This is a genomic window from Flintibacter muris (genome assembly GCF_943192995.1).
GTDB lineage: Bacteria > Bacillota > Clostridia > Oscillospirales > Oscillospiraceae > Lawsonibacter > Lawsonibacter muris.
The window spans coordinates 1-57671 of the sequence record NZ_CALPCP010000008.1 but is presented as its reverse complement, the minus strand read 5'-3'; the positions used below and the strand labels follow the sequence as shown (position 1 = coordinate 57671).

The following is a 57671-nucleotide window of genomic DNA, read 5'->3' as shown; positions in this document are numbered from 1 at the left end:
CGAGCGCAACAACGCCATCACCGCCGTGCAAAACGGAAGCTCTGTCCGGGAGTATCAGCCGGTGGACGCCGCCAAGCCCGCGCCCCCCGCCCCGGCGGAGGCCCCAACCGCCCCCGCCGCCGCTCCGGCCAAGGAGGCCCCCAAGGCTGACGCCTCCCCCGCTCCCGCGGCCAAGCCCGCCGCCGGCGGCCAGCAGCACGCCAAGGAGAGCCTGATCAGCGTGAACCTGTCCAAGCTGGACCAGCTGATGGCGGTGGTCAGCGAGATTGTCATCACCGAGTCTATGGTCACCTCCTCCCCCGACCTGAAGGGGCTGCGGCTGGACAACTTTACCAAGTCCGCCCGTGACCTGCGCAAGCTCACCGATGACTTGCAGGACGTGTCTATGTCCCTGCGCATGGTCCCTGTGTCCGGCACCTTCCAGAAGATGAACCGTATCGTCCGTGACATGAGCAAAAAGCTGGGCAAAAAGGCCAAGCTCACCCTTATTGGCGAGGACACCGAGGTGGATAAGACCATTGTAGACGCCATCAGCGACCCCATCATGCACATTGTGCGTAACTCCATGGACCACGGCCTGGAGGAACACGAGGCCGACCGCATCGCCGCCGGCAAGGACCCGGTGGGCGAGGTCATCCTCTCCGCCCGCCACACCGGCAGTGAGGTCATTATCGAGATCAAGGACGACGGCCAGGGGGTAGACACCCAGGCCGTGCTCAACAAGGCCATCCGCCAGGGCCTGGCAATCCCCGACCACGAGTACAGCCAGAAGGAGATTCTCAACTTCCTGATGATGCCCGGCTTCTCCACCAACACCGAGGTCACTGAGTACTCGGGCAGAGGCGTGGGCATGGACGTGGTGAAAAAGAACGTGGCCGACGTGGGCGGCACTGTCACCATCACCAGCGAGTGGGGCCAGGGCATGACCACCACCCTGAAAATTCCCCTGACCATGGCCATCATGGACGGCATGGAGGTCTCCGTGGGCGATTCCATCTTCACCATCCCCATCAACACCATCCAGTCCTCCCTCAAGGTCACCGCCGGGGATGTGATTCACGACCCCGCCCAGGGCGAAATGGTCAAGATCCGGGACAACTTCTACCCCATCATCCGGGCCAAGGACCTGTTTTGCATGGACCAGGGCTGTGACAACATTGAGGACGGCATCCTCATGTGGGTGGAGGCCGGTGAGCACTCCTACTGCCTGTTCGTCGATAAGCTGATGGGTGAACAGCAGATCGTCGTCAAGCCCATGCCCAACTACATCAACAACTTTGGCGTGAAGAACTACGGCATCAGCGGGTGCAGCATCCTGGGCGACGGCAGCATCAGCATTATCCTGGACGTGGTCAACGTCTACGCCGCCGCCCACAGCGCCTATTAACGGCGGCCGTATATGAAGGGAGAATAAACTATGGCACAAGTTGAAGAAATGATGTTTGCCACTGAGGCTCAGGTGGACGAGTACAACGACCAGATCCCTGAGATCGCCACCGAAAAATACCTGATTTTCTCCTCCGACAGCCTGATGTACGGCATTAAGGCTGAACTGGTCAAGGATATCATCACCGGCTACTCCATTACTTACCTGCCCCAGGTGCCCGGCTATGTCAAGGGCGTGATTAACCTGCGGGGCCAGATCATCCCCATTGTGGATATCCGCCTGCGCCTGGGCAAGATGCCCCAGGACAACTTCTGCAGCATTGTGGTGGAAGTTGAGGGCAACATGGTGGGCATTGTTGTGGACATGGTGGAACAGATGGTGGACATTCCCCTGGATGACATCCTGCCCGTCCCCACCAACAGCGGCGGCAGCCACGCCATGGTCTCCGGCATGTGTACCCTGCCCGACGGCAACACCATGCTGGAGCTGGACTGCGAGCAGCTGCTCCACGACTGACGCCGATTCCATCACATAATAAGGGAGGGAGCTCTGAGGTGATACAGACCATCTCGGATGAAGATTTCCGTAAACTGACAAACTTTATCAAGACTCAATACGGCATTACCCTGCAGGAGAAGCGGCAGCTGGTTACCAGCCGGCTGTCCTCCATGCTGACAGAACAGGGATATACCAGTTTTTCCCAGTTCGTCTCCCAGCTGCTGAAGGAAAAGGACCCCCAGAAGATGGAACAGGTGCTCAACCGCCTGACCACCAATTACACCTTCTTCATGCGCGAGACAGAGCACTTCGACTTTTTCACCAAGGTCATTATGCCTGAGCTGGTGCGCAAATACCAGCACAAAAAGTCTATCGCCATCTGGAGCGCCGGCTGCTCCAGCGGCGAGGAGCCTTACAACATCACCATGTGCATCAAGGAGTTTTTGGGAATGCAGGCCAGCCAGTGGGATACCCGCATTCTGGCCACCGATATCTCCCAAAAGGCTCTGGCCAAGGCCAAGCAGGGCATCTATGAGGTCCCCAACACCGTGCCCGAGACCTGGCGCAAAAAATATTTCAAGAAAATCGAGGGCAGCAGGTACGCTGTCACCCCTGATGTCCGCAATAATGTGATTTTCCAAACCTTTAACCTGATGGACCCCATTAAGTTCCGGACCAAGTTCGATGTGATCTTTTGCCGCAACGTGATGATCTACTTTGACCAGCCCACTAAGGACGCGCTGGTGCGCCGGTTCTACGACGCCACCAACCCCGGCGGCTACCTGATGATCAGCCATTCGGAGAACCTGAGCAAAGACGCCCCCTACGCGACCGTGGCTCCGTCCACCTTCCAGAAAAAGTGAGTTATCCCGGCCTCCGGGCCGGGATAAGCTTGAATCTCTGTCAAAGGAGAGATTGTCATGTGGCCAGCAAATAAAAAAATTCGCGTCCTGGTGGTAGACGATTCCGTCTTGGCCCGCACCATGATTTCAAACGGACTGAACGCCTCGCCCCGTATCGAGGTGGTGGCCACCAGCTTCAATGCCAAGGACGCCCGCGCCAAAATCGACCAGGTCAAGCCCGACGTAATGACCCTGGATGTGGAGATGCCCGGCATGAACGGCATCGACTTTTTGAAGCAGCTGCTGCCCGTTGTCCCCCTGCCTGTTATTCTGGTGTCCTCTTTGGACCTGCGGGTGTTCGATGCCCTTTCCGCCGGTGCGGTGGATTTTGTCCGCAAGCCTGAGCCGGGCAAAAATGAGGCCTTTATTCAGGCCCTCACCAACAAGGTAATTGCCGCCGCCGGGGCCAAGGTGCGCCCCAGAGCCGGAGGCCCTATGCTCACGCCTCCCCGGCCTGCCGCCGGCGGGGCGGCACCTCCAGGTGGATTTCGCATGCCTTCCACCGTGAGCAAGCCCGCCCTCCCCGCGCCCCCTCTGCTGGGCAACCGGCCCTCTATGGACGCCACCATCATTGCCCTGGGGGCCTCCACCGGCGGCACCGAGGCCACCCTGGAGGTTATGAAACGCCTGCCCGCCGATATCCCCCCCATGCTTATCGTCCAGCACATGCCCGTCGGCTTTACCCAGATGTACGCCGACCGGCTCAACCGCTTGTGCCACATGGAGGTGCGGGAGGCCAAGCATGGCGACGAGCTGCGCCGCGGCCTGGCCCTTCTGGCCCCGGCGGACTTTCAGATGCGCGTGGTCCGCTCCGGGACCAAGTACACCGTAAGCTGTACCACCGGAGAAAAGGTCAGCGGCCACCGGCCCTCGGTAGACGCCCTGTTCTTCTCCATGGCGGAGCAGGTCAGGTGCAAGATGGCCGGCATCATCATGACCGGCATGGGCCGGGACGGCGCCGACGGTTTATTGAAAATGCGTCAGGCCGGGGCCTATACCATAGGTCAGGACAAGGAATCCAGCGTGGTATACGGCATGCCCATGGTGGCCTACAATATCGGGGCCGTCCAGATCCAGGGCTCCTGCGAGGATATCGCCGGAATTCTGCTGAGACAGCTGCAAAGATGGTAAAAAACAGCGCCGGGAAGCTTTCCCGGCGCTGTTTTCTACTTACTGTTCCGGCTGAGGGAAGACGATTCCGCCCACGCTCACGTTGACGGCGGCCACCTCCAGGCCGGTCATAGACTCAATGGCGTTCTTTACCGCCTCCTGAACGGCCTTGCCCATCTCCGGGATGGTGTGGCCGTAGGTCATGAGGACGGACATGGCCACAACAACCTTTTCTTCCTCCAGCTTGATATGCACACCCTTGGCGGCGTTCTTTTTGCTCGGGTTGGTCAGACTGCTGACCCCCTCCACCTCCAGCGCGGCGGCGGCAGAGATGGCCGCCAGCACCTCCTCGGAGATGTGGATGTTGCCCAGCTCATCAGAGCGGGAGACGTAATCTTTGCTTTCGCCCATTATGATACCACTCCTGTTCCCAGTTTTCAAAACGGTTACCGTTATTTTACCACACTTTCCCCCGTTTGACAACTGCGGCGGGAAAAAACTTTGTCCCTCACCATGAGGATATGGCCCGGCGGGCCGGGATATGACCAAAATCAGGAATCAATAAAGCTGCGGACACGGAGCTTTACCCCCAGACCGGCGGCGATTTTCTTGCAGTTTTCAATCTCCTGTTCTGTTTTGTCCTTGTCCACAATGGTCATCACCACATTGGGGACGTAAGCGGCGGACTCCTTGGCAAAGTCCAGCATGGCCTGATAGGCCGCCTCCCCCTGAACGGGGTGACACAGGGCCGTGTAGTCGGCAGCGTTGTCGTTGTTCAGGGAGATGGACAGGGTGTCAATCCGCCCCTTCAGCTCAGGGCACACGTCCCTGCCGTTAATCAGGTTGGCGTGGCCGTTGGTGTTGATGCGCACCGGGGGCAGTTTGTCCCCGAATTTTTCCTTCAGCCGATCCACCAGCCACAGCAGGTCGTCCAGGCGGTAGGTGGGCTCGCCATAGCCGCAGAAGACAATCTCCCGGTAGGTGCACACGTCCCAGCTGAGGAAGCTGTCCAGCGCCTCCTCCCGGGTGGGCTCCCGCTCCAGCCACAGGGAGTCCTCCGTGTAAATGGACCCCTGGGCCTTCCCCTGGCGCAGGCAGAACTCACAGGCGCAGTTGCACTTGTTGGTCAGATTGACATACAGAGCGTCTTCATATTCATAGGTGATGGTCATCATGTCTCCTCCTTGTTTTGTCCCTTTATCTCTCCATTATAGAGACGCCGGTACAGCCTTAACTAATTACTGTGTAGTTTCAAGTACTTTCAGCTTTCTAATTGGAAAAAGCATATAGTTTTTTCCCGTCTGCGGAAAAGTAAAATCGTGGACCGCCCCCACCAATGGAATGGCTTTATCGTTCAGATATTTTATTGCCCTTGAAAATGTATCATCATCTTCACGTTCCACACAAATATATTCATAGCCAGGAACAGTCCATTTTGTCCAACCGCTAGGAGCTTCCGCACTATCATAACATTCCACTCCGGCAAGATAAAGTCCTTTGCTGAAGTCCTCCCAGGGGTTGAATGAATGTGAGAAGTCGGACATGGCCCCCCATATACCAATTATGTTTCCATTTGTGTCCTTTTTCGCTAAATGCTGAACTTCTTTAAAATGGGAATTTGCATCAGCCCATAATCTTTGAATAAAGCCATCTCCGTCTAAAGTAGACCCCACTTTTCCTATTACAACAAAAGACTCTTTTATACATTGTTTGACGATCATGTTTCCTCCTCGCAAACTACAGCTGTAGGGGCAGTATCAGCGCTTGCTATTATATGCTTTTTTGACAAGCAGACAAAACTTCGGTTTGCTTCTATATAATTTTAAAGAAACGCTTTCCGTTTTCCATTGTAATCTCCGCCGTCTCCTCGGGGGACAGTCCCTTCACCTGGGCGATAGTCTCCGCCACACGGTACACCTTGCCCGAGTCGTTGCGCTGGCCCCGGAAGGGCTCCGGGGTGAGGTAGGGTGAGTCGGTCTCCACCATGATCCGGTCCATGGGCAGCCAATCGATCACCTCCAGGGACTTCCGGGCGTTCTTGTAGGTGACCACCCCGGTAAAGGACAGCATCCAGCCCAGCTTGACTAGGGTTTTGGCGTCCTCCAGGCTGCCGGAGTAGCAGTGGTACACCCCGGTGACGTTGGGGTGGGCCTTCACCACCTCCAGGCAGTCCCGGTGGGCCTCCCGGTCGTGGACGATCACGGGCAGCCCCAGCTCCTCCGCCAGCTCCAGCTGGGCGTGGAACACCTTTTGCTGAAACTCCCTGGGCGGGTTATCCTTCCAGTAGTAGTCCAGACCGATCTCTCCAACGGCCTTCACCCTGGGGTGGGCGGCCAGAGCCCGGAGCTCTTCAATCCAGCTGTCCTCCCAGGACCCGCAGTCGGAGGGGTGGACCCCCACAGCGGCGTAAACAAAGGGGAACTGCTCCGCCAGCGATACCGCCGCGCGGGAGCTGTCCAGATCACAGCCCGGGTTCAAAATCAGCTCCACCCCCTTCTCCGGCATGGAGGCCAGCACCTCCAGCCGGTCGGCGTTAAAGGCCCCGGAATCATAATGGGCGTGGGTGTCGAATAAACGCATGGCACATACCTCCTGATACAACCGGCTTGACAGAAAAGCCGGAGGGCTGTTACAATATAGGCAGTATACTCCACCAGAGAAGAAAAATCAAGGGAGGCGGCATTATGTATCTGATTCTCAGCATCATTCTTATCTTTGCCGGCCTGGTTATGGCGTTCTCCCCAGAGTTCGTCTACGAGCTGCAAGAAGGTTTACGGAGCGACGCCGTCGGAACCCCCTCCAAATTCTTCATCGGCAGCACCCGGTTCGGCGGGGTGCTGTCCATTCTGGTGGGACTTGTGGGAGTTATCAGCTTCTTTGTCTTATAAATTACAGGCCGCCCCAAAAGGGCGGCCTGTTTACCATTTATGCGTTGCCGAACTCGCTGAAAAAGCGGTCGTGGATGGCCTGGACGGCCCGGTCGGCGTCCCGCTCATCCACCAGGACGGACACCTTGATCTCGCTGGTGGAGATCATGTTGATGTTGATACCGGCGGAGAACAGGGCCTCGAACATCTTGCAGGCCACGCCGGCGTTGTTGGCCATGCCCGCGCCCACGATAGATACCTTGGCCACCTGCTCGTTGACCTCCACCGACTTGCAGCCGATACTCTCCTTACTCTCCTCCATCAGCTCCTTGGCCGCCTGAGCATCCCCTCTGGCTATGGTAAAGCTGATATCCTTGCTTCCGTCTCTGCCGATAGATTGGAGGATAATATCCACGTTGATATTCTTCTTCGCCAGCAGCGAGAAGATTTTAAAGGCGATACCGGGGTGATCGGCCAGTCCGATCAGGGCGATGCGGGCCACATCCTTGTCCTTGGCCACGCCGCTGACATGCGTTTTTTCCATAGTCTTGACGACCTCCTTCACTTTCGTACCGGGCTTGCCGCTAAAGCTGGACAGCACCTCCAGATTGACGTTATACCGCTTGGCCATTTCCACCGAGCGGTTGTGGAGCACCTGGGCTCCCAGGCTGGCCAGCTCCAGCATCTCGTCATAGGTGATCTCCTCCAGCTTCCGGGCCCCTGTGACGCAGCGGGGGTCGGCGGTGTAGACGCCATCCACATCGGTGTAGATCTGGCACAGGTCGGCGTGGAGAGCGGTGGCCAGGGCCACAGCGGAGGTGTCGGACCCCCCACGGCCCAGTGTAGTGACGTCATCATACTTATTGATGCCCTGGAAACCAGCCACCAGTACGATCTTTTTCTTGTCCAGCTCCTTTTGGATGCGCTCTGTGCGCACCCGCTTGATGCGGGCAGCGGAGTAGGCCGAGTCAGTGAGCATACCCGCCTGCCAGCCGGTGAGCGAGATGGCCTGGTAGCCCATGCGTTCAATGGCCATGGCGCACAGGGCAATGGAGATCTGCTCGCCGGTGGCCAGCAGCATATCCATCTCCCGCCGGGAGGCGCCGGGATGAATCTCATGGGCCTTTGCGATCAGGTCGTCAGTGGTGTCCCCCTGGGCGGACAGGACCACCACCACGCTGTGGCCCTTGCGGTAGGTCTCGGTGACAATCCGGGCCACGTTGCGGATCTTGTCGGCGTCGGCCACCGAGCTTCCGCCGAATTTTTGTACAATCAGTGCCATGTATGGTATTCCCCCTAAAGGTTTGAGATAAAAATTCGCATCGTAGGGCGCGACGCCCCCGGCACGCCGCTTCGCGCAGGCGGACCACGCAGCAGTAATCGGGCATATCGGGCCGCTTCGCGCAAACGAGCCGCGCAGCAGCATCTGGGCACAGCGGGCCGCCGGGATCGCCGGCCCCTACATTCTATTCTCTCAGACCAGCACCCGGAACCGGGAGCTCACATCCACTCCGGCCAGCTTCTCCAGAATCTCCGGCTCGGTCATAGGCGCGGTGAGGAAGGCGGTCTCACCGGCGGGAGCGCCGCTGCGGGCCAGCAGCTGGACGTCACCGCAGCGTTCCCTGGCCTCGCCAGCGGACAGCTGGGCCCGGACATACCAGGGGGAAGCCAGGCCAACGGCGGACACTACCAAATCGGACGCGCCCTCCTCCCAGCCGTTGTGCCGGTCCTTTTTCAGGTCCTTGGCGATATCGATCACGTCGGCCACCACGGCGGAGGCGGTGGGCAGCTTGCCCGCTCCCCGGCCATAGAACATCACATCGCCAATGGCGTTGCCGGTGACGGCGATGGCGTTGAACACGTCCTCCACTCCGGACAGGGGATTCTCTCTGGAAACCAGGTGGGGGGCAACAAAGGCGCACACCCTGCCCTCAGGCTGGCGGATCGCCCGGCCCAGCAGCTTGATCTTATACCCCACCGAGTCGGCGTAGGCCACGTCCTCCAGGGTGACCCCCCGGATGCCTTCGGTGGTCACCTGATCCGGGTAGACATGCCGTCCGAAAGCCAGGGCGGCCAGGATGCAGATCTTGCGGCAGGCGTCGTGGCCGTCCACGTCGGCAGTGGGGTCCTTCTCGGCGTAGCCGTTGGCCTGGGCCTCGGCCAGGGCCTGGTCGAAGGTGAGGCCCGCCTTAATCATCCGGGTGAGAATATAGTTGGTGGTGCCGTTGAGGATGCCGGTGACCTGCTCCAGCTCGTTGGCGGCCAGGCAGGAGGTGAGGGGGCGCAGGATGGGGATGCCCCCGCCCACGCTGGCCTCAAAGAGGTAGCTGCACCCGTGCTCCTTCGCCAGCTGGAGCAGCTCATAGCCGTGGGTGGCCACCAGCTCCTTGTTGGAGGTAACCACGCTCTTGCCCGCTTTCAGGGCCCGGGTGGTAAATTCCCGGGCGATTGTGGCCCCGCCAATGGTCTCCACCACAATGTCCACCTGGGGGTCGTTCTCAATTACGGCGAAGTCCTTCACGAACAGCTCCTTATAGGGGCTGTTCGGAAAATCCCGCACGTCCACAATGTATTTCAGCCGCACCAGATCATCTACCCGGTGGTCAATAAGCCCGCCGTTGGTGGTGAGCACCTCTGCCACTCCGGAGCCCACAGTGCCAAATCCCAAAATCGCTACGTTTACCATTGCTTTTTCTCCTTATCCTAAAATGTTGTTCGTTCCCGCTTCACAAGGCCCCCTTCGCAAAGGGGGCTGGCATCCGCGAAGCGGATGACTGGGGGTTTCCCCCTAAAATACAGCACACTGCTGAAGGAAAACCCTCCACCACCGGCTTAGCCGGCGGTCCCCCTCCCTTTGCGAAGGGTGGCTATTATGCTACCCCGCCAGAATCTCGCATTTAATGACCCCGGGGCCGGCTGACAGGTTGGCCAGCACCTCCTCCAGGGAGTTCTGGAGGGCGGAGGTCTCCGCTGTCATGGTAACCACGGCGCAACCGTTTACCGGGATGTTCTGGTTGATGGTGAGGATGTTCACTCCGGTGTCCGCCAGCACATTCAGCGCCCCGGACAGAGCGCCCGGCTCATCCTTCAGCATCACCTGAAAGGTGACAATGCGGCCATGGAGCATGTCGTTAAAGGGCCGCACCGCATCCTTATATTTATAAAAAGCACTGCGGCTGATCTCCACCGCCTGGGCGGCGGCGTTGACGGTCTTCTCCTCCCCCGTCTCCAGCAGCCGTTTGGCCTCGGCCACCTTCCGGAATATCTCCGGCATGGCCCGGGCCTCCACAATAAAATACTTTGCCGGCTCGCTCATAGTCTCCTCCCGTCCGCATCCGAACACTGTCCGTGTTGCGCGGTCATTTGTTTTTAAGCCGTGGTCTATTGTATCATATCCCGCCTCTGGCCGCAACACAAAAAGCATCGTCTTAATTGTGGAACTTTCCCTGAATAAAACAGGCTGTTTTTGTCATTTTTTACAGTCACCGCAGACAGAAGCGCCGCAGACAGCTGTCCGCGGCGCTGGAGAATTGGTCTTCTACCCCACCATCACGCCGGGCGGCGGAGGGGGATCGTGGGGCTCATCCGGGTCTGTGGGGTTAGTCACGCCGCCGGGGTCATCAGGCTGGGTGGTGCCGGAATTGCCGGGGTCTGTGGCTGTACCGCCGGGAATGGGGAAGTTGGGAATCAAAGGACTGTTGGGGTCTGTGGTGGTGCCGGGCTCAAAGGGGTCATCCGGTTCTGTCACAGGCTCACTGGTGTGGAGGGTACATGTTCCATAGCTGGCAGCTGTCTCATAGTCCCACTGGGCGTCCCCGGCCACAGCGGTTCCAAGCTGCTCCCTGCCGAAATTGGGCAGACAGATCTGCTTTTGGCTCTCCTCCGGGCAGAACTCTCCCGCCTGGTAGTACAGGCCGGTCTCCTTGCCGCTGTCATCCAGCACGGGACAGTCCACGCAGATGGTAATTACCGTCTCGGCGGTGTGGTAGGGGCAATTTTGTCCCTCGGGGAAGCTCTCCGGGAAGATACTGCCCGAGGCCACCCGGCTGCCCCGGGGGTCCATGGCGCAGTACTCGGTGGCCAGATAACCGCTGTCCATACAGTAGTTGATGGTGCGCCGTCCGCCGGGATCGTCATAGTTTTTGTCGGGCAGGCCCTCATGGAGGGGGACCATCACCTTGTTCCACAGCACGGCGGCGGGGTTTTTACCCGCCAGGCTCATCTTGTAGGGGTTCTCATAGCCCACCCAGACCACGGCGGTGTAGTAGGGGGTGTAACCGGCAAACCATCGGTCAAAGTTCTCGCTGGTGGTGCCCGTCTTGCCGGCGGCATGCTGGCCCTTGATGTCCAGGCCGTAGGCGGTGCCGGCGGCGTCGAACACGTGCTGCATCATGTCGTTCATATACCAGGCGGTGGTCTGCTTGATGACCGGCTCCTGCTCCAGCTCGTTGTCCACCAGGAGGACCTCCTGGCCGTCCACCAGCTGGGTGATTTTCAGCACAGTGCGGGAACCCTGATACACGCCGTTGTTGGGGAAGACCGAGTAGGCCTCAGCCATATCCCGGACATTGGTGCCGTCGGTGAGGCCGCCCATGGCCAGGGAGGAGGTCATGTCCGTCTTCCACTCGCCCCTTACCATGCGGCCCTCCTCCAGGTCAATGTGGTAGCGGTCCTGGACGAACTTGAAGCTCTCCTCCGGGGTGACGTAGTCCAGCATAATGCGCACCGCCACCGTGTTCAGCGACCGCATCAGGCCCTCACGCATGGTCAGGTGGCCCCGGTAGGTGGTGGTGCCCGAGTTCAGAGGCCAGGCCTTGCCGCCCATCATCTGATAGGGGTAGTCGTCCAGTACGGAGTAGGGGTTGAGCAAATTGAACTCCAGCGCCGGGGAGTAGACCGCCAGGGGCTTGAAGGAGGAGCCGGGCTGGCGGTGGCCGTCGTTGGCGTAGTTGCTGCCGAATTTGACGGTTTTCTCCCCAAACTGACCGGCAATGGCCACCAGATTGCCCGTGTCATTCTCAATGATGGCGATGGTGGACTGCATCTGCTGGCCGTCCTTGGAGGTGTAGTCCAGGTTTTCCCGGTTGGTGTAGATCTCGTCCACAATGGCCTGGGCGTCGGGGTCATAGCAGGTGTAGATGCGCAGGCCGCCCCGCTGCATGGCCATCTGGGTCAGCTCCCTGGACCACTGGTACTTGTCCGCCATGATGTCATAGACGTCGGAAACCACGGTTTCCTCATACCAGGAATAGAGCTCGTCGGTGTTTCCCTCCCCCAGGTCCTTGACAAAGACCAGCTCCTGAGCCACGGCCTCGTCATACTCCGCCCGGGTGATATACTCCTGCTCCAGCATCTGGTTGAGGATGACCTCCTGCCGGTACTTGTTCCACTGCCGGGCAGTCCAGATTTCGTCGGTGTTAAAGCCCTGGGAGCGGCTGAAGGAATAGGGGCCGTATTTGGAGGGGTTGTTGGTGATGCCAATCAGGCTGGCGCACTCGGCCAGGGTGAGCTCAGACACCGGCTTGCCGAAGTAGCCCAGAGCGGCGGCGCCCACCCCCTTGTACTTGCTGCCCAGGGGGATCACGTTCAGGTAGTACATCAGGGTATCTTCTTTGGAGTTGTTCTGGGTAAAGCGGAGGGCGCGTATAATCTCGGTGATTTTCCGTTTAACGGTGGTCTCGTTGTAGTTGGTGGTGTTTTTCAGCAGCTGCTGGGTGATGGTGGAGCCGCCGGAGATTTCCTTGCCGGTAAACATGGAGTATACCGCATAGGCCGTCCGCCGCCAGTCCACACCGGGATGGGTCCAGAAGCGCTTGTCCTCAATGGCCACGGCGGCGTTAATCAGGTCCTCGGGGATCTCGTCGTAGTCCACCCACACCGAGCTGGTGATGTTGTTCAGCTTGGTCATCTCCACATACTGCCCGGTGTTCTTGTCCTGGTAGTACATGATGCTGTCCTCGTTCCAGGAGAAGTCATCCGGGCTTACGTCGGCAATGGGGATAATGACCTCGTTGATGTACACCATAGCAAAGCAGGCCAGCAGTGAACCGGTACACAGCCCGATGAGGATCAGGGTGCCCAGCACCTTGAAAAACCAGCCGATCACCCGGCCCGCGGTGACGCCGCCCCGCTTCTTTTTCCTGCGGCGCTTCTTTGGCGCGTTGGGCGCCTGGCGGGCTCCCCCCGAGGAGCGCCGGGAGGGCGCCTGGCGGCGGGACGGATAGTCGCTGTTTTCATACAGTGAGGAATGTTCATTGTAATCAGACACGTTAAATACCTCCAGCCGGTCAGGGGAGCTTCCCTCTTCCGGCGGTCTTGGACGGACACCGTCCGCCCGGATGTTTGCTTGAACCGCGCCAAGCCTATATAGACAACACTGCGGCTATAGTAAACCCAGCATAAGTATTATACCAGATTTTTCATTCTTGTCCACCCATAATCAGTTTAAAGGCGCAATCTTCAAAGTTTCTTAAAATTTACCTGCTCTCCCCTATTGCATTTTTCCCGACAACGGGGTAAAATAAAAGCACAAAATGACAGGAGGACGTCCATCTATGGAAGAGAACTTCGGCCCCGACTTTATCACCGTCACGGATGAGGACGGCAACGACTTTGAGCTGGAGCTGGTGGATACCCTGGAGCATCAGGGGGTCACCTACTACGCCATGTTCCCCGCCGTGGAGGAGGATGAAGCCTCCGGCCAGCCCAAGGACGTGGACGCCGACGACGAGGAGTACGGCCTGGTCATCATGAAGGCAATCGAGGAAAACGGCGAGGAGCTGCTGTCCACCCTGGACTCTGACGAGGAACTGGACACGGTGTATGAGCTGTTTATGGAGCGCTTTTTCCAGGATGAGGACGAGGAGAGCTGACCCCAAGCCCTTTGGTCTCTTTATACTTCCTGCTCGGTGCGTGATGGGCTCTTTTAAACCCACATTTCTAAAACGGGACGCCCACCTCACTGCGCGGCTTGCAGGCCTCCCGGCCCCCTTATGAGGTCAGCTGGACGTTGGAAGCAGTAAAACGCAGTGGAGGCGACCCACCTGCCATTACGTGCAGGTTTTAAACGGGTCCACACGGCCAGAGCGGGGTATAAAAAGCCATAGTGACCCCAGCATTTGGGCCGCGGCATCTGTGCCGCGGTCTTTTCTATGGCGGTTATTAAATTTGCGCCATATTTAAATAATGTGTAAAACTCCACCCGCCCTCTTGCAATCGGAGGCGCTTTTTAGTATAATGTTTCGGAAATGCCCTTCCCGGCATCTTCGATTGACACAACTGAAACAATGAGAGGACTGAATCAACCGTGAGTGCAGAGAAAAAAGCCCAGACCCGGGCTGAACGGGATGAAAAACGCCGTCAGGAGGAACAGAAAGACCGCCGGTCCACGGCCATTTACACTGTGGTCGCCGTGGTGGTGGTCATTGCCGCCGTGGCCGCCATGTTCTGGCGCAGCGGCATCCTCCAGCGCAGCATGACCGCCCTGGACGTCAACGGCACCAAGTACACCGCCGCCGACTTGCAGTATTACTACAACAGCATTTACTCTGAAAACGCCCAGTATTACCGCTTCGACTCCAGCACCTCCGCGAAAAAGCAGGTCTACGACGAGGCCACCGGCCAGACCTGGTACGACTACCTGATGGACCAGGCCGTCCAGCAGCTGACCCGGAACACCGCCCTGGCCCAGCAGGCCAGGGACGAGGGCTACACCCTCTCTCAGGAGTCCCAGACCAACCTGAATACCACCCTGGCCCAGCTGGAGACCGCCTGGATCAGCTACGGCTACGCCAGCCGGGACGCCTTTATCCGGGGGAGTTTTGGCAATTATATGACCTATGACAGGCTGGTATCCCTCCTCAACATGGAGTTTCTGGCCAGCGACTACGCCCAGACCAAGGTAGATGCCATTGAGCACTCCGACGCCGACTACCAGGCCTACTACCAGGAGCACGCCGACCAGATGGACACCATCACCTACTCCCAGATCACTTTCCGCTGCACCCTGTCCACCGCCGACGCGGACGGCAACCCCATTGATCGCACCGCCGAGGAGCAGGCCGCCGAGCTGGAAACCATGAAGGCCGAGCAGAAGGTTTTGGCCGAGGAGGTCCAGGCCAAGCTGGAGTCCGGCACGGACTATGACGACCTGATTGAGGAGTACAGCGACCGGCTGTACAGCTCCTCTACCGGCAGCAGCGCCACCTACTCCGAGCTGGCCTACTTCGCCTACGCCGACTGGCTGATTGACAGCCAGCGCAAGGCCGGGGACATCACCCTGCTTGAGGACGGGGGCGACACCTACTATTATTACTACGTGCTCCGCTTTGAGGGCCGCGAGCTGAACCAGGAGCAGACCCACGACGTGCGCCACCTGCTGGTCCGGGCCGGCGACTCCACCACCACCGATCCCACCCAGGAGCAGTACGACGAGGCTGAGCGGAAGGCCCAGTCCCTGCTGGACGAGTGGAAGGCGGGGGAGGCCACTGAGGACTCCTTTATCACTCTGGCCTCCGCCAACAGCGACGACAGCGGCTCCGCCGCCAACGGCGGCCTGATCTCCAATATCGCCGCCGGCTCCAGCTATGTGGAGGCTTTCAAGAACTGGGCTCTGGACCCCGCCCGCAAGGAGGGGGATGTGGATCTGGTCAAGACCGAGTACGGCTGGCATATCATGTACTATGTGTCCACCAACGACCCTGTCTGGAAACAGAATACCGCCGCCGCCCTGCAAAACCAGGATTATGAGCAGCTGGCTGACGCCGCCGTCCAGGGCTGGACCGTCTCCCGTGGCACCGGCATGAACTTTATCAGCGCGTAAAAATACAAAAAGCCTCCATCCAACCGGATGGAGGCTTTTTCTTATACAGTCAACATTTCTGAAGCAACTCACATCTGCACTTTGTTTCCAGGACTGTCAGATCAGCCCCACCAGGGCGCTGGCCCCAATGCGGTCAGCGCCGGCCTCCAGCATGGCCTGGGCCTGCTCAAAGGTGCGGATGCCGCCGGCGGCCTTTACCCGCACGTCGGGGCTGACGTGCTCCCGCAAAAGCTTTACATCCTCCACCGTGGCCCCGCCGGAGGCAAAGCCGGTGGAGGTCTTGATAAAGTCCGCCCCGGAGATGGATACCACCCGGCACAGGGCGATCTTCTCATCATATGTAAAGTTGCAGGCCTCCACAATGACCTTCAGGATCCGTCCCTTGCAGGACTCCTTTACCGCCCTGATCTCAGCCAGCACGCCCTCCCAGTCGCCCTCCTTGGCCAGGCCCTGGTTGATGACCATGTCGATCTCATCAGCGCCGTCCCGGATGGCGTCCTCCGCCTCAAAGACCTTCACCTCGGGGGTGGAGTAGCCGTTGGGGAAGCCGATCACCGTGCAGATTTTCAGAGTGTTTCCCACATAGTCGTTGGCCTTTTTCACATAGCGGGGCGGGATGCACACACTGGCAACCTCCAGCCGCCTGCCGTCGTCACAGGCCTGCTTCACCTGTTCCCAGGTGGCCGTGGGGGTAAGGACGGTGTGGTCCACCCGCCGCAGTATTTCATTCTGATTCATATTTTCGATCCTTTCCACGCCGGATAACCGACATTTTTTGTTCAACTTGTTCAAGCTGTACTATTTTACTCCCCTCCCCCGCCATTGTCCAGACGAAAAAAGATAAAAAATCAGGCTGTCAAAAAGTACCTTTTGGTCTTTTCGACAGCCTGTCTCAGCTTATCGCAGGGCTTCCTTCAGTGCGTCCACCCGGTCAGTCTTCTCCCAGGCCACGCCCAGGTCTTCCCGGCCGAAGTGGCCGTAGGCGGCCAGCTGGCGGTAGATGGGCTTTCTCAGGTCCAGATCCCGGATGATGGCGGCGGGGCGCAGGTCAAAGACCTTCTCCACGGCCTCCTCCAGCTTGGCATCGGCCACGGCGCCGGTACCGAAGGTGTCCACCCGGACGGACACAGGCCGGGCCACGCCAATGGCGTAGGCCAGCTGCACCTGACAGCGTGAGGCCAGACCGGCGGCCACCACGTTCTTGGCCACCCAGCGGGCAGCGTAGGCGGCGGAGCGGTCCACCTTGGTGGGGTCCTTGCCGGAGAAAGCGCCGCCGCCGTGGGGCGCGGAGCCGCCATAGGTGTCCACAATAATCTTCCGCCCGGTGAGGCCGGAGTCCCCCTGGGGTCCGCCGATGACGAACCGGCCGGTGGGGTTGACATAGAACTTGGTGTTCTCATCCAGCAGATTGGCGGGGATAATGGGCTTGATGACCAGCTCAATCATATCCTTGCGGATCTGGTCCAGCTCCACCTCGGGGCCGTGCTGGGTGGAAACCACCACTGCGTCCACCCGGACAGGCTTGTTGTTCTCGTCGTACTCCACGGTGACCTGGCTCTTGCCGTCGGGCCGCAGATAGTCCACCTTGCCCTCCTTGCGGATCTTTGTCAGCTGCATGGCCAGCTTCTGGGCCAGAGAGATGGGAAGGGGCATCAGCTCCGGGGTCTCGTCGCAGGCGTAGCCGAACATCATGCCTTGGTCGCCGGCGCCGTTGTCCAGGCCGTCGTCCTGAGTGCCCTCCTTGGCCTCCAGACACTTGTCCACTCCCATAGCGATATCACCGGACTGCTCGTCGATAGAGGTGATTACCGCGCAGGTGTTGCTGTCAAAGCCGTACTTGGCCCGGTCGTAGCCGATCTCCTTTACCACCTGACGGGCCACCTTGGGGATATCCACATAGCAGGAAGTGGTAATCTCACCCATCACATGAATCAGACCGGTGGTAGCGGTGGTCTCGCAGGCCACCCGGGCCATGGGGTCCTTTTCATAGATGGCGTCCAGCACCGCATCGGAGATCTGATCGCAGATCTTGTCAGGATGCCCCTCGGTGACGGATTCGGATGTAAACAGTCGTTTTGCCATGATTTTTTCTCCTTTCTTTTCTTGGGAGCGCAAAAACGCCCCGCCGGATGGCGGAGCGTTATGTTTGGATGCACCCTCATCTTTCGATACACTACCGCCGGATTTAGCACCTTGCGTCCGCAAATCAGCTTTGCTTTCGCAGGTTGCCGGGCTTCATCGGGCCGTTCCCTCCACCGCTCTTGATAAGGCTATTCAGTTGTTACGGCTTTATATTATAGCAGGGCTGCGCAATTTGTCAAGATGAATTTGGGCAGGTATTTTCTGGTACAGCCACCAATCTACCGGCCACGGATCAGAAACATTGCTCTGTGGCGGAATCACATAGCTGGCGCCCTGCTCTGAGATATAAGCTCGAATCGTCTTTACCCCATAAGCACAGTCTGCTAATACATTGCTACCGCCAATCTCCACCTTTTCCAGCAGTTCAACAGCATAGACTGAATCATGGTCATTCCCCGCAGACAGCATGAATTCAACCGGATTTCCCAGCCCATCCACAATGGCATGCAGTTTTGTATTCAACCCGCCTTCGGTTCGCCCGATTGCTTTATCCGCCGTTTTTTCCCTCTCCATTGGCACTTTCGTGAACCTTGATGCAAATAGAGTCCAAACTCAGGTTTTCCATATCCGTATCTGCGGACAATGCACGAAATACGGCTTCCAATGTGCCATCGTCCCGCCATTTGGCAAATCGGGCGTACACAGACTGCCAGGGGCCATACGCCTCCGGCAGTTCTCGCCACTGGGCTCCACTACGGGCGATCCAGAGCATCCCATTGAGCATTTTCCTATCATCTTTCCGAGGACGGCCCCGCTGCCCTGTCCTTTCTGCCGGAAGTATCGCTTTCACGCTTTCCCATTGTTTTTTTGTCAATTCATATCGTTTCATATACCTATTTTCGCACCTTCAAACGACTTGTACAATATTTATTTTTCAGACAACCTCTAGGCCCCTTGCGAAGAGCACACCCCTGAGGCCTCCTTCGCAAAGAGGGCTCCCGGCGAAACCGGGTGAGAGTTTTCCCCGAATTACGGCGGTGTGTTGGAGAAAACCCTCCGCCACCGCCTGCGGCGGCGGTCCCCCTCCCTTTGCGAAGGGAGGCTTATCGGTCCTCTATAAAACACAGAAAACCACCCCAAAGTGGGACGTTTGCATACATTTAATGGAAATGAGGGCGCACTGCGCCCTTTTTTCTTTGCATGGCAGCACTTGGGCCATCAAGTCTACCAAATGTCTACCTCAAAACCCGCCAATCCTCTGCGGCGCAAGGGATTGGCTGGTTTTCCATTTTCCAGGTCATCTACCAGGCGTCTACCAGTTTGCACTTTTTTATATCGAATCAGGTGATTTTTGCGGATTTCTACTCGTTTTTGCAATCTTTAACGCCATGCAAGAGGCGTGACACGGCGGTGGCAGGGCGGGAACGTTAAAAAACCTCTGATTTTTTGGTCAAAACGCAGAATTTTCCGGCAAAAGGGTTGGACTTACGGGGTCTACCAAAGATCGGATGAGGATGCGTTTCGGCCAGACCGGCCCCTCTCAGGCCGAAAAAAATTAAAGGAGGAAATCCGAATGAGAAACCTGAAGCGGGCCCTCAGCCTCACTCTGGCCTCTGTCATGCTCCTGGGCATGATGGTTGTCGGTTCCAGCGCGGCTGCGGGCTACGACGATGTCAGCGAAACTGACAACGTCGAAGCGATCGAGGTTCTGCAGACCATCGAAGTCATGGTCGGCGACGAGCGGGGCTTTGGCCCTGAGCGTTCCGTCAACCGCGCTGAGATGGCGGTTGTCATGGGCAAACTGCTGAACCTGGATTACAACTACTATACTGCTACCTGTCCCTTTGACGACGTGTACGACTGGGCCCGGGGCTGGGTCGGCGCCTGCGCCGCCAACGGCATTGTGTCCGGCCGCGGCGACGGCGTGTACGATCCCGGCGCCACTGTGACCGCTGTGGAGGCCGCCTCTATGCTGATGCGTGCCCTGGGTTACTTCAAGTACCAGAGCGACTACGCCAACGGCTTTGAGGTCTCCACCGTCCTCCAGGGCAACAACATCGGCATCTTTGACGGTGTTGGCTCCAGCGCTACCGAGCCCATGACCCGTAATCAGGTGGCTCAGATGGTGCTGAACGCCCTCCAGAGCGGCATGGTCCAGGCCGACGGCAACACCCTGAACTACTTTGACTCCAACGGTCAGGTGATTGCCACCAGCGGCAAGGTCAACTACGTCTTTGTCACCAGCAACAAGGCTTTTGCCCGTTCTATCAGCAGCGTGGGCGCTACCTCCATGGGTTCCGCCAACGACGCCCCCATTGTGGAACTGGGCGAGCAGCTGTACAACGGCGAGCTGAAGCTGTATGACAAGCAGGTCGATGATTTCAACCGTCCTTCCCGCATCTGGGAGTACAAGGGCAACGAAATCGGCACCTATGTGAAGAAGGAGCTGCTGAAGCAGGAGTATACCACCAAGGTCACTGGCCAGACTCTGTATGAGCTGCTGACCAAGAACACCATTGACACCTATCGGTTCGAGATCGCTGTTGACGGCGTGCAGTATGACGACGCCAAGGGCGCTGCCGTGCTGAAGGATGCCGGCTCCTACTTTGACAAGAATGACCTGTACCGGACCAACAAGGACGGCGTGGGCGGCACCGGCAAGGGTGTTCTGACCCAGGTCTTTGTGGACACTGAGTACACCGATCCCAGCCTGTATACCGTTTACATCTCCGTCATTAACACCTACCTGGCCAAGGCCACCGAGGACTATGATGCCAAGGATGATGATGTGCGGCTGGATGTCTATGCTATCGCAGATGATGTGCAGGCCCGTGTCTACGCAAAGAAGAACCCCAACGACACCACCTCTGTTGTTGAGACCATCACCGTTGACGGCGATGACTTCGACATCAAGGACGTGAAGGAAGACGATCTGTTCCTGGTCACCGTGGCCGACAGCGCCATCCAGACCATGGCTGCTCCTGAGGTTGTCAGCGATACCGTGATTAACTCCTTCTCTCAGCGTGACTGGATCAACCTGAGCGGCACCCAGTATGACTACGCTTCCACCGCCCGCTACGACGTGGAGGTGCTGTATCAGTACGACAAGGTCAACATGAAGGATGTCACCTACAATGTGATTCTGGACAAGTACGGCTATGCTATCGGTCTGGAGATGAATGAGGATCCCGACCAGTACGTGTTCCTGACCGGCATTGAGCAGGGCTACAGCAACCTGTCCACCCGTATGGTAGACGCCAACGTGATCCACCTGGACGGCACCATGAAGACCGTGAAGGTGGACACCAAGGAGAGCGCCCTGGGCCGCTTTGACGAGCCCTCTCAGGCCAACACCTGGTGCACCTACCGCGTGGACTCCAACGACGTGTACACTCTGGACCAGATTTCCGAGTCCCCCCGTCCCACCACCGCCAAGGCCGCTCAGTGGAAGACTGACAAGGTGGCCGGCAGTGACGAGACCACCATTGATCAAAAGCACATCTCTCTGCCCAGCTACGCCACCACCGGCGGCGTGAAGGACTACGCCGGTACCGCTCAGTCCGTCACCTACGGCGACGACAAGACCGTGTACCTGAACGTGGAGCTGGATAACATCCCCGCCAAGGACTACAATGGCGCGAACCGCAGCCGCCGCATCATCAGTGATGTGACCTCCGTGGTGACCGGCCACCGGAATGTTAAGATTTCCGTGAAGAACTGCGAGGACGTCAGCGAGAACGGCAACCTCTACGAGGCTCCCGCCGAGGAAATCTACACCCTGTACAACGACAAGAACTACATCATTGCTGTTGTCACCATCGGCGAGGACGAGGGCATCTCCTCCAACTGGGCCTATGTAAACAGCAGCAAGGTGAAGTGGGAGTCCTACAACGGCAACACCACCCGCGCCGACAACGACGGCAAGTGGACCTGGAGCCGTGAGGTCATCATCGACGGTAAGAAGACCGAGATCAAGTACGTGGGCAAGACCCTGAAGGAGATCGGCACTGACAATATGCTCCAGGGCGAGTGCTACGAAATCAAGTTCGACGCTGACGGCAACGTCCGCCGCGCTGAGGCTCTGAAGACCAAGATTGAGGACGGCGACCTGACCGACGGCTTTATCCAGGACATCAAGGATGCCCGCGAGGCCGTGACCAAGAAGGACAATGTCCTGCTCCACGACGTCTCTCTGCCCGCCGCCATCAAGTTTGATGAGCAGGGCACCCTGTACACCGAGGACGACATCACCAAGGGCTTTGCCGTGTCCCCCGACGTTAAGGTTGTTCTGGCTCTGGGCAGCAAGCTGAAGAGCGACGGCACTGTGGGCCTGTTCGACTCCGTTGAGGACTGCACTGTCTACTCCGGCTACAATGGCCTGCGCAACGCTCTGAAAGACATGAACGTCAAGTATGAGAAGGCCAACTGGACCAACAAGTGGTCTCTGGTCGAGCTGAACGCCATTCTGGTGAACAACTCCGCCACCGTTATTATCATCAACGACAAGAACGCCGCCCCCGATAACAAGCCGACTACCGGCGGTGATGAGGAACAGACCGGCGGCAAGGTTACTGCGGCTGAGGGTACTGCTATTGCCAAGGGCAGCATCGGCGGCAACATCAACACCACCCGCCTGGGCAAGGTCAGCCTGACTGTGAACTTCAAGGCTCCTGAGTGGGCTGCTGAGGTGAACAGTGCAAATCAGGTAACCTTCGATGTCACCATCCGCGACAACGTGAGTGTGGTTAAGACTCTGACCGAGAGAAATTTTGGCACCAAGGCTCTTGGCGATGGTGATGTTTATTCCTTCTCTGGCGTCACTGGAGTGAGTGACCTGGAGAGCGCCATTGATAAGGGCCTGATCGACGCCAGCCAGCTCAAGGCTGAGATCAGCAATGTGAAGTGGACCAACGCCGCTGTCAAGTATGTCTATGACACCAAGACTGGCGCTGACGCTACTGCTGCTATGGGTACAATCGACAGCGACAGCGACGGAAGCATGAAGGTCGGCACTGCTGATGCTGGCTTCAAGTTCACCTTCACTCTGCCTGAGACCCGTCAGTACAAGGCTCCCGCTGACAAGGCGAGCTACGAGATCGTAGGCGCCACCAAGGCGGATGGTGAGACTACTGCAACCAGCGGTGCAATCGCGACCGACGGCGCTGCAATCACCTTTGACACTGGCCTCAAGGCCACTGGCGGCGACTTCGTGTATGTCATCATCAAGGACACCGAGATCAAGCCTGAGGCTCCCAAGCCCACCACCTATGCTGTCGAAGTTGGCCCCAACGTGAAGGATACCCTGGAGTTCGCCGTGATGGATAATGCTCCCACTGCTGGCACCATCCCCGCCGACGAGGAATGGGGCAGTTCTGTGACCGCCGCCGAGGGCAGGTACGTCCTGGTTCGGTCCGCTGTGGAAGGTGTGAATTTGGCCAGTGCCAAGTGGTCTGAGAAAGAGTACGGTGCTGCTGAGAGTAAGGCGACCGCAGTTGGTTCCACCGGCGTATTCCACTTCCAGATGCCTGCGAAGGATGCGGTTATCACTGTCACGACCAACGATCAGATTGACGGTGTGGCCTACTTCATCGCCAATGACTACTCCGTGGTAAACATCAAGACCAACAAGGTGGCTACCAACCTGGATACTGACGAGGAGAAGTTCGAGTTTGCTTATAAGTACCTCAAGTCTAAGGGCGAGAATGTTGAGCTTGTAACAAACCGCGACGGTTCCACCGCTGGGCTGAAGGTCGATGGTCGGGACATTGCTGCTAACAGTATCAACATTGCCAATGACTTGGTTGTGGCCACAGTAAACGGTGTGAACGTCGTATCCAAGAATAAGGATGATGTGAAAACCAACGACTTCCTGACCCTGGCTAATATTACTATTGATAACGCTGGTGCAAACATCTTCATTTATAAGGATACCGCTGGCACGAAGACTGCTATTCCGTCCAGTGACTCTACTGCTGCTGTCACGAATGGTGCAGTCATTGAGACCAACGGCACCAAGGGCTACTTCAAACTGTCCGCCACCACTATTGCCGCTGGTACGCACACTACCACTACCGGCGATTCCATTGACACCACCAACAACGCCCCCATTATGGAGCTGGTTGTTAATGAGGCTGACAAGCTGACTGCGGGCGCTGACACTCTGGTTAAAACCGACGCGACCCTGAAAGTCACTCTGAAGTTTACCACTAATGGTACTGTCGGCACGAAAGACGTGAAGGCTCTGATTGCGGCTAATGGCGCGGATGCGGAAGGCACCTACAAGACTGCGGCTGCTATCGCGGAGTTCGCTGCAGGCGAGGCATTTACCACCGATACTGCTGCTACTCTGGAGTTCACTGTTAGTAACTTCACTGGTGCTGTGAGTGTTATAACAGTTACTCTCTCCGAATAAAAACCACGAGCTTATAGCTATGTGGTGAATCAAGCGGACCCCGGGCTTTGGCCCGGGGTCCCTTTTGTAGCCCCCCTGGTCACCGCCCAAAAACCTCCCTCAGAGAGGGAGGCAAAGGGAAAGCTGCCTTGACAAACTGTCAGGGCGGCCGCTGTATAAGTTTATTGCCGGCGATTGAGAACACTGGCTATGGTGGGGCATCACTTACTCATATCCAGCAGGGCCAAAATATAATACTCCGACCCGGAGCTGTTCATAGCGGAGCTGGCGCTGGAGGCCGACCAAGTGAAGGACCTGGAGCCCCAAGTGGTGGGGTATTTATCGGGGTTTGAGTAGGGGGTAAGGGGCGTGTCGGTGCCGCGCATGAACATCATGTAACCGATGCCGCCCACGCCCCGGACAATGACCATCACCGGGTACCCGGAAAAGGAGACCGTTTTGCTGGTGGTGTTGGTTCCGGTGTAGGTCAAGGTCTGGATAGCGCAGTTACCCAGCCTGGAAATGGCACTGCCATGACTGCTCAGTGAGCCTCCCTGGCTGGCCACCATTGACGACAGACTGCTTACCCTGCTGTCCACCGCCCTGATGGCACTGTCGATCTTCAAGTTGTCCTCGTTGAAGTCGGTGCGCCGCACGGCGTCCTCCGCCTCCCACTGGCAGAGCTGGTAGTTGGCTGTGTGTTTGCTGGACATAGAAATTCCTCCTCAAAACAAAAATGTAATTGAGCCCGAAAAAAGGCTCCTTTCGCTGCGGCGGGTGGGCCCTCTATATAACGAAGGAAAACGCCCCAAAGTGGGACGTTTGTATACATTTAATGGAAATGAGGGCGCACTGCGCCCTTTTTGTCTTGCAATCGGGGTGCAAATGGGATATGATGGTACTTGAAAATACACGACCGAAGGGGGCCCGAACATGCGGGACGGTTTTATCAAGGCAGCGGCGGGGACGCCGAAGATCAAGGTAGCGGACTGCGCATATAACGCGGAGCAGATCATTGCGCTGATGAGGGAGGCGGCGGCCCAGGGGGTAAAGGTGCTGGCCCTGCCCGAGCTGTGCGTCACGGGCTACACCTGCGGGGATTTGTTTTTGCAGGACACCCTCCTCCGTGGGGCGGAGGACGCCCTGGGCCGCATTCTGGAGGAGACCAAGGACCTGGATATGCTCACCGCCCTTGGCCTGCCGGTGCGTTTTGGGAGCAAGCTCTACAACTGTGCGGCGGTCATTTTCAAGGATGAAATATTGGGGCTTGTCCCTAAGACCCATATCCCCAATTATGGTGAGTTCTACGAGAGACGGTGGTTCGAGCCCGCCGGGGGGGCGGAACGGGGCTGGGTTGTCTATCTCGCCGGGCGCAGCGCCACTGTCAGCACCCGCCAATTCTTCAAATGCGAAAGTATAGCGGATCTGACCATCGGTGTGGAGTTGTGCGAGGATCTCTGGAGCACTGAGCCTCCCTCTATAAAGCTGGCCCAGATGGGCGTTACTTTGATTTTGAACCTGTCCGCCTCCAACGAGGTGGCGGGCAAGGCTGACTACCGCCGCTCCCTGGTGGCGGGGCAGTCCGCCCGGCTGGTGTGCGGCTATGTCTACGCCGACGCTGGCGAGGGGGAATCCACCACCGACCTGGTCTTTGCGGGCCACGATATTATTGCAGAGAACGGGACGGTTCTGGCGGAGAAACGCTTTGGCACTGGCCTGACCATTTCGGAAATCGATGTGGGCAGACTGGCCCATGAACGACAGAAAATGAACACCTTCCCATCTTGGACACAGACCGATTGGGTCCCTCAATATTTCGACCTGGAGATCGACGAGACCCGGCTCACCCGGCCCATTGCCAAAAACCCCTTCGTCCCCCAGGACCACGGGGACCGGAGGGAGCGGTGTGAGGAGATTTTCCAGATCGCCGCCCTGGGACTGAAGAAGCGGCTGGAGCATACCAACGCCTCCTGCGCGGTGGTGGGGCTGTCCGGCGGGCTGGACTCCACCCTGGCCCTGCTCATCACCGCCCGGGCCTTCGACCTGCTGGGCCGTCCCCGGACGGATATTCTGGCTGTCACCATGCCCTGCTTTGGCACCACCAGCCGCACCAAGTCCAACGCCCAAATCCTGGCTGAGCGCATTGGCGCCGACTTCCGCATCGTGGATATCGGCGAGGCGGTGCGGGTTCACTTCCGGGATATCGGCCAGTCCATGGAGGACCTGTCCGTCACCTTTGAAAACGGCCAGGCCCGGGAGCGCACCCAGGTACTCATGGACCTGGCCAACCAGCGGGGAGGCCTGGTGATCGGCACCGGCGACCTGTCCGAGCTGGCCCTGGGCTGGGCCACCTACAACGGCGACCACATGTCCATGTATGGGGTCAACGGCTCCATCCCCAAGACCCTGGTCCGCCACCTGACGGCCTATGCCGCCGCTCAGGCCCAGGACAGCGACCCCCAGCTGGCCGCCGTTCTCCTGGACATTCTGGATACCCCTGTCTCCCCTGAGCTGCTCCCCCCAAAGGAGGGAGAAATTGCCCAGCGCACTGAGGATTTAGTGGGCCCCTACGAGCTTCACGACTTCTTCTTGTACTACGCCGTCCGCTGGGGATTTGGTCCCCGAAAGGTGTACCGCCTGGCCCTGGCCGCCCTGGGGGAGGACTACAGCGGGGAGACCATTGTCAAGTGGCTGAACAACTTCTACCGTCGCTTCTTTGCCCAGCAGTTCAAGCGCTCCTGCCTCCCAGACGGCCCCAAGGTGGGCTCCCTGGCCCTCTCCCCCCGGGGAGACTGGCGCATGCCCTCCGACGCGGTGAATGCTCTGTGGATGAAGGAGTTGGAGGGGCTGGAGCTTTAAAGCAGAGAAAGAGAGGGGCATATGAGCTATACTTTTTTGGATTTGGCAGAGGAGGTCCTCCGCAAAACGGGCAAGCCCCTTTCCGGAGAAGAAATCTGGAAGGAGGCCGCTGTGCTGGGCATTCAAGCTAAGTGCGGTTCCAGCGGACGCACTCCTTGGCGGTCTATCAGCGCGCAGATCTATGTCAGCATAAAAGGGGATAACCAGTCTAAATTCTATAAGGCTTCCATCAAGCCTGCAAGATTTGGACTGAAGGGCTCAACTTCTCTCCCCGCACCTGTGGAGACTTCAGACAACAGCGTACGAAGGTTTCATGAGCGGGACCTGCATCCGCTCCTCAGCGCTTACGTCTTCAGTGACCAGCATTTCCTTTGCTATACAAAAACGATATTTCATGAGAAATCGGACAAAAAGAAAAAGGGGAAAAACAAGTGGCTGCATCCAGACTTGGTGGGAGTGTATTTTCCGTTTGGCAATTACCGTGACAGTACGATGTCCGTGCTGGAAACGTTCAGTGAGAGTGCCATCAAGCTGTTTTCCTTTGAGATGAAGATAAGGGTCACCCTGGCCGACCTGCGGGAGAACTATTTCCAGGCGGTTTCCAACTCCAGCTGGGCGCACGAGGGATACCTGGTTGCGCTGGAATATGAGGATAGCGACGACCTGATGGATGAAATGCAGAGCCTCAGCGTTGCCTTTGGAATCGGATTTATTCAATTAGATGCTGAGCATATTGAACAAAGCCAGATTTTAATCCCAGCCAAGACCCGGAGCGCCGTAGACTGGAGCATGGTTGACCGTTTGGTGGGAGAAAATGCCGATTTTAAAGCATTTATTGATTCTATAAACGAGGACAATAAAGTGAAAAAGGTCAAAAGCAAATATGATGGAGTTTTGAAGACGGATGCGCTTCAAAAATATGTTTTGGACAAGAAGATTATATAAACAGCAAGGCCCCGCCAACCGGCGGGGCCTTTTCCTGTTCAGTATCCCAATCCTGTTCGAATATTCTCCATGGTCTGGTCGTCAAACTTATAACCGAAATCCCGGATTCCAATGGTAGAGCCTTTTTTGCGGTAAATCCACATAACCGCCGAATCTCTCACAGCGGCTTTTAAAGTGTATTTTCTGCCTGGGCGGCCCTTCAGGTAGACAATATCCTTTACTTCCGAATAGGGCACCCGTTTCTGATCCACAATCACACCTTTTTCATAAAAGCGGGCGCCGTCCTCTCCACGCTTTCTGGGGATGACAACAACCAGCCTGCCAAATTCCTGATCTGCCGCCCCCTGGGCCAGAGGGCCGTCCCACTCCAGAACATACTCTCCGCCGTGGCGTTTGCGCTGCTGCTCCACCTTTTCCTGCCGCTTCGCCCGTCCGGCGTAAAATGCCCTGCAATATAACACCACAAAAGCTATCAAGGCGGCTATGATGGCCAGGATAAAGAACATTGGTAACAAATCAGATAAACTCATATGCTGTACCTCTTTTCTGTTTTTATTTGTCCAGCGCTGCCGCTCCATTATAAAGCATTTTGCTTTATAAGTCAATAAAACAAAATGTTTTATCTATACTTTTTTGTGTGACCTATAGCAAGCTTCAAAATTGCTGACACCGGCTCCGCAGGGGCGGCAAATCAGATGATTGCTATAATTCTTTGAGAGGAGCAGCACAGATGTATAGACGGATACGCGACATGAGGGAAGACAACGATCTGTTTCAAAGGGACTTGGCAAAGTATTTGCAGTGCAGTCAGGTGAGTTATTCACTCTATGAACGGGGAAAGCGGGACATTCCCACCGATGTGCTGATCCGTTTGGCGGCGTTTTATCACACCAGCACAGACTATCTTTTGGGGCTCACCGACGAACAGAGGCCCTACCCAAAAGCGAAATAAGAAAAGGCACTGAAAGACAGAGCTTTCAGTGCCTTATGTTTACTCAACCGCGAGGGGAACAGCCTCCTCCCCGGCGGGGGGCGGTGCGGGGGGTGCCTTCTTCTTTTTGCGGCGGAAGAGGCTGCTCAGGTTGTCAATGACGGAGTAGTAAACCGGGGTAAACAGCAGGGTGATGATGGTGGATACCACCATGCCGGAGATCATGGTAATGCTCATATCGCTCATCATCTCCGCTGCCCCCTCGGCCATGCCCAGAGCCATGGGCACCAGGGCCAGGATGGTGGTCAGAGCAGTCATCAGCACAGGGCGGACACGGAGGGGACAGGCGTGGAGGATGGCGTCCACCCGGCTCTCTCCCTGTTCCCGGCGCTGGCGGATGTAGTCCACCAGGATGATGGAGGCGTTGACCACCGTGCCGGCCAGCATAATCAGGGCCACCAGGGAGATCATGGACAGGTCCCGCCCGGTGAGGGGCAGGGCGAACAGAGCCCCGGTAAAGGCCACAGGGAGAATCATCATGACGATAACAGGCATCACAAAGGACTCAAACTGGGAGGCCAGCACAAAGTAGACCAAACCCAGGGCCACCACAAGGGCCAGCAGCAGGTCGCCAAAGCTCTCCATCATGTCCTCGTAGGCGCCGGAGATCTGGGCGGTGTAGCCGTCTGGGAGGGTGTAGCCGTCTAAAATGCCCCGAATCTCCCGGGTAATGGCGGTGGTGTCGCCGCTGATGGTGTCACCGGTGACGGAGAGCTGGCGGGACTGATTCACCCGGATAATGCTCTGGGGGGCCAGTTCAATATCCACATTGGCCACGGCGGACAGGGGCACTGTCCCGCCGAAGGCGGAGGGGATGGCCATGGACTTCAGGGTGTCCAGACTGGCGGCGGCCTTGCCGTCCCCCCGGACCACCACGTCCAGCTCCTTGTTGTTGATGGTGACGGTGGTGGCGGTGGAGCCGGACAGCTCCGAACGGACCGCCGCGCCCACCGTTGCGGCGGTGAGGCCGTACTGGGAGGCGGCCTCCCGGTTCATGGTGACGGTGACCTGCTCCACCTCCTTGGCCTCAGAGGTGCTCACGTCCACCGCGTCGGGCAGCCGGGAAATTTGGGCGGCCAGGTCGTTGGCGATCATCACCAGAGTGTCATAGTCGTTGCCGGTAATGTCCACACTGATATCCGCGCCGCTGCCCATCATAGCGGTCATGTCAGAGGAGGAGACGGTGATCTCACATCCGGCGATATTTCGGGTCAGCTCCCGCATAGCCTGGGCCACATCGCTGCTGCTGCGGCTGCGCTCCTCCTTGTCCACCAGCACCAGTCCCACTGTGGAGGACTCGGGCTGAGACAGGTGGTAGACCGACTCCAGCTCCGGGACATTTTCCATGGCGATGTCCACCACCCGGTCGGCAATGGCAGCGGTGGCCTCCACTTCGGTACCCACGGGAGTGCTGATGGAAATCTGAATCATACCCTGGTCCATCTCGGGCATCAGCACCATCTTGGTGGACATACAGGCGGCGATAAAGACGGCCACCAGCGCCACAGAGGCCAGCATCCCCACCCACAGGCGGCGGACGAAGAAGCCCAGCAGGCCGGTGTACATCCGGTTGAGCCGGACGCCCAGGCCCACCTTGCCGGCGGCATGGTTTTTGGCCTTTTTTTCCGCCTTTTTCAGGGCGTGCTGATGGACCTTTTTCTCGTCCAGCAGAAAGTAGCACAGCAGGGGGACCAGGGTGACGGAAATGACCAGCGAGCCCAGGATCAGAAAGGAGATGGTCAGGCAGAAGTCGTCAAAGAGCATGCCCGCCATCCCCCCGGTAAGGCCCAGGGGCAGGAAGACAGCCACGGTGGTGAGGGTGGAGGCGGTGAGAGAGGTAAAGACCTCCTTTGTCCCCTCCACGCAGGACTCCATCCGGCTGTGCCCCTCAGCGGAGTAGCGGTAGATGTTCTCCAGCACCACAATGGAGTTGTCCACAATCATACCCACGCCCATGGCAATGCCCCCCAGGGACATCATGTTCAGGGTGAGGTGGAACACGTTCATCAGCACGAACACCGTGAGAATACACACGGGCATGGACACGGCGATGGTGGCGGTGGCCCCCCACCGGCGCAGGAAGAGGAAGACCACAATGGCGGCCAGCACCACGCCCATCTCAATGTTCTGCACGGCGGCGTTCACTGCCATATTGATGTAGTCAGAGGCGGTGTACAGCACAGTGTAGACCACCGCGCCGTTGCGCTGCTGAAGCTTGGCCATCTCGGCCACCACCGCGTCGGCGGTGGCCACCTCGTTGGCCCCCGACTGCTTGGACACCTGGAGCACCACGCAGGCGGTGCCGTCGGTCTTGGCGACGGCCTCCGGGTCCCCCGTCTCCAAAAAGACGCTGGCCACCTCAGACAGCCGGACCGTTCCCCCGGTCTGGAGGGGGATAATCAGGTTGGCCACATCCTCCACCGTCTGGAACTTGGCGTCGGTGGTGACGGTGAGGGTCTGGGTGCCGTTTTTCATATCGCCGCCGGGATAGAGCAGGTTGTCCGCCGCCAGCATCTGGGCGATATAGCTGTTGGACAGCCCCAGGCCTGCCGCCCGGGTGGGGTCCACCTCCACGGTAATCTGCTGCTCCACGCCGCCGGAGATGGTCACCTGGGCCACCCCGTCGATACGCTCCAGGGCGGGGGACACCATGTCCTCCGCCAGAGCCTGGACCGAGGCCAGGTCCTCCCCCTGAAGGGCAATCATGGCCGAGGGCATCAAATCGCCAATGTTAATATTGACAATAATGGGGTCTATGGCCCCGTCCGGGAGGGACAGCCGGTCAAACTGCTCCCGCAGCTTGGTGGCGGCAATGTCCAGATTGGTGCCCTCCACATAGGTAATCTGGAGCTGGCTGACCCCGTCGGAGGAGGTGGACTGCACTCCGTCCACCCCGGACACCGACATAATGGCCGACTCCAGAGGACGGGTGACCAGCTCCTCCATGTCGCTGGGGCTGGCCCCGTTGTAGTAGCACATAACCAGGGCAGCGGGGGCCTCCATGTCGGGGAGGAGGGCCAGCTGGAGCCGGGTGGTGAAGACCACGCCGAAAATGGAGATCATAATCACCGCCATCAGGGTGGTAACCTTGTGCTTGATACAAAATCTTGCGATATTATCCACAGGCCTCAGTCCTCCTCAGAGACAATGCGCACCGCGTCGCCCTCAGACAGATAGGCCTGGCCCACTGTCACCAGCATATCCCCCGCCCCCAGGCCGGAGGTAACCTCGGTCACGCCGTTGCCCGTCAGGCCGGTGCCGATCGCCGCGTAGCGGGCGGTACCGCTACTCCCGGCAATGTTGTCCACCACAAAGACATACTGCTGGCCGTTGCTGGTAAGAATGGCCTCAGTGGGGATGACAATGGTATCGGCGGAGGTATCTGTGCGGAAGGAGACGTCAGCAAACATACCGGCCAGCAGTCCCGCCACATCCTCCTGGATGGAGATGGTGACGTTATACAGCTTGGTCTGCATATTGGCGGCCAGGTCAATGCTCTTGATAGTGCCCACCACATTGGCCCCCAGGGAGCTGATGGACACATCCGCCTCATCCCCCCGGGCCAGCTTGGGCACCAGGGCCTCGGAGACGGAGACCACCACCTCCATCCGGTCCACCCCGTCAATCACAGCCACCGGGGCGGAGGCGGAGATGAACCCGCCCTCCGAGGCGCTCAGGGAGATGACAGTTCCGCTGACAGGGGCGATCACATTGCCTCGGGAGTCCACATGCTCCAGCACGGCGTCCAGCTGCTCCACATTGGACTTGTAGCTCTGCATCCCGGCCTCCAGCTGGGCCAGGGTGGAGTTGCGCTGGGCCTGGGCGGACTGGAGAGACAGCTCCGCCTGGTCGATCTCCATCTGAGAGGCGGCGCCGATCTCAAACAGGGCCTTCAAATCGCTGACATTCTTCTCCGCCAGGGCGATCTGCTTATCGAAGATGGCCGCCTGATCCTGGTAGCTCTGGACGGCGGAGGTGTAGCTGATACTGGCCGCGTTGTAGGAGGACAGGGTGCTGGCCAGGTCCAGGGCGCACAGGGTCTGCCCGGCGGTCACCGAGTCCCCCACCTCCACATAGACAGCCAGACACTGGGCGTTGGCCGTTACAAAGACAGACTCCTGCCCGTCGGTAACCACCCTGCCTGACACCTTGTTCTCGGTGGAGATGGTGTCCACCGCCACCTCTTGAACCTGGACGGCCACGCCGGCGGGAGCTGCCACCCCCTGGGAGCCGTCCTCCTCTCCGCCGGACTGGCAGGCAGTCAGGGACAGAGCCAGGGCGGCGGCCAGGGCAATGGAAAAAATTCGTTTCTGCTTCATGGGTCGGTCTCCTTTAATTCATGATGCCGTAGTCCACGGCCCAGCGGTAGGTGTTGTAGGCGGAAAACAGGTCGTTTTCCGCGCCGGCCACCTTTTCCCTGGCTTCCTTCAGCTTGTCCTCAGCCTCCAAAAGCCCGTTTTGGGACAGAGTGCCCTGGCTTTGCTTCAGCTGGGCCACGGCGTAGTTGTCCTGCTCTACCGCCAGGGCGGTCTTGGCGGCGTCCAGCACCTGCTTGTAGTCCATCACCTTGAGATACAGGTTGCGCAGACCCAGCTCAAAGCTCTGGATGGTGTTGTCGTAGGTGTATTTGGCGGTGTTCCAGTTGTGGCGGATGCGCATATAGGTGCTGTCGCCGGGGTGGGTGTTATAGCCGTAGTCGCCGCCGCTGTTGTTATAGGTCTTGCGCGCCTCATCCACAGTCTCGGTGGCCTGATAGATATCCCAGCTGTTCTCCTTGGCGGTCTCCATGTCCCGCTCCAGGTCCATGGTGTCCAGGTCCTCCTGGGTCACCTTGGGCAGGGCGCCCAGAGAAATCTCCCCTGTGATGTCCGCTCCGATCAGCAGCTCCAGCTGGCCCTTGTAGACATTCAGGTTCATCCGCAGGGTAGACAGGCCGCTGGTCAGGGCGGCCCAGCCCGCCCGGGCCTGTTTCAGGGTGGAGGAGGAGATATGGCCCAGCTCATAGCGCAGCTCCAGCTCCTCCAGCTGGCGGTCCAGGGCGGACAGCTGGCGCTCCAGGCCGTCCTCCTGCAGCTCCATGGCGGCCAGGGCGATATAGGTGGCCTCTCCCGCCGCCACAATCTGGTTTTGCAGACTTTGCAGCTGACGGACTGTATCCGCGTTGTCCTCCTGCATGTCGCCGTCCTTAATGGCGTCAAACTGCTTGCGGACGGCGGAATAGGCGTTATCCAGCTGGTCGTAGGCGCTGTGATACTCGTAGTCGCTCATAAAGTCTGACGCCATCACCAGGCTCCACTGGGTTTTGGCCAGCTCGTTGAGCTGTTCCCACAGCTGCGCCTTTAGCTTGTCGTAGTCGATCTCCTCCACCACGTCAACGCTCTCTTGAAGTGCCAGAATTTGCAGATTGCCCTCGTGCATCCGGCGCTCCAGATTGGCAAAGGAGATGGCCCCTATCGGGTCTGGTATGTATTCCTCCGCGGGGAGACTGCCAGGCTCTTCCCCGCTCCCCCCCTCCCCAGAGGGCTCCTCCCCCGGCTCGGGCTCCTCCCGGGTCTCTCTCTCCCGGGTCTCCTCCGCCTGAGCCGTGGAGGTATCCGGAGCGGATAGGTCTCCCTCCGCCGCCAGGGCAGAAGCCCCCAGCAGCGACAGAGCCAGCGCCGCCGTCAGCACCAGGGCCAGCGTTCGTTGTTTCATACAGCTACCTCCTTGTATTCCTCCGCCGCCCCGCCATAGCGGAGCAGGTCCATACATAATTGCAGCGACTTTCGGGTATCCTCCGGACGCTCCAGCTGGTGCAGCGCTTCCACAACGGCAAAGGCCAGCGCGGCGCAGGCCATGCGGAACACCTGGCTGACATAGTCCCTGTCATTCCGCCGCAGCTTGGAGGTGTCCGTCGCTTTCCACAGCTGATCCGGCAGAAAATCACAGGGGCCGCCCACAAAGCTCTGCATATCCATCCCCTTGTTCAACGTCATAATCCGAATGAACTTTTCCAGCATGGGGTCGGTGTAGCCCTGATGGTCTAAAAGGCGGTCGTAGGCCATCAGCGGGAGGGAGAACAGGTCCCCTTTGGCCTCCAGCAGGATATTTTGAAGCAGGGAAATGAAATACTCCCGCATATCCTCCAATAAGTAGCGGATCAGCTCTTCCTTGTCCTCAAAATACTGATAAAAGCTGCCCCGAGGGATATGGGCGGCGGCAATGATCCGGTTGATGGACACCTCGTTGAAGCGCACCCGGGTCAGCTCTGACCAGCAGGCCTCAATCAGCCGCTCCCGTTTTTCCTCCGGCAATCGAAAAAATGTGGCAGTGGGCATAGTTCCCCTCCTTATTGCGACAGCTTGCCGCATTGTGACAGGCTGTCATGTATTATACAGAAGGCACAACTAACTGTCAAGCCGGGAATTGTGAAGCTTTTGTTAAAATAACAGTCCCCCGCCGGCGGGCGGGGGACTGTGTATCAGAGTGGTTACAGCTCCACCGGCACAAAGCCCTGGCCGGTGAGCACCATCCGCTCCCGGCAGCCGCAGGAGCGGGCCAGCTCCTCCGCCTGGAGGAAGGCGTAGAGCAGATTGGAGCGGTCATGGCAGTCGCTGGTGATGCAGATGGGAAGACTGCGCTCCCGCATAGCCCGCAGCAGCGCCGGGGCGGGGTAGGGGGCGCTCCGGTAACCGCGGGACATGGCCCCGGTGTTAATCTCAAAGATCACGTCATGCTGTGCCAGCCGGTCCAGAGCCTCCAGGGCGGCGTTGATATACCGGGGGTGACCGGTGTCGAAGAGGCTGTCCCCCTCGTTAAACTTGGTAATCAGGTCAAAGTGGCCTACGATTTGGCAGCCGGTCCGCTCCGCAATGCCTCCCACCAGGCGGTAGTAGTCCTCAGCGAAGGCGTAATAGTCCCCCCCGTAATATTGGCGCACACTGCGAACAAAATCCTCGGGGAGGTAGTCCACCGGGAGCAGTCTGCCTCCCTTCTCTACGCAGTGAACCGAACCGATCAGGTAATCCCACCCGTTTCCGGGGGGTGGGGAGTAGTAGTCCTGCTCCAGGCCCAAAAAAATCTCCAGCCGTCCGGTGTACCGCTCCTGCAGGCTCAAGATCTCTGTCCGGTAGCGGGGAACGTCCTCCGGAGACATGGTCCAATCCTCCTGCCCGGCCAGGGGAGCGTGGCTGGAAAAGCCCAGGGAGTCCATATCCATCCGGATGGCCTCGTGAATCAGCTCCTCCGGGGTATTTTTGCCGTCGCAGAACGTGGCATGGGTGTGGAGGTTTTGTATCATGTCATTTTCTCCTGTTTCACCTTATGGTCTATGACGTGGCGGGAGGCCAGCTCAGACAGCACGTCGTCCACCGAGATGCCCATCTCCACCATCAGTACCATCACATGATACATCAGATCGCCGATTTCGTAAACCGTCTCCCGTTTGTCCCCGGCCTTGCCGGCGATAATAACCTCGGTACACTCCTCCCCCACCTTTTTGAGGATTTTATCTATACCCTTTTGAAAGAGGTAGGTGGTGTAGGACCCCTCGGGCAGGCTTTCCTTCCGTCCCTCCAGCAGGTCGTACAGCCCCTTCACACAGAAGGGCTCCGCCGCCCCGCCCTCAAAGAGCCTGTCGTTGAAGCAGGAGTCCGTCCCCAGATGGCAGGCGGGGCCTTCCTTGTTCACCCGGACCACCAGGGCGTCCCGGTCGCAGTCGGCGGTGATGTCCACAATGTGCTGGACGTTTCCGCTGGTCTCCCCCTTGCGCCACAGCTCCTGCCGGGAGCGGGACCAGAAGCAGGTGCGGCCCTCTTTTATACTGATTTCCAGGCTCTCCCGGTTCATGTAGGCCAGGGTGAGCACCTTTTTGCTCTCCGCATCCACCACAACAGCGGGGATCAGGCCCTTTTCGTCAAATTTCAGCTCGTCGATGTTCAGCATGGTATCACACTTTCTTAACTTTTTCAGCGCACAAAAGGCCCCCTTCGCAAGGGGGGCTTCCGGCAAAGCCGGGTGGGGGTTTTCCCCAAGAAACAGATGCGTTTCGTTGGGGAAAAACCTCCGTCATTTGCTTTGCAAATGCCACCTCTCTTTGCGAAGGGAGGCTATTACATCCGCACCGGTATCCCCTGCTCCGCCAGCGCCCGCTTGAGCTCTGGGATCTTCACCTCGCCGAAGTGGAAGATGGAGGCGGCCAGTCCGGCGTCCACCTTGGGCAGGGTTTCAAACAGGGTGACAAAGTCCTCCACGCACCCCGCCCCGCCGGAGGCAATGACGGGCACGTCCACCGCCTCACAGACGGCGGACAGCATCTCCAGGTCAAAGCCGCCCTTCACCCCGTCGGTGTCAATGCTGTTCAGCACGATCTCCCCGGCCCCGTTTTTTACCCCGGATTTGATCCATGCAATGGCGTCCAGTCCGGTGTCCTCCCTCCCCCCCTTGGCGAACACCCGGAACTGTCCCTCCACCCGCTTGGCGTCTACGCTGAGCACCACGCACTGGTCGCCGTACCGCTTGGCCGCCTGATGGATCAGGGAGGGGTCACGGATGGCCCCGGAGTTGACGCTCACCTTGTCCGCACCGCATTTCAGCACCCGGTCAAAGTCGTCCACAGTGTTGATGCCGCCCCCCACGGTGAGGGGGATGAAGACGGAGGAGGCCGCCTCCCGGAGAATTCCGGTGAACAAAGACCGCCCTTCGGCGGAGGCGGTGATGTCGTAGAACACCAGCTCATCCGCCCCGCAGCTGCTGTAGAATTTGGCCAGCTCCACCGGGGAATTTACGTCGGCCAGACCCTGGAAGTTGACCCCCTTCACAACCCTGCCGTCCTTCACGTCCAGACAGGGGATGATCCGCTTGGTGATCACTGGGGTCCAGCCTCCTCAATGGCCTGTTTCAGGTCCAGGGCCCCCACATACCAGGCCTTGCCCACAATGGCGGCGTCCACCCCCATGCGGACCAGCGACTGGATGTCCGCGTTGCAGGACACACCCCCGGCGGCGGTGACCGAGCAGCCAACCCCCTCCAGCAGGAATTTCAGCCGGGCGAAGGAGGGGCCGGTGAGGGCGCCGTCAGTGTCGATATCGGTGAAGATCAGGTTCTTGACCCCCAGGGCCTCCATCTCCTTGGCAAAGTCCAGGTAGTTGACGCCCTCTTCCTTCACCCAGCCGGCGGTTCGCACCAGGCCGTCCTTGGCGTCCACCCCTACGGCGATCCGCTCGGAGCCGAATTTCTCCACGGCGGCTTTGACAAAATCCGGGTCGCTGACGGCGGCGGAGCCAATGATGGCCCGCCAGACACCCAGGGCAAAGACCTCCTCCAGGTCCTGCATGGAGCGGATGCCGCCCCCCAGCTCTGTTTTCAGCCCAACCTGGGTCACAGCCTTGACCAGCTCTGAGTTTTTGCGCACACCGTCCTTGGAGCCGTCCAGATCCACCACGTGGAGATATCGGGCCCCCGCCTCGTAGAAGGCCTGGGCGGTGGTGACGGGGTCGTCGGCCACCTGCTGGACCGTGTTGAAGTCACCCTTCAGCAGACGGACAACCTTGCCGTCCTTCAAGTCGATTGCGGGAATGATAATCATAATATGTTCCTCCTTATATTTTACAAAAAGCGCTTAAAATGTTCAGTCCAACCTGCCCGCTTTTCTCCGGGTGGAATTGGACGCCGTATATGTTGTCTCTGGCCACCGCCGCCGTCAGCTCCGGGCCGTACTCGGCGGTGGCAATGGTGTTTGCTTCACAGTCCGCCCCATAAAAGGAGTGGACAAAGTAGACGCAGTCCCCCTCACGGATGTGCCGGAACAGGGGGCTGACCGGCTTGTCCTTGGGAAAGTGCAGGGCGTTCCAGCCGATATGGGGCACCTTGTACTGTGCCGGCACCACCGGACGCATGGGCTGGACGGAGCCGGGGATCAGGCCCAGTCCCTGGTTCCGGCCATACTCCATGCTGTAGTCGAAGAGCAGCTGCATTCCCAGGCAGATGCCCAGCAGAGGCTTTCCCCGCGCCGCTTCCCGGAGGACCGCCCGGTCCAGGCCGGAGGCGCGCAGGGCTTCCGCCGCATCTCCAAAGGCCCCTACGCCGGGGAGGATAATCCGGTCCGCCCGGGCCAGAACACCCTCGTCTCCGGTGACAACCACCTCCGCCCCCGCCGCCTTGAGGGAACAGGTGAGGGAAAACAGGTTGCCCACCCCGTAATCCACAATGGCCAGCATCACAGCACCCCCTTGGTGGAGGGGATCTCCTGGGAAAACCGGGGATCAATGGACACAGCCGCCCCCAGGGAGCGGGCCAGACTTTTAAAGGCCCCCTCAATAATATGGTGGCTGTTTTCCCCGGCCAGCTGGGTAACGTGGATGGTCATATCCGACCGCCGGGCGAAGGCGATCAGGAACTCCTTGGTCAACTCAGTGTCGAAGGTCCCCACCTTTTCCGTGGGGATATTCAGCCCGCAGCACAGCATTCCTCTGCCGCTGATGTCCACGGCAGTGAGAATCAGGGCCTCGTCCATGGGCAGGGTGCAGGAGCCGTAGCGGACAATTCCCCGCTTGTCCCCCAGGGCCTGGGCAAAGGCGTCCCCCAGGCAGATGCCAATGTCCTCCACCGTGTGGTGGTCGTCCACATAGGTGTCTCCCTTGCAGGCGACGGTCAGGTCAAACCGGCCGTGGCGGGCGAAGAGGGTAAGCATGTGGTCCAGAAAGCCGCAGCCGGTGTCAATCTGGCTCACACCGGCGCCGTCCAGCTCCAGGGACAGGGTGATGTCTGTCTCCGCCGTCCTGCGGGTGAGCTCCGCTTTACGCATCAGCCCCCGCCCCCTTTACAATCTCCCGGACCTTTTCCAGGAAAATATCCATCTGCTCCCGGGTCCCAATGGTCACCCGGCACCAGTCTGCGATCCTGGCCTTGTCCCAGTGCCGCACCAGTACGCCCCTGGATTTCAGCTCCCAGTAGAGGGTTTTGCCGTCTACGCTCCTGCTGCGGGTGAAAATAAAGTTGGTCAGGCTTGGCAGGGTCTCAAAGCCCAGCCTGGCCAGCTGCTGGGTGGTGTAGGCCCGGTTGGCCTGGATTTTTTTGCTGTTTTCCACATAGTAGCCGTTGCTGTTCAGGGTGGCAATGGCGGCGGCCATGGTCAGGCGGTTGATGTTGTAGGAGTTGGTGGAGTATTTCATCTTGTCCAGGCCGGCAATCAGCCCCTCGCTGGCCAGGGCAAAGCCCAGCCGCCCGCCCGCCAGGGAACGGAACTTGGAAAAGGTCTGGCAGACCAGCAGATTGTCGTATGTTTCAATCAGAGGCAGACAGCTCTGGCCGCCAAAGTCGATATAGGCCTCATCAATCAGGACCACGTGGTTTGGATTGGTACGGACAATCTCCTCAATGCCGGCCACGGAAATGGCCCGCCCTGTGGGGGCGTTGGGGTTGGCGATGACTATGTTCCGGTTGAGCCCGCAGTAGTCCGCCGGGTCCAGGACAAAGCCCTCCCGAAGGGGAATCTCCCTGTAGGGCACCCGGTACAGGTTGGCGTAGACGGGGTAAAAGCCGTAGCTGATGTCGGGGAAGGCCACAGGGCGGGTCTCATCGCAGAAGGCCATAAAGGCGAAGGACAGCAGCTCGTCAGAGCCGTTGGACAGAAAGACATTGCCCGGCTTTACGCCGTACATGTCTGCCAGCCTTTCCCGCAGCACTTTGCCCTCCGGGTCGGGATAGAGGTTGAGCCGCCGCGTCTCGGCGGCGTTTACCGCCGAGAGCACCTCGGGGGAGGGGGGAAAGGGGGATTCGTTGGTGTTCAGCTTTACATACTCCATATCCTGGGGCTGCTCCCCAGGGACATAGGCCTCCAGGCCGTCGAAGCGGGAACTCATATACCGGCTCATTGGACCGCCTCCTTTTTCTGCTCGTCCACCCGCTGGCACAGCCGGGTGATCTCCTCATATTTAAACTTATAGCTCACCTTGTTGGCAATGAGCCGGGCACTGATGGGGACAATGGTCTCCTTGACCTCCAGGTCGTTTTCCAGCAAGGTCTTCCCCGTCTCCACAATGTCTACAATCACGTCGCTCAGCCCCAGAAGAGGGGCCAACTCAATAGAGCCGTGGAGCTTGATGATGTCAATGTCCCGGCTGAGGGCACTGTAGTAGCTCTTGGCAATTTTAGGGAACTTGGTGGCCACCCGCAGGGTCTGTTCCCGGCTCTCCCGGGCCCCCTTCTTCCCGGCTACACACATCCTGCACTTCCCCACGCCCAGGTCGGCCAGCTCATAGACCTGGGGCTGGTACTCCAGCAGAATGTCCTTTCCCGCAATGCCAATATCGGCGGCGGCCCGCTCCACATAGATGGCCACGTCGCTGGGCTTGACCCAGAAATACCGCACACCGGCCTGGGGATTTTCAAAGACCAGCTTCCGGTTCTCCTCCCGGATGGAGGGGCAGGGGTAGCCGGCCTCCTCCAAAATCTGGTAGACCCGCTCCCCCAGTCGGCCCTTAGGCAGGGCGATATTCATCATCTGCCCTCACCCCACCTTCCGTACCGCCCGGAAGGACAGCCCCTCCGGCCTCTGGCGCTCCACCCGGACGCTCTGGCCCCCCTGGCGGCAGCGCTCCGCCTCCTCCAGCACGGCGGGGACGGGAGTTTTGTCGTCGTAGAGCAGCAGCATGTCGGCGTCGTAGCGCTCCCGCGTCCCCTCCAGCCGCTCCAGCAGGTTCATATATACGGCAAAGCCAATGGCTCCGTCCCCCCGGCCCATCTGGTGGAGCAGATTGTCGTACCGCCCTCCGGACAAAACCCCGCTGGGCAGTCCGGGCAGATAGCCCCGGAAAATAAAGCCGTTGTAGTAGTCCATGTTGTTGACAATGGAGAAGTCCAGCCGCAGATGCCTCTCAGGGAGCAGGGAGCACACATCCCGCAGCTCGGCCAGGGCCAGCTCCATCCGTTCTCCCCGGACCATCTCCTCCAGCACAGGCAGCATCTGGGCGGGCGGGCCGTAGAGCGCGGTGAGCTGGCACAGATCCTCCGACGCCTCCGGGTCCAGCCCCAGTTCCCGGCAGTAGACTCCCAGAGCGGGGACGTTCTTCTCTTCCATGTGCTTCAAAAGTCCGGCCCGGCACTCCTCCGCCACCTGGGCGCTGTCCAGCAGTCCGGCTACAAAGCCCAGGTGGCTCACATCCAGCAGATAGTCGCCGCTGATTGTCTCCAGGCTTTTAGCAGCCAGCAGCAGCACCTCGCCCATAGCCACCAGGTCGATCTCCCCCACGCATTCCAGCCCGGTCTGCATGATCTCCCGAAATCCCCGGGTCATGGGGGAGGTGCGGTACACATTTTCGCAGTAATAGACCTTTTGCAGCCCCGCTCCCTCCTTGGCGTTTTTGACTATGGAGAGAGTCACATCCGGCTTTAAAGCCATCAGCCGCCCGTCCGCGTCGGTAAAGGTGAGGATGTCCTCACTGACCAGAAAGCTTTTGTTGTGGACATAGAGGTCGTAGGGCTCAAATTTGCTCATTTTGTATTGCGTGTATCCATAACGGCGGTACAGCTCCCGCAGCTGCTGTACCACCTGTTCGGTGCGCGATGGTTCCATGGTCTTCCTCCTCCCGCACTGCGTTTATCTGCCACAGAGGCGGCGGTGCGGTGCTTCTTTCATTTTACTTTATCATAGTAGTGCAATAGTTTGAAAAAGTCAACTGGGATTTTTAAAAAATATGCCCCAATATATGGAGCAAAAGGGCCGCAGTTTATCAAAAAAGACAAAATTGGGGGGCCGCCCCAAAGACGCCCCCCAATCATCGAAAAATTATAGCGCTGAGGACAGTTCCTTTTTGCGTGTATTCAATACCTTCCGCAGCTCCTTTTTTCTGGCGTCCAGGCCCTCGTCGTCAATGTGCCCCATCGCCCGGAGATATAAACGGATGGAGCTGACATGCTCAACTCGGGAATAGATGTCCTTGAGAATCGGGAACAGCTCGTCATGAGCCATGACGCAGGAGAGCATATTAGTATTGATTCATCATGGACACCATTTCCATGGCCGCATAGTAAAGCGCCTGGATATATTCCCCGTCGTCCGCGAAAACCTCCTTCTGCTTTGCCAGCCAGTAGAGCAGCATGGGCGCGTCGTTGTGCTCCGCCGCCACAACGGCGGGGTTTTCAATCGGTTTGGAGAACAGCAGGTTCCGCTCAATCTTCAGGCCCAGGGCCAGCAGCTGCTCCGCCTGCCGGGGAGTATGGGCCACTTTTAAGGCGTTCCCATGAATCCTGCTGGCCTCGTTTGTCCAATGGATATCCGCCTCCATATCGCTCAGGGCCATCGCCACCGGGAACCGGCCGCCAAGTACCGCATCAAGAAACAGATTTGAGCCCGACAGACACTTTGTATGGACAAGCTCAGGCATCTCCTTAATTTGAAGAATAATTTCCTCATCCGGTATGGTTTTATCCCTGAACTGGGCCTCGATTCTCAGAGGCCGCTTTTCTCAGCTCCAAGTCCGTCATTTTGCTTGTCTCCCTTTCAGCGCATGTAATGCTGCCCTTATTCTCTTTTAGTTACCAATTTATTCCGTTAAATTTATGCCGTTAAGTTTAGCACAGAATATAATCCCCCGCAAGCCCTTTTCGTGAAATTGCCGGGTTCCTCATCCATCTGCCATTTTTAAAGAGAATGTCGAAAAAATTTTCTTGACAGACAATCTGATTTGTGCTAGACTAGTCTAGCATCTAAGACCGGAAGCCACCCATGCCGGAGTGGCGGAATTGGCAGACGCCCGGGACTTAAAATCCCGTGGGAGCGATCCCGTGCCGGTTCGACCCCGGTCTCCGGCACCATATCGCGGGGTAGAGCAATTGGTAGCTCGTCGGGCTCATAACTCTTAGAGCTACCAATCCCTCCGGGGCAGCACCGGGGGACGCGAAAACTTAATAACGCGGGGTAGAGCAATTGGTAGCTCGTCGGGCTCATAACCCGGAGGTTGCAGGTTCAAGTCCTGTCCCCGCAACCAAAAGCCCTCGGATTTCCTTTGAAATCCGAGGGCTTTCACTGTTTTCCAGAACTTTTTCGTGCGCTTTATTTTTGCGGTTATTTTCTGACCCATATTTTGACCCATACGGGAACCTGGAGCGTTCAGGGCTGGAGAGCACCAGAGAGGACGCTGCCCATCGTTTTCGCCGCCTCCCGCTGTGCTGTCGTGGTCACATGGGCGTAAGTGTCCAGCGTGAAGCCCGCTGAGTAGTGCCCCAGCATCCCAGAGACCGTCTTGATGTCCACTCCGTTTTGCAGGGCTACTGTGGCAAATGTGTGTCTCAGGTCATGAAATCTCACTTTAGGCAGTCCTGCACGCTTTAGCACTCGGTGTAGCATCTGGATCACGCTGTCCGGCGAGATTGGTCCGCCTGTCGTGGACGGGAACACATACTCGCTGTCGCCGCATTTCTTCCTTTGCTCTTTCAGGATTCCTAGCGCGTCCGCTCCCAGGGAGATGGCGCGGTAGGAATTTTTTGTTTTCAGCGGGGCCTCCACCACCTCCCCATTGATTCTGGAGACCTGCCGCTGAACCCGGAGGGTGCCCTGCTCCAAATCAATATCCTCCCATTTCAGCCCGAGGAGTTCTCCCCGCCTCAGCCCCGTGGCCAGTTCGATATAGTACATCTCGAACACTCCGCTCTCCTTGGCTTCCCGCAGGAAGGAGGCCAGCTGCTCCACCGGGAGTGTCTTCATCTCCCGGTGCTCCAGCTTTGGCAGAGCACAGCCGTCTGTGGGGTTGACGGCTATCAGCTTCTGGCTCCTGGCGAAGTCCATTGCAGAGGAAATGACCTGGTGGATGTTCCGCACCGTCTTGGGGCTGAGGCCTTTCGGCTGCCCTTTGGTCTCAATTCGTTCTATTCTGCCTCTGGACAGCAGCTTTTTGTAGAGCTTTTGCAGATCCAGGGTGGTCAGTTTGTTCAGTTTGATGTTCCCGATGTTGGGCTTAATGTGATTGTCGATATAGCCCCGATAGGTCTGGTGGGAGGAGGGCCGCACTTTGATTTTGGCGTAATTTTCGAACCAGACGTCCATCCACTGCCCGACTGTGTACTGCGCCGCCTTGAGGGTATCTACCTCCGCATTTTCTTGGAGCGCCTGCTTCAGTTTCGTTTTTACCTCCGCCTGGGTCTTTCCGAGGACGTTTTTGTAGACGGTCTTACCGGTTTCCGGGTCCCGTCCGGCGGTGTAGCGGCCTTCCCATCGACCATCCGACCGCTTTCGGATACTGCCCTCGCCATTGGCTCTGCGTTTTGCCATTTGTATCACCTCCATTCAGCGACACAACATACCACAGCTCCGGTCCAATAGCCAGGGGATCGGGGTAGAGTTATCAGAAACTTATCATTTGCCGGGATGGGGTTCTCTTTGTTTCCTGCGTATCAAAATCTGCATACCACTTCGCCTTATTCTCTTTGGTAACGCTGGTGCAGTTCATGGCTGAATATTCCAACCTTTTGCTTTCTTTGAAAGTCGCTTACAAAGCCTCTACACATGGCTTTGATCTCCGGCTGGGACCTGGGGGCTGTCCCCCCAGCCAACCCGCACACAGCGGTCCACAGCGCGAAACGCGGGGGATTCACTGGGTTGTTGGTATCTTCCTTTTCTCTGCACTACACCGAAGTCTCAGATTCTTACCTTTGCGGCAAAGCCGGGAATTTTTTAGCTGAGCCGCTGTTGACCCCGCCGAATTCGTTGCCGCCGTAAGCGTCACGGCAAACAAGACGTCAAAGCGGGAGCTGGTCCCTGTATTTGACGTCACATGACCATTTGCACAGAAGTTCAGAAAAGATGATGATATTTCGCTAAAAGCCCCCGTATATCCGTTCCCCGGCCCGCACTGCGGGACGGTGTGAACCTGCGGGACGCCCACAAGGCGGCACGCATTTATCCTGCTTTCCTTTCGCCCCCTCGGTTAATCTCGTCGTTCGTTGCGATTGCCGAAGCCATTGGATACCACATATTGGCTGCACACTTCCTGGCATATTGAAGCGGTAAAATTTATGAAGATACCCCTGGAGCCATTTTTGACCATCGAACCAAATCTATAAGGCCTTCCATAAATGGCGCCATCCACTTTCCGCGGTGGTAAATGATTTGACTGAAATAAATTTGCGGTGCGACGTTGACGTTCAATTTTACCAGGGCACGGTTCTCTATATCGCGTCTGACTGAATATTCGGGAAGGAAAGACAGGCCCTCACTGCTTTTTAATATTTCAGCAATCGCTTTTGTGTTGTCCACCACCAGTGAATTTTTAGGCAGCATCCCGCAAGAATGCGCAAGGCTTTGCAGTTTTCGATAAACGATGCCGGAGCGCTCTGTCACGACCAGAGGATGCGAAAAAAATTCCTCCACGGTGATTTGCTCGTGACCGGCCAGTTCGTGGTTAGGGCCGGACACAAAAGCAAGCGTCTCCTCATGCTGATGGGCACAGAAAAAATCCGGATCAGAATTTAAGTCGTCAGACAGATAAACCATATCTAATTGGTTTAGCCTAAGCCACTTTAAGAGATCCTTTGTCCGGCCCATTTTAATTTGAATCTCAATATTGGGCCATTGGCGGGCATAATACGGCAATATATCGACCAACGTGCTGAACAACAGCGATTCCAAAACGCCCACACGCATAACACCGTGTATTTCCCTGGCCGACTTTCCTAACATGACAGATTGATGTATGCTTTCTAAAATCGAATCGGCATAGGAGCGAAATTCTTGGCCAAGAGAGGTCAAGTATATTTTTTTGCCAATTCGGTCAAACAGTGGAAATCCCAGTTCGCATTCCAACTGCTGGATCTGATTGCTGACGGTGGACTGCACATAGCCGAGTTCGGCCGCGGCTTTTGTAAAACTCTGTAAATCCGCTACTTTTGTAAATGCGCGAAGTGTGCGCTCATCCATAAGCCATCCTCCCGTTTAATCGAAAAATCAAATTACTATCATCTAATCTATTCGCTTTACAAATTGATATTAACACAATATACTGAATTTGTAAACAGACCAATGCCGTTATTCCCTAAAAATTGCAACTGTGAAAGGATGAAGTGAGCCATGAGTAAAATGGAGTATTTGAAGGACATGCCCGTCGCGGTACTGGGCGGGGGCGCCGTGGGCAAGACCTGCGCGGCTGACATGAAGCTGGCCGGCAAGGAGGTCCGCCTCTATGACGCCATGCCCTTCGCCGCCAGTTCCCTGAAGGACGTGGAAAAGACCGGTATCCTTCTGGATGGCGTTCAACGCAACAAGTACTGCTTTGAGCGCTCCGGGCGGGCCTTCTTCGACCTGGTGACCAGCGACATCGCCGCCGCCGTGAAGGGTGCGGGCCATATCGTCGTCGCTATGGGCTCCTGGGGCCACGAGGCCACCTTCCGGGCCCTGATCCCTCACCTGGAGGATGGTCAGGTGGTCAACGTCTTCGCCGACAACTTCGGCTGCCTGCTTCTGCGCCGCCTGATGCGTGAAATGGGCTGCACCAAGAAGGTCATCGTGGGCGGCTGGTCTTCCGCTCCCTATGGGACCCGAATCGAGTCCATCGGTAAGTTCCAGTTCCCCCATGTCAGCGCCAAGTACCGCGCCATCACCCTGCGGGGCGCGGCTCTTCCTATGAAAGACACCGATGACTTCCTGGAGGCTTCCAAGTATCTTCCTTGTATGGACGCTGTAACTCAAGGCGATGGTCCCTCCAAGGCCAACACCATCCTGGATGTTGACTTTGCCAACGTCAATCCCGTCATTCACGTTCCCGCCACTGTATTGGGCGTGTCCACCATGGAGAACTGGGGCGTTATCTTCTGCGGCCACGATAAGACCTCTTATTCCATGTATTCCCACGGCCTTTGCCCCTCCATCTGCGAGGTGCAGTATCAGTTCTACAATGAGGAGATTGCCCTGGCCAAAGCCATCGGCGTGGGTTGTCCTGAGTACAAGTATGAGATGTTCTTCTCTCGCCGCAGCGTGCTGACCCAGGAGTACATGGGCCTGGACGAGAACGGCAACGACAATGTGGTCTTCCCGCTGGATCAGCCCTCCAACGAGGGCAACACCGGCCCCAACACCATCCATCACCGTTACATGACCGAGGATGTGCCCATCGGCTGCAAGATCTACCACGACCTGGGCGTGCAGTACGGTGTGCCCACTCCTATCATCGACTCCATGATTGTCCTGGCCGGCGCCATGCACAAAAAGAGTTTCTTTGAGGACAGCCGCTACACCCTGGACTATCTGGGCATTGGCAATATGTCCAAGGAGAATCTGCTGGCTTATTTGAATGAGGGCGTGCTGGCCTGAGTTTTCAAACACTTGACCAAACAGGAGGAAGTTATGAGCCACGTTTTATTGGTCAATAATGAACGTGACGCTGATGATATGGGTTGGATTCCCTATCTCAGGCGCGCGTTGGAGCGGGCGCAGCCCGGTATTGAAGTGACTGTGATTCATCACAGTCAGCTCAATGAAGAAACTGTACAGAAGATTGCTCCTACACACACAGTCCTTTATGGACGCGTGACCCATCACTGGTCCATGGAGGAGATTCTCTCCTCCTACAGCTCTGAGCTGGAGTATCTCCGCCATGTCACCGCTCCCACTCTGGGTATCTGCGCAGGACATCAACTGCTGGGCATCGCTAATGGCAGCGGAATGGATAAAATGATACCCTGTGATGACATTGACATTGTGGAATCCGGTTTCATCCGCATTTTTGAGGATAACAAGTGTCCTCTCTTCCAGGGGCTGGAATCCCCGTTCTTTTGTAACTGTATGCACCGGGATGAGATAAAGAGAATCCCAGAGGGCTTTGAGCGAGTTGCCTACGGCGATGTGTGCCAAATCCATGGCATACAGAAAAAGGGATCTCCCGTCTTTGGTCTGCAGTTCCACCCCGAGTGGGCTAACGAACAGTTCGGTGCTGGACAGACGATTTTGAAAAATTATTTAAATCTTTAATAAGATAGACATTATTTTGTAAAGGAGTAAAAATTTATGTTTAATCGTATGCAGTCTAAGGTTAAAGACCTGCAAAAGAGCATGACTGAACAAAACATTGATGTGGTTTTGGTTATGGATCCCGACAGCGTGTACTACTTTACCGGCATCCATGATTATCTGGGTATGGATTTTGGCCGCCCCACCATTGCGATTATTCCGCAGGAAGGTGAGATTAGTGTGGTCATCCCCAGCTTGGAGCAGAACATGGGGCGGGCCATGACTTGGGTTGAAAGGCTTCTGCCCTGGACCGACGGGATCGGTGAGGAGTGGCGTGGCTACATTAAGGATGCGGTCCGCGGCAAGAAGACTGTGGGCCTGGAGGTCCACAAGACCCATCCTGTGCTGGGCAGCTTTTTGGCAGAGCAGTTCCCGGAGGTTAAGGTTGTGGATGTATATGGCATCATGTGCCGTCAGCGAATGGTCAAGAGCCCTGATGAGATTGTCATTATGCGTAAGGCCGGTCAGGTAGCTGTGGCCATGTGTCAGGCCGCCCGTGACTGCATTGCCGCCGGTGTACCTGAGTATGAGATCGCTCTGGCTATCATCAATGGCGGTACCCGTAAATATGCCGAATTGCTCGCTGAAGATCAGTCTGGTGTAAATGCGTTTTACTCTCCTATAACACATGATCTTCAGATCCTTCAGACCGGTCCCAATATGCACATGGTACACAAGCGTGCCAGCATTAAACCGGTAAATAAGGGAGATTCCGTCTATATGTGTTTCTGCAACCTGGCGGAGTTTAAGCAGATGAAGGTGGGGTTTGACCGGCAGTACTTCATTGGCAGCTGCACCAAGGAGGAGGAGAAGGTTTACTATCAGGCGCTTGAAGGACAGAAGATTGCTCTGGAAATGATTCGTCCCGGCGTTAAGGCGTCTGATGTGCATAAAGCCTCTGCGCAGTACTATGCCGATCAGGGCTATGGCATTTGTTACCGTACCGGTCGCTCCGTTGGTTATTCCCGTCTGGAGAAGCCTGAGCTGCGGGTGGATGATGATACCATTCTGGAGGAGGGTATGACCTTTGCCGTAGACGGAGCCGTGTCTTTGGACAATGGTGTGGCTGGCCGTGTGGGCGACAGTATCGTGGTTACGAAAGACGGCTTTGAGTATCTCACCGTTATGGATAAGTCACTGCAGATTCTGTAAGGAGCTCCGAAGACGGGGTTTAGCGTCCTGCTTCACCCCGTCTTCAATTATTACCAGGCGATTAGAACAATGTTAAGAATGGAAGTGCTGTATTGTAAAAGATTGCATAAGGAGGATTTGATATGCTTTCTGGAATTAATGTAACCAATAGTTCGACGGTTATTGTTTTAGTGATTTATTTTGCCATCCTGCTTTCGATTGGCTTTGTTGCGGGTCGCCGAGTGAAAAATAGCGAAGATTTTGCGGTCGGGGGCCATAATGTGCCAGGATGGGCGGCGGCGCTCTCAGAGCGTGCCACTGATATGTCTGCGTATATGGCGCTGGGCTTGCCCGGCGGGATTTACCTGTCTGGTATGTTGGGGCTCTGGCCTGCAATCGGAAGTGTAATTGGTTCGGTGGCTGTGTGGTTTATGGTATCCGGACAAATGCGGAAGGATGCGGAAAAATTAGGTGCCAATACCTATGTGGATTGGTTGTCCAAACGGTTTCCAGATCAGAGCAATCGGATCCGGCTTGTTGGTGGCATTATTATTTTGTTTTTCTTTACAGTTTATGTTGCGGCTCAGTTTTTGGGAGGAGGAAGCACACTGAATTCCCTTTTGGGAATCAATCCTCTAACCGGGCTGTTTATTACAGTGGCTATTGTCATCCCGTATACTCTATATGGGGGATTCGGTAGCGTAGTATATACGGATTGTCTGCAAGCTATTGTCCTTTTTTCTATGCTCGTTTGCGTGCCCGGAGCAGCAATTATCGAAATGGTAACAAATCCAGACGCAGTCTACGCTGCTACAATTGCTGAGGCAATGACTAAAGCTCCAGAGGGATATTTTGATATGTTTGGCGGTGCCAGAGGATTAGCGGCCGGTATGGTTTTCGGCAACGGTTTTTCCTGGTGCTGGGCTTATCTGGGCGGTTTGCCTCAACTTAATACGCGGTATATTTGTATTCGAGATCAGAAAAATTTTAAATTGGGGCGTTTTATTTCTGTGAGTTACATTCTGGTGGCTTATATTGGTGCGATCCTTATTGGCTTGTTAGGCTTCTTTATTCTGGGTCCCAATTTGGATAATCCTGAGCAGGTAACTCCGTTGCTGACCATGCGTCTGATGCCCCCTGTTTTGGCGGCTGTTTTTACTACCGGAATTATTGCCGCCATGATTTCCACCGCTGATTCTGTTTTAGTACTGGCTTCCAGCGAGGTATCGGAAAATATAATTAAGCCCAGAATAAAAAATGGAGAATTGGATGGAAAGCAGATGCTCTTTATTTCTCGGGCGGTCACGATAATAATTGCGATTATTGCAGTTATTTTGACATTTGTAGTATCTGGTGAATTAATCAGTGTAATTATTAGCTGGGTATGGGCCGGCTTAGGTTCTCCCTTTGCTGTATGCTCTATGCTGACGCTGTATTGGAAGAAATATACCGGAAAGGCTGCTTTGTGCACTATTACTGTAGGGCTAGTATTTACTGTTGCTTGGATCGTCAGCGGAATGGATGCCATTGCCTCTTCTCTGTGGGTCGGTGTAGTCGCGTCGTTGATTGCCGCGGTGGTCTCCACTTATTTGACACAGCCGAAAGCTGGGGAAAAATAAATGTTCCTCTGTCCAAAAACGAGGAGAAGGACGATAGCCATATTTATATTTCTGTCTAAGTGAAAAGTGAGGTGTATATTATGGATTTTATCACCGATTATAGACTGGAAGACTACATTCTCAACACCACATGGGAAGACCTCCCCGCCAAGGTTCAAGAGCGCGCCATTGTCTGCGGTATTGATTTAATGATCGCCCTGCTGTTGGGCAGCAAGGGGCAGCAGTTCCAGGCGGGTATCCGCATTGCTCAGACTTACTATAAGGGCGGCAATCTTCCTGTTGTGGGCAGTGACAAGAATTTTGGCCTGTTAGGCGCTGTAGTAGCCATGTCTCATGCGTCAAACTCCTTTGATATTGATGATGGCCATAATATGATTAAGGGGCACCCCGGAACATCTTTCGTGGCTGGTGTACTGGCTGCGGCGCTGGAGGAAAATGTCACCTACCGGGAGTATCTCACCACCTTGGTAGTCTGCTATGAGGCGGCGATCCGCTGTGGTTTGGCAGTGCAGGATCACTATCAATATCTCCACAGCACTGGCACATATGGCGCATTTGGTACCGCCGCAGGAATGGGACGTTTGCTGGGATTTACGCAGGAACAGATGAACAATGCTTTATCTATGGCTGAGTTTCATGCTCCTCTTACCCCGGTAATGCGATCGGTCCAGTATCCTTCCATGAACAAAGACGGCGTACCTTTTGGCGCTTTAGTAGGTGCAGAGGCAGCGCTGGAAACCCTGGAAGGCAGCACCGCCCGTGGATACTTGCTGGAAACTCCGGAGTACCAGAAGCACTTGGATTCCTTGGGCAAGATTTACGAGATTATGAATCTCTATTTCAAGCCCTTTACCTGCTGCCGCTGGGCTCATCAGCCCATACAAGCCTGTATCGACCTTATGAAAGCCTATACCTTCACACACGAGGATGTGGAGCGGGTCTGCGTGCATACCTTTGATTCGGCTGCACAGCTAAGCAAAATGAAACCTCGAACAACAGATGAAGCCCAGTACAACATTGCCTGGCCGGTGGCATCTGCATTGGTTTATGGAGATGTGGGCATAGATCAGGTTATAGAGCCTGCGCTCAATAATCAGTGTGTGCTGGATATGATGCGGCGGCTTTCCTTTGTAGTTGATCCTGAAATGGAAGCTCAGTTTCCTGAAAAACGGCTTGCATGGGTGGAAATCAAACTGAAGGATGGCAATAATCTTAAATCTCAGGTCTATGCGGCCCCCGGAGAACACACGGACCATGTAGATTTGGAATGGATAAGAAATAAGTTTTACCTCCGAAGTTCATCTATTTTGACTCCAGACCAACAGGATCATTTGCTTGTAATGCTGGAACGTGATTTGGATACTCCCATTGGGAACATCATAACTGTGATTAATCAAATGTTATGCATTTCGGATAAGATTTCTTGATTACTTGCCGCTAATTAGACTCCCGACATATGATTTTGCATTTTCTGATCCTCCTTCTTTGGGGACTGTGGATGCAGGGGTTTTTCCAGTTCCTTGATCCTCGGGACCTCTCCTTTGTTTTCTCCATGACAATTTTTGAGCTGCCAATGCCTTCTGACCCATAACTTGACCCAGAACAGGAAAAAATCAATGGAGACAACGGAACAAAAATGTCGGGAAAGCATTTCAATCTGGATGAAATAGGCTCCGAAAGCGCTGGAAACGTCTAAACCGGACTTCGGAGCGCAGCTCATAACCCGGAGGTTGCAGGTTCAAGTCCTGTCCCCGCAACCAGTGAAAAGAAGGTAGAGACGTCTAATCTCTATCTTCTTTTTTGTTGTTTTATACTATATATTGTGCGATACCTCAATTTTGAAACGATATACAGTATTTTTCTGATGGATGGAGCGATTAGGAATAGTTGAGACTAATTGGAAGCATTTGGTATTACTATTGATAAGTGTTGAGTACTATAGGTAAGTGTTGGGGAAAAGTTTCACTTTATTCTCACCTGTGTGCAAATAGGGCGAGGGGGGAATGGAAAAAATTAGGGCTTGACAATCGCAGTTAATTTTGCTATCTTAATTATATAGGTCAGTTTGTTTAGCGGTTGTAACCAATGTAACCGCATTAACCGCTGTAACCATTATATTATTTTTGTGAAGATACTTGCTTGATTAAAGCGAGTATCTTTTTCGTTTTATATAGACAAAAATCTTTCTATATGTTACATTTAATACAGTTACCCGATACATAAAATGGAGGGCTGTATTATGGCAGGAAAAGAAGATAAGAAGAATGTAGTTTGGATATTTGATAGGCAAACAGGTGTAATGAGTGTTGATGTAAATAAAAGCAATAAGGCTGATATTGAGGCAAGGTTTTCTTTTAAGCTGGAAGTTTATAAGGACAGTGAAACTCATGTCGAAAGCATGAAGATTACCAACTTTAAAGACAGAAACGAGAATGGCTCCATTGTTACATCTATTGTTGATTTGGGCCGAGATATTAAGGACTTTAAAAGGTTCGGCGTAGTGATGGGAGACACATATTATAGAGATTTGGCCCGCAGGATTGAGGAAGAATATGTTAATATTGAAGTTAGTACAGTAACTTTTGCAACAGGTGACACCCGGTATAGTGATTTCCTTGGAGAAGTCAAGGAGTTTTTTATAGGCAGTACAGAATACATTTCAGATGATTTCTGTTATGTACCTGTAAATATGTTTAATGAACTTTTTACTGACTGTGGATATAGTGAATATGAAATGAAAAACTTGCGCACGCAGCTTGCGCAGGGTGGATATATTCATGTGGTGTCTGGACGTTATGCAATATTAAAACGATTATCAAACAAGCCGGAAAGAGTAGTTGCTTTTTATAGAGAAAAGTTAGGCATTACACTGCCAATTAAGCAGGAGAAGCGAAAAAAAGTTAAGGGTGACGGGGATGAATAAGCGGGACACTATTTCGATTGCACCATACTACGGCGGTAAGGGTCGCATGGCTCATTTTATAGCTGACCGGCTTAATTATGATGATAGCGACATCTTTGTAACTCCGTTTGGTGGTATGTGCCGGGTGTTGTTAAATAAACCTCGTCATAAAGTCGAGTGTTATAATGATTACAGTGCGGGACTAACTGCTCTAATGCGCATACTGTCCGATCCGGTTAAGTCGATTGAATTTATACATAGGCTGGAAGATGAAACAGTATACAGTGAGGAAGAGTTTAATAAGCAGAAGGCTGTTTTTGACAGTGCAGAAGATGATTTAGAAGTACAGTCCAAAAAGAGATTACGACAGTTATTGATTGAGAAGAAAATAGTAGAACCTTATACTGCAAATAATTTACTTGATGAAATATTGTGGCAAGCATACGAAATGGCGGAAAAAGCAGTTAATCCAAAACGGAAAACCCCACCTCATAAAATTGCGCCAGCAGTTCAGGAGAGTTTAACACGATTAAGGGAAGTATTGCAGGATGAAGAAGAGCAAGCAAAAGGAACCCCCTTTGAAGATCGTCGGCAGTTTCAAAAGGAATTGAAGAATTGTCTTGCTGACTGGGTAGAAGCGTATCAGGTCAAGGAAAATACCGGGTTTTTGGAACGCTCTTCTGATTTGGGACTATATGTGTCTGACATGGATTTAGCCCTAGCTACTTATGTAGTGTTCCAACAGTCACGAGACGGAATGGGGCAAACGTGGAGCGCCGAGAAGTTTAAAACAAACGACCAGTACAAGCGGCAGATCGCTAAGTTGTTTGACTGTGCGGAAAGGTTGGAGGGCGTAGAAGTATATCAAATTGACGCTATGGCCTTTTTTAGACGCATGATGTTTGTAGATATAAATACTTCTTTTGGTGAACTTCCGCCAGCGTTTAGAGTTTTAAACGAGTGGATAAACAATCCAAGAGTTATGATGTACTGCGACCCATCATATATCAGCGTAGAAAAAGAAACGGAAATGCTGGAAGATATTGATGTTGACCATACACCACGTTTAGCTGACGCAATAAGACGGAAATACGACGGCAAAAAAATGCCTACGAATTTAGGTAAGGTATACGCAATGTCATTTGGATATGACGATCAGGAAAAGTTTTTGCGTTGTATTCAAAAGGCGAAATGCAGGATTTTGGTATCAAACTATGATTTACAGCTATACAACAAATATTTGAATGAGGAAACAGGCTGGCACCGGGAAGAATTTCATACGACTACAGGAGTAGGAAGTAAAAAAGATAATAAGCGTATAGAGGTTATTTGGTACAACTATTAAAAGAGCATAGATAAAGTAAAAAGTACTCACTTCTTGAAGTGGGTGCTTTTTTTATAGCTAGTTGATATTTATAGTAGATAAAAAAGAGAGGTGGTAATTACTAAAGCGTAGGGTGTTCTGGATGGCTCTGAAGGGGTTGGAAGGGACCGGAGGGGTAAGGGGTATGCTGAAGAAATGGAGAGGGCCAGAGGAGGCCAGAATGAGAAATAGAGGTGGTGACATGATGGAGGAGGGTTAAAGTTTATGGATTTTGCAAGGAATACAGTTAAGGGTTGCTGTGTTGAAAAAGTGGTATGCAGTAAGGAGGATTCAACAGTTAAATAAATTGGGGGTTAGAATAATAAAATGTAAAAAGCAGAAAATTAGTCATTCCGCTTTTGAAAAATTGAGAGTACGTCAACGAATACATGAAAGAAAAATTTCGTATGCAGTAGGGTGCAAAAATTGGGGTTTAGGAAGGATGGATTTTTTAAAAGTTGGGTAGAGCGTAAGTAGGATAAAATACTTGAAAAAATAAATAGTCTGTTTGGAGGAATAGAAACTATGGAATATAATTATAATGCTGGTGAAAGAGATGAATACCAAGACGAATTGGATGATATGCTTTTACAACAACATATGGACGAGGTAGCAGAGGAAAAGTCGTTCAAGGATATTCCTAAACATGGTTATCAAACTCCGGCATATAAAAAGAGAATCGACAATATGGAAATTCTGAAACTTTATAGGAGAGGTTACTCTATTAGGAAAACTGCAAAAGCCCTTTCTTGTTCGCCTAGTACTGTTAGACTTCGGTTGCAAGCTTTAATTCGCACAGGTATGATAACCTAATCACAAAAAGATGTACTTACAACTAAACTTGTGAAACAATATCGTTGATATGTATAACATTTTTGTTTGAGATGGAGAGCATTAAAATTAAAAAATTTAAACCTGCCCCAACGCCACAAAAACATTAAATAAAAGAAGATAAATCAACATATGCCCAAAAATAAAGGTCTTTGATAATCTGTAATGTACTGGGGCTAAGATTTTTAATAGTTCCCCAAAAAATAGAGAGGACACCTACTATATTAGTTGGTGTCCTTTTAATTATGAATATGCTATTGACGGAGTTAGTATCATGCGGTAAAATGAGAATACGAGGTAACGGGTAGTGCGGGCAGGGATAGAGGGTTGCCGCCCCCTATCCCCTGTGCAGGATGTTCGGGCCATCCATACACAACTGTGTTAACAGCACCACATACCTAGTACTCTACCAAGTTAGGAATTAGAAGATGATAGGGTATAGTTTTCTGAGTTTGCACCTGGCGTCATCAGAGGAAAATCTCCAACGGACAGTAGAGCAAACGGAGTTTCTGTACATCGCCCATGCGTTGACCTGGCGCTGCATAGTCTCGAAAGAAGATAAGGCTTGAGACAGGCACTGTCTGGAAAGGATACCAATTTCAATCTCTGCCATATTCAGCCAGGAGGCGTGAATGGGAGTGTAGTGAATTTCCAACCGCTGTATGATCCGTCTGGCCTGAGCAGGATCAAAAGCTTTATACAAGGACGCAATCGAGTGAATGTTCAAATTGTCCATGACCAGCACAATTTTTTCACAATGGCTGTAATGGACATCCACCAGTTCATGCAGAAAATGGGCAAAATCTACTGCAGTTCTAGTGTGTGTAAGTTTCACAACCCTTTTGCAGGCCAGCGGTTCAAAGGCAACAAACAAATCCACCACGCCACAGCGGCGGTACTCGTAATCTTCCCGTTCCACACTTCCTGGTTTTGCTGGGATGCGCTGTTTCTCAACCAGCTGCCGGTTTGTTTCATCCAGGCAGACTACCGGGCGCAA

51 protein-coding genes, 2 tRNA genes, 1 other RNA gene and 1 riboswitch (1 of these 55 running past the window's edge) are annotated in these 57671 nt (G+C 55.8%); of the genes, 22 read left to right on the top strand and 32 right to left on the bottom strand.

Features of this window, described 5'->3' with window-relative positions; genetic code table 11:
- The 4 genes in view from NFS22_RS08880 to NFS22_RS08865 are tightly spaced (at most 57 nt apart) and all read left to right on the top strand, a layout consistent with a single transcriptional unit that may run on beyond the window.
- Positions 1–1387, top strand: partial view of a chemotaxis protein CheA gene (locus tag NFS22_RS08880; RefSeq protein ID WP_251317369.1) — the 3' portion only. It extends 695 nt beyond the left edge of the window; 1387 of the gene's 2082 nt are visible here — the last part of the coding sequence; its start codon lies off the left edge, out of view; its stop codon occupies positions 1385–1387.
- 30 nt (positions 1388–1417) lie between these two features.
- On the top strand, positions 1418–1903 hold the full coding sequence (locus NFS22_RS08875; RefSeq protein WP_251317368.1) for a chemotaxis protein CheW: 486 nt from the start codon (positions 1418–1420) through the stop codon (positions 1901–1903).
- 38 nt (positions 1904–1941) lie between these two features.
- Positions 1942–2748 carry a CheR family methyltransferase gene (locus tag NFS22_RS08870; RefSeq protein ID WP_338147953.1) on the top strand — a complete coding sequence of 269 codons (807 nt, stop codon included), beginning with the start codon at positions 1942–1944 and terminating at the stop codon, positions 2746–2748.
- 57 nt (positions 2749–2805) lie between these two features.
- Positions 2806–3918, top strand: coding sequence for a protein-glutamate methylesterase/protein-glutamine glutaminase (locus NFS22_RS08865; RefSeq protein ID WP_251317367.1), 1113 nt, complete (start codon positions 2806–2808; stop codon positions 3916–3918).
- A 39-nt stretch (positions 3919–3957) separates the two neighbouring features.
- Here NFS22_RS08865 and NFS22_RS08860 read toward each other — a convergent pair whose 3' ends face one another.
- The 4 genes from NFS22_RS08860 to NFS22_RS08845 all read right to left on the bottom strand — a co-directional run bounded on the left by NFS22_RS08860 (position 3958) and on the right by NFS22_RS08845 (position 6477).
- Positions 3958–4308, bottom strand: a complete 351-nt coding sequence (locus NFS22_RS08860) for an Asp23/Gls24 family envelope stress response protein (RefSeq protein ID WP_251317366.1) — start codon at positions 4306–4308, stop codon at positions 3958–3960.
- Between the two features lie 140 nt (positions 4309–4448).
- Positions 4449–5069 carry a TatD family nuclease-associated radical SAM protein gene (locus NFS22_RS08855; RefSeq protein ID WP_338147952.1) on the bottom strand — a complete coding sequence of 207 codons (621 nt, stop codon included), beginning with the start codon at positions 5067–5069 and terminating at the stop codon, positions 4449–4451.
- Positions 5070–5135: 66 nt separating this feature from the next.
- Positions 5136–5618, bottom strand: a complete 483-nt coding sequence (locus NFS22_RS08850) for a GyrI-like domain-containing protein (RefSeq protein WP_251317364.1) — start codon at positions 5616–5618, stop codon at positions 5136–5138.
- Between the two features lie 91 nt (positions 5619–5709).
- The gene (locus NFS22_RS08845; RefSeq protein WP_251317363.1) at positions 5710–6477 is read right to left on the bottom strand and encodes a TatD family hydrolase; all 768 of its coding nucleotides are present in this window, start codon (positions 6475–6477) and stop codon (positions 5710–5712) included.
- A gap of 104 nt (positions 6478–6581) precedes the next feature.
- Between NFS22_RS08845 and NFS22_RS08840 the strand changes: the two genes are divergently transcribed.
- Positions 6582–6785, top strand: a complete 204-nt coding sequence (locus NFS22_RS08840; protein WP_251317362.1) for a DUF6199 family natural product biosynthesis protein — start codon at positions 6582–6584, stop codon at positions 6783–6785.
- 37 nt (positions 6786–6822) lie between these two features.
- Here NFS22_RS08840 and NFS22_RS08835 read toward each other — a convergent pair whose 3' ends face one another.
- The 4 genes from NFS22_RS08835 to NFS22_RS08820 all read right to left on the bottom strand — a co-directional run bounded on the left by NFS22_RS08835 (position 6823) and on the right by NFS22_RS08820 (position 13032).
- Entirely contained in the window at positions 6823–8046 is a 1224-nt protein-coding gene (locus tag NFS22_RS08835; protein ID WP_251317361.1) for an aspartate kinase, read from the bottom strand.
- Positions 8047–8238: 192 nt separating this feature from the next.
- Positions 8239–9450: a homoserine dehydrogenase gene (locus NFS22_RS08830; RefSeq protein WP_251317360.1), complete on the bottom strand. Its 1212-nt coding sequence runs from the start codon at positions 9448–9450 to the stop codon at positions 8239–8241.
- 189 nt (positions 9451–9639) lie between these two features.
- The gene (locus NFS22_RS08825; protein ID WP_251317358.1) at positions 9640–10080 is read right to left on the bottom strand and encodes an ACT domain-containing protein; all 441 of its coding nucleotides are present in this window, start codon (positions 10078–10080) and stop codon (positions 9640–9642) included.
- Between the two features lie 222 nt (positions 10081–10302).
- Positions 10303–13032 (bottom strand): transglycosylase domain-containing protein, encoded by a 2730-nt coding sequence (locus NFS22_RS08820; RefSeq protein WP_251317357.1) that lies wholly within the window; start codon positions 13030–13032, stop codon positions 10303–10305.
- Between the two features lie 286 nt (positions 13033–13318).
- On the opposite strand from NFS22_RS08820, the gene NFS22_RS08815 reads away from it, so the two are divergent.
- From NFS22_RS08815 to NFS22_RS08805, 3 genes are all read left to right on the top strand, one after another.
- Positions 13319–13636, top strand: coding sequence for a DUF1292 domain-containing protein (locus NFS22_RS08815; RefSeq protein WP_251317355.1), 318 nt, complete (start codon positions 13319–13321; stop codon positions 13634–13636).
- Positions 13637–13659: 23 nt separating this feature from the next.
- Positions 13660–13860: non-coding RNA, 6S RNA (ssrS, locus tag NFS22_RS08810), on the top strand.
- 210 nt (positions 13861–14070) lie between these two features.
- The gene (locus NFS22_RS08805; RefSeq protein WP_251317354.1) at positions 14071–15585 is read left to right on the top strand and encodes a peptidylprolyl isomerase; all 1515 of its coding nucleotides are present in this window, start codon (positions 14071–14073) and stop codon (positions 15583–15585) included.
- Positions 15586–15681: 96 nt separating this feature from the next.
- Here NFS22_RS08805 and deoC read toward each other — a convergent pair whose 3' ends face one another.
- The 4 genes from deoC to NFS22_RS08785 all read right to left on the bottom strand — a co-directional run bounded on the left by deoC (position 15682) and on the right by NFS22_RS08785 (position 18556).
- A complete protein-coding gene (gene deoC / locus NFS22_RS08800) occupies positions 15682–16323 on the bottom strand; it encodes a deoxyribose-phosphate aldolase (RefSeq protein ID WP_251317353.1) in 642 nt (213 codons plus the stop codon).
- A 159-nt stretch (positions 16324–16482) separates the two neighbouring features.
- Positions 16483–17667 carry a methionine adenosyltransferase gene (metK, locus tag NFS22_RS08795; RefSeq protein WP_251317352.1) on the bottom strand — a complete coding sequence of 395 codons (1185 nt, stop codon included), beginning with the start codon at positions 17665–17667 and terminating at the stop codon, positions 16483–16485.
- Between the two features lie 73 nt (positions 17668–17740).
- Positions 17741–17856, bottom strand: a riboswitch (SAM riboswitch).
- A gap of 18 nt (positions 17857–17874) precedes the next feature.
- Positions 17875–18240: a transposase gene (locus tag NFS22_RS08790; protein WP_251317351.1), complete on the bottom strand. Its 366-nt coding sequence runs from the start codon at positions 18238–18240 to the stop codon at positions 17875–17877.
- On the bottom strand, positions 18215–18556 hold the full coding sequence (locus tag NFS22_RS08785) for an IS5 family transposase (protein WP_251317350.1): 342 nt from the start codon (positions 18554–18556) through the stop codon (positions 18215–18217). The genes NFS22_RS08790 and NFS22_RS08785 overlap by 26 nt, the downstream gene beginning before the upstream one ends.
- 684 nt (positions 18557–19240) lie before the next feature.
- Here NFS22_RS08785 and NFS22_RS08780 point away from each other — a divergent pair.
- A complete protein-coding gene (locus tag NFS22_RS08780) occupies positions 19241–24079 on the top strand; it encodes an S-layer homology domain-containing protein (protein WP_251317349.1) in 4839 nt (1612 codons plus the stop codon).
- Positions 24080–24279: 200 nt separating this feature from the next.
- Here the strand turns inward: NFS22_RS08780 and NFS22_RS08775 are convergent, their stop codons facing one another.
- The gene (locus NFS22_RS08775; protein WP_251317348.1) at positions 24280–24771 is read right to left on the bottom strand and encodes a hypothetical protein; all 492 of its coding nucleotides are present in this window, start codon (positions 24769–24771) and stop codon (positions 24280–24282) included.
- A gap of 220 nt (positions 24772–24991) precedes the next feature.
- On the opposite strand from NFS22_RS08775, the gene NFS22_RS08770 reads away from it, so the two are divergent.
- Both NFS22_RS08770 and NFS22_RS08765 read left to right on the top strand, forming a co-directional pair.
- Positions 24992–26917: an NAD(+) synthase gene (locus NFS22_RS08770; RefSeq protein WP_251317347.1), complete on the top strand. Its 1926-nt coding sequence runs from the start codon at positions 24992–24994 to the stop codon at positions 26915–26917.
- Between the two features lie 21 nt (positions 26918–26938).
- A complete protein-coding gene (locus NFS22_RS08765; protein WP_251317346.1) occupies positions 26939–27862 on the top strand; it encodes an HTH domain-containing protein in 924 nt (307 codons plus the stop codon).
- A gap of 38 nt (positions 27863–27900) precedes the next feature.
- On the opposite strand, the gene NFS22_RS08760 is transcribed toward NFS22_RS08765, so the two are convergent.
- Entirely contained in the window at positions 27901–28392 is a 492-nt protein-coding gene (locus NFS22_RS08760) for a hypothetical protein (protein WP_251317345.1), read from the bottom strand.
- Positions 28393–28592: 200 nt separating this feature from the next.
- Here NFS22_RS08760 and NFS22_RS08755 point away from each other — a divergent pair, with 200 nt between their 5' ends.
- Positions 28593–28814 carry a helix-turn-helix domain-containing protein gene (locus NFS22_RS08755; protein ID WP_251317344.1) on the top strand — a complete coding sequence of 74 codons (222 nt, stop codon included), beginning with the start codon at positions 28593–28595 and terminating at the stop codon, positions 28812–28814.
- Between the two features lie 39 nt (positions 28815–28853).
- On the opposite strand, the gene NFS22_RS08750 is transcribed toward NFS22_RS08755, so the two are convergent.
- The 15 genes from NFS22_RS08750 to NFS22_RS08680 form a co-directional block, all read right to left on the bottom strand.
- Positions 28854–31976 carry an efflux RND transporter permease subunit gene (locus NFS22_RS08750; protein WP_251317343.1) on the bottom strand — a complete coding sequence of 1041 codons (3123 nt, stop codon included), beginning with the start codon at positions 31974–31976 and terminating at the stop codon, positions 28854–28856.
- A 5-nt stretch (positions 31977–31981) separates the two neighbouring features.
- Positions 31982–33172 carry an efflux RND transporter periplasmic adaptor subunit gene (locus tag NFS22_RS08745; protein WP_251317341.1) on the bottom strand — a complete coding sequence of 397 codons (1191 nt, stop codon included), beginning with the start codon at positions 33170–33172 and terminating at the stop codon, positions 31982–31984.
- A 13-nt stretch (positions 33173–33185) separates the two neighbouring features.
- Positions 33186–34547, bottom strand: a complete 1362-nt coding sequence (locus tag NFS22_RS08740) for a TolC family protein (protein ID WP_251317339.1) — start codon at positions 34545–34547, stop codon at positions 33186–33188.
- On the bottom strand, positions 34544–35170 hold the full coding sequence (locus NFS22_RS08735) for a TetR/AcrR family transcriptional regulator (RefSeq protein WP_251317338.1): 627 nt from the start codon (positions 35168–35170) through the stop codon (positions 34544–34546). The genes NFS22_RS08740 and NFS22_RS08735 overlap by 4 nt, the downstream gene beginning before the upstream one ends.
- A gap of 152 nt (positions 35171–35322) precedes the next feature.
- The gene (locus NFS22_RS08730; protein WP_251317337.1) at positions 35323–36132 is read right to left on the bottom strand and encodes a histidinol-phosphatase; all 810 of its coding nucleotides are present in this window, start codon (positions 36130–36132) and stop codon (positions 35323–35325) included.
- Positions 36129–36776, bottom strand: a complete 648-nt coding sequence (hisIE, locus tag NFS22_RS08725) for a bifunctional phosphoribosyl-AMP cyclohydrolase/phosphoribosyl-ATP diphosphatase HisIE (protein ID WP_251317336.1) — start codon at positions 36774–36776, stop codon at positions 36129–36131. The genes NFS22_RS08730 and hisIE overlap by 4 nt, the downstream gene beginning before the upstream one ends.
- Before the next feature lie 167 nt (positions 36777–36943).
- Entirely contained in the window at positions 36944–37702 is a 759-nt protein-coding gene (hisF, locus tag NFS22_RS08720; RefSeq protein ID WP_251317335.1) for an imidazole glycerol phosphate synthase subunit HisF, read from the bottom strand.
- A complete protein-coding gene (hisA, locus tag NFS22_RS08715; RefSeq protein ID WP_251317334.1) occupies positions 37699–38418 on the bottom strand; it encodes a 1-(5-phosphoribosyl)-5-[(5-phosphoribosylamino)methylideneamino]imidazole-4-carboxamide isomerase in 720 nt (239 codons plus the stop codon). Before hisA ends, hisF begins: the two co-directional genes overlap by 4 nt.
- Positions 38419–38431: 13 nt before the next feature.
- Positions 38432–39049: an imidazole glycerol phosphate synthase subunit HisH gene (gene hisH, locus NFS22_RS08710; RefSeq protein ID WP_251317333.1), complete on the bottom strand. Its 618-nt coding sequence runs from the start codon at positions 39047–39049 to the stop codon at positions 38432–38434.
- Entirely contained in the window at positions 39049–39636 is a 588-nt protein-coding gene (gene hisB / locus NFS22_RS08705) for an imidazoleglycerol-phosphate dehydratase HisB (RefSeq protein ID WP_251317332.1), read from the bottom strand. The genes hisH and hisB overlap by 1 nt, the downstream gene beginning before the upstream one ends.
- On the bottom strand, positions 39629–40705 hold the full coding sequence (gene hisC / locus NFS22_RS08700) for a histidinol-phosphate transaminase (protein ID WP_251317331.1): 1077 nt from the start codon (positions 40703–40705) through the stop codon (positions 39629–39631). The genes hisB and hisC overlap by 8 nt, the downstream gene beginning before the upstream one ends.
- On the bottom strand, positions 40702–41334 hold the full coding sequence (gene hisG, locus NFS22_RS08695) for an ATP phosphoribosyltransferase (protein ID WP_251317330.1): 633 nt from the start codon (positions 41332–41334) through the stop codon (positions 40702–40704). Before hisG ends, hisC begins: the two co-directional genes overlap by 4 nt.
- A 6-nt stretch (positions 41335–41340) precedes the next feature.
- Positions 41341–42405: an ATP phosphoribosyltransferase regulatory subunit gene (locus NFS22_RS08690; protein WP_251317329.1), complete on the bottom strand. Its 1065-nt coding sequence runs from the start codon at positions 42403–42405 to the stop codon at positions 41341–41343.
- A gap of 213 nt (positions 42406–42618) precedes the next feature.
- The gene (locus tag NFS22_RS08685) at positions 42619–42816 is read right to left on the bottom strand and encodes a hypothetical protein (RefSeq protein ID WP_251317328.1); all 198 of its coding nucleotides are present in this window, start codon (positions 42814–42816) and stop codon (positions 42619–42621) included.
- A gap of 1 nt (position 42817) precedes the next feature.
- Positions 42818–43138, bottom strand: a complete 321-nt coding sequence (locus NFS22_RS08680; RefSeq protein WP_251317327.1) for a hypothetical protein — start codon at positions 43136–43138, stop codon at positions 42818–42820.
- A gap of 421 nt (positions 43139–43559) precedes the next feature.
- Between NFS22_RS08680 and NFS22_RS08675 the strand changes: the two genes are divergently transcribed.
- Both NFS22_RS08675 and NFS22_RS08670 read left to right on the top strand, forming a co-directional pair.
- Positions 43560–43646 (top strand) — tRNA-Leu (locus NFS22_RS08675).
- A 97-nt stretch (positions 43647–43743) separates the two neighbouring features.
- Positions 43744–43819, top strand: a tRNA-Met gene (locus NFS22_RS08670).
- Positions 43820–43941: 122 nt separating this feature from the next.
- On the opposite strand, the gene NFS22_RS08665 is transcribed toward NFS22_RS08670, so the two are convergent.
- Positions 43942–45099: a tyrosine-type recombinase/integrase gene (locus NFS22_RS08665; RefSeq protein ID WP_251317326.1), complete on the bottom strand. Its 1158-nt coding sequence runs from the start codon at positions 45097–45099 to the stop codon at positions 43942–43944.
- A gap of 741 nt (positions 45100–45840) precedes the next feature.
- Positions 45841–46743: a LysR family transcriptional regulator gene (locus NFS22_RS08660; RefSeq protein ID WP_251317325.1), complete on the bottom strand. Its 903-nt coding sequence runs from the start codon at positions 46741–46743 to the stop codon at positions 45841–45843.
- 150 nt (positions 46744–46893) lie between these two features.
- On the opposite strand from NFS22_RS08660, the gene NFS22_RS08655 reads away from it, so the two are divergent.
- The 8 genes from NFS22_RS08655 (at position 46894) to NFS22_RS08620 (ending at position 56656) form a co-directional block, all read left to right on the top strand.
- Complete coding sequence (locus NFS22_RS08655; RefSeq protein ID WP_251317324.1) at positions 46894–48132, top strand: NAD/NADP octopine/nopaline dehydrogenase family protein; 1239 nt, start codon at positions 46894–46896, stop codon at positions 48130–48132.
- 33 nt (positions 48133–48165) lie between these two features.
- On the top strand, positions 48166–48789 hold the full coding sequence (locus NFS22_RS08650; protein ID WP_251317323.1) for a glutamine amidotransferase-related protein: 624 nt from the start codon (positions 48166–48168) through the stop codon (positions 48787–48789).
- A gap of 36 nt (positions 48790–48825) precedes the next feature.
- Positions 48826–49980, top strand: a complete 1155-nt coding sequence (locus NFS22_RS08645; protein ID WP_251317322.1) for a M24 family metallopeptidase — start codon at positions 48826–48828, stop codon at positions 49978–49980.
- A gap of 122 nt (positions 49981–50102) precedes the next feature.
- Positions 50103–51578: a sodium/proline symporter gene (locus NFS22_RS08640; RefSeq protein ID WP_251317321.1), complete on the top strand. Its 1476-nt coding sequence runs from the start codon at positions 50103–50105 to the stop codon at positions 51576–51578.
- Positions 51579–51658: 80 nt separating this feature from the next.
- The gene (locus NFS22_RS08635; RefSeq protein WP_251317320.1) at positions 51659–53005 is read left to right on the top strand and encodes an MmgE/PrpD family protein; all 1347 of its coding nucleotides are present in this window, start codon (positions 51659–51661) and stop codon (positions 53003–53005) included.
- Positions 53006–53817: 812 nt separating this feature from the next.
- Entirely contained in the window at positions 53818–54501 is a 684-nt protein-coding gene (locus tag NFS22_RS08630) for a hypothetical protein (RefSeq protein ID WP_251317319.1), read from the top strand.
- On the top strand, positions 54494–55825 hold the full coding sequence (locus NFS22_RS08625; protein ID WP_251317318.1) for a DNA adenine methylase: 1332 nt from the start codon (positions 54494–54496) through the stop codon (positions 55823–55825). The genes NFS22_RS08630 and NFS22_RS08625 overlap by 8 nt, the downstream gene beginning before the upstream one ends.
- Positions 55826–56368: 543 nt before the next feature.
- Positions 56369–56656 carry a helix-turn-helix domain-containing protein gene (locus NFS22_RS08620; protein WP_251317317.1) on the top strand — a complete coding sequence of 96 codons (288 nt, stop codon included), beginning with the start codon at positions 56369–56371 and terminating at the stop codon, positions 56654–56656.
- Between the two features lie 439 nt (positions 56657–57095).
- Here NFS22_RS08620 and NFS22_RS08615 read toward each other — a convergent pair.
- The coding region (locus tag NFS22_RS08615; RefSeq protein ID WP_251317316.1) for an IS630 family transposase at positions 57096–57671 on the bottom strand (576 nt) is incomplete at its 5' end.

What these genes read in the sequence shown, in the direction of transcription:
- NFS22_RS08845 (WP_251317363.1), bottom strand. Translation starts at nt 6,477, where the DNA reads ATGCGTTTATTCGACACCCACGCCCATTATGATTCCGGGGCCTTTAAC.
- NFS22_RS08665 (WP_251317326.1), bottom strand. Translation starts at nt 45,099, where the DNA reads ATGGCAAAACGCAGAGCCAATGGCGAGGGCAGTATCCGAAAGCGGTCG.
- NFS22_RS08865 (WP_251317367.1), top strand. Translation starts at nt 2,806, where the DNA reads ATGTGGCCAGCAAATAAAAAAATTCGCGTCCTGGTGGTAGACGATTCC.
- hisH (WP_251317333.1), bottom strand. Translation starts at nt 39,049, where the DNA reads ATGCTGGCCATTGTGGATTACGGGGTGGGCAACCTGTTTTCCCTCACC.
- NFS22_RS08730 (WP_251317337.1), bottom strand. Translation starts at nt 36,132, where the DNA reads ATGATACAAAACCTCCACACCCATGCCACGTTCTGCGACGGCAAAAAT.
- NFS22_RS08620 (WP_251317317.1), top strand. Translation starts at nt 56,369, where the DNA reads ATGGAATATAATTATAATGCTGGTGAAAGAGATGAATACCAAGACGAA.
- NFS22_RS08625 (WP_251317318.1), top strand. Translation starts at nt 54,494, where the DNA reads ATGAATAAGCGGGACACTATTTCGATTGCACCATACTACGGCGGTAAG.
- NFS22_RS08855 (WP_338147952.1), bottom strand. Translation starts at nt 5,069, where the DNA reads ATGACCATCACCTATGAATATGAAGACGCTCTGTATGTCAATCTGACC.
- NFS22_RS08780 (WP_251317349.1), top strand. Translation starts at nt 19,241, where the DNA reads ATGAGAAACCTGAAGCGGGCCCTCAGCCTCACTCTGGCCTCTGTCATG.
- NFS22_RS08755 (WP_251317344.1), top strand. Translation starts at nt 28,593, where the DNA reads ATGTATAGACGGATACGCGACATGAGGGAAGACAACGATCTGTTTCAA.
- NFS22_RS08650 (WP_251317323.1), top strand. Translation starts at nt 48,166, where the DNA reads ATGAGCCACGTTTTATTGGTCAATAATGAACGTGACGCTGATGATATG.
- NFS22_RS08840 (WP_251317362.1), top strand. Translation starts at nt 6,582, where the DNA reads ATGTATCTGATTCTCAGCATCATTCTTATCTTTGCCGGCCTGGTTATG.
- NFS22_RS08825 (WP_251317358.1), bottom strand. Translation starts at nt 10,080, where the DNA reads ATGAGCGAGCCGGCAAAGTATTTTATTGTGGAGGCCCGGGCCATGCCG.
- NFS22_RS08875 (WP_251317368.1), top strand. Translation starts at nt 1,418, where the DNA reads ATGGCACAAGTTGAAGAAATGATGTTTGCCACTGAGGCTCAGGTGGAC.
- deoC (WP_251317353.1), bottom strand. Translation starts at nt 16,323, where the DNA reads ATGAATCAGAATGAAATACTGCGGCGGGTGGACCACACCGTCCTTACC.
- NFS22_RS08735 (WP_251317338.1), bottom strand. Translation starts at nt 35,170, where the DNA reads ATGCCCACTGCCACATTTTTTCGATTGCCGGAGGAAAAACGGGAGCGG.
- hisIE (WP_251317336.1), bottom strand. Translation starts at nt 36,776, where the DNA reads ATGCTGAACATCGACGAGCTGAAATTTGACGAAAAGGGCCTGATCCCC.
- metK (WP_251317352.1), bottom strand. Translation starts at nt 17,667, where the DNA reads ATGGCAAAACGACTGTTTACATCCGAATCCGTCACCGAGGGGCATCCT.
- hisC (WP_251317331.1), bottom strand. Translation starts at nt 40,705, where the DNA reads ATGAGCCGGTATATGAGTTCCCGCTTCGACGGCCTGGAGGCCTATGTC.
- NFS22_RS08660 (WP_251317325.1), bottom strand. Translation starts at nt 46,743, where the DNA reads ATGGATGAGCGCACACTTCGCGCATTTACAAAAGTAGCGGATTTACAG.
- NFS22_RS08630 (WP_251317319.1), top strand. Translation starts at nt 53,818, where the DNA reads ATGGCAGGAAAAGAAGATAAGAAGAATGTAGTTTGGATATTTGATAGG.
- NFS22_RS08690 (WP_251317329.1), bottom strand. Translation starts at nt 42,405, where the DNA reads ATGGAACCATCGCGCACCGAACAGGTGGTACAGCAGCTGCGGGAGCTG.
- NFS22_RS08785 (WP_251317350.1), bottom strand. Translation starts at nt 18,556, where the DNA reads ATGAAACGATATGAATTGACAAAAAAACAATGGGAAAGCGTGAAAGCG.
- NFS22_RS08830 (WP_251317360.1), bottom strand. Translation starts at nt 9,450, where the DNA reads ATGGTAAACGTAGCGATTTTGGGATTTGGCACTGTGGGCTCCGGAGTG.
- NFS22_RS08645 (WP_251317322.1), top strand. Translation starts at nt 48,826, where the DNA reads ATGTTTAATCGTATGCAGTCTAAGGTTAAAGACCTGCAAAAGAGCATG.
- NFS22_RS08740 (WP_251317339.1), bottom strand. Translation starts at nt 34,547, where the DNA reads ATGAAACAACGAACGCTGGCCCTGGTGCTGACGGCGGCGCTGGCTCTG.
- NFS22_RS08745 (WP_251317341.1), bottom strand. Translation starts at nt 33,172, where the DNA reads ATGAAGCAGAAACGAATTTTTTCCATTGCCCTGGCCGCCGCCCTGGCT.
- NFS22_RS08775 (WP_251317348.1), bottom strand. Translation starts at nt 24,771, where the DNA reads ATGTCCAGCAAACACACAGCCAACTACCAGCTCTGCCAGTGGGAGGCG.
- NFS22_RS08635 (WP_251317320.1), top strand. Translation starts at nt 51,659, where the DNA reads ATGGATTTTATCACCGATTATAGACTGGAAGACTACATTCTCAACACC.
- NFS22_RS08815 (WP_251317355.1), top strand. Translation starts at nt 13,319, where the DNA reads ATGGAAGAGAACTTCGGCCCCGACTTTATCACCGTCACGGATGAGGAC.
- NFS22_RS08850 (WP_251317364.1), bottom strand. Translation starts at nt 5,618, where the DNA reads ATGATCGTCAAACAATGTATAAAAGAGTCTTTTGTTGTAATAGGAAAA.
- NFS22_RS08770 (WP_251317347.1), top strand. Translation starts at nt 24,992, where the DNA reads ATGCGGGACGGTTTTATCAAGGCAGCGGCGGGGACGCCGAAGATCAAG.
- hisA (WP_251317334.1), bottom strand. Translation starts at nt 38,418, where the DNA reads ATGATTATCATTCCCGCAATCGACTTGAAGGACGGCAAGGTTGTCCGT.
- NFS22_RS08640 (WP_251317321.1), top strand. Translation starts at nt 50,103, where the DNA reads ATGCTTTCTGGAATTAATGTAACCAATAGTTCGACGGTTATTGTTTTA.
- NFS22_RS08655 (WP_251317324.1), top strand. Translation starts at nt 46,894, where the DNA reads ATGAGTAAAATGGAGTATTTGAAGGACATGCCCGTCGCGGTACTGGGC.
- hisG (WP_251317330.1), bottom strand. Translation starts at nt 41,334, where the DNA reads ATGATGAATATCGCCCTGCCTAAGGGCCGACTGGGGGAGCGGGTCTAC.
- NFS22_RS08835 (WP_251317361.1), bottom strand. Translation starts at nt 8,046, where the DNA reads ATGGCACTGATTGTACAAAAATTCGGCGGAAGCTCGGTGGCCGACGCC.
- NFS22_RS08860 (WP_251317366.1), bottom strand. Translation starts at nt 4,308, where the DNA reads ATGGGCGAAAGCAAAGATTACGTCTCCCGCTCTGATGAGCTGGGCAAC.
- hisB (WP_251317332.1), bottom strand. Translation starts at nt 39,636, where the DNA reads ATGCGTAAAGCGGAGCTCACCCGCAGGACGGCGGAGACAGACATCACC.
- NFS22_RS08685 (WP_251317328.1), bottom strand. Translation starts at nt 42,816, where the DNA reads ATGCTCTCCTGCGTCATGGCTCATGACGAGCTGTTCCCGATTCTCAAG.
- NFS22_RS08760 (WP_251317345.1), bottom strand. Translation starts at nt 28,392, where the DNA reads ATGAGTTTATCTGATTTGTTACCAATGTTCTTTATCCTGGCCATCATA.
- NFS22_RS08790 (WP_251317351.1), bottom strand. Translation starts at nt 18,240, where the DNA reads ATGGAGAGGGAAAAAACGGCGGATAAAGCAATCGGGCGAACCGAAGGC.
- NFS22_RS08765 (WP_251317346.1), top strand. Translation starts at nt 26,939, where the DNA reads ATGAGCTATACTTTTTTGGATTTGGCAGAGGAGGTCCTCCGCAAAACG.